Origin of the sequence: Winogradskyella marina (assembly GCF_015645385.1) — a bacterium.
Classification (GTDB): Bacteria; Bacteroidota; Bacteroidia; order Flavobacteriales; family Flavobacteriaceae; genus Winogradskyella; species Winogradskyella marina.
In genome coordinates, this window is the sequence record NZ_JADOET010000005.1 from 57672 (window position 1) to 115342 (window position 57671).

48 protein-coding genes and 1 tRNA gene (2 of these 49 cut by a window edge) are annotated in these 57671 nt (G+C 34.4%); 30 read left to right on the forward strand and 19 right to left on the reverse strand.

Annotation, left to right across the window (positions count from 1 at the left end; translation table 11 throughout):
* The 4 genes in view from ITJ86_RS07550 to panC are tightly spaced (at most 40 nt apart) and all read right to left on the reverse strand, a layout consistent with a single transcriptional unit that may run on beyond the window.
* On the reverse strand, positions 1–292 hold the 5' portion of the coding sequence (locus tag ITJ86_RS07550; protein ID WP_195871028.1) for an alpha/beta hydrolase. Its footprint begins 857 nt before the window's first position; the window shows 292 of its 1149 coding nt (coding positions 1–292); it begins with the start codon at positions 290–292; the stop codon falls past the left edge of the window.
* 40 nt (positions 293–332) lie between these two features.
* Positions 333–1292 carry a lysylphosphatidylglycerol synthase transmembrane domain-containing protein gene (locus tag ITJ86_RS07555; RefSeq protein WP_195871029.1) on the reverse strand — a complete coding sequence of 320 codons (960 nt, stop codon included), beginning with the start codon at positions 1290–1292 and terminating at the stop codon, positions 333–335.
* 6 nt (positions 1293–1298) lie between these two features.
* Entirely contained in the window at positions 1299–1649 is a 351-nt protein-coding gene (panD, locus tag ITJ86_RS07560) for an aspartate 1-decarboxylase (RefSeq protein WP_195871030.1), read from the reverse strand.
* A 13-nt stretch (positions 1650–1662) separates the two neighbouring features.
* Entirely contained in the window at positions 1663–2514 is an 852-nt protein-coding gene (panC, locus tag ITJ86_RS07565) for a pantoate--beta-alanine ligase (protein ID WP_195871031.1), read from the reverse strand.
* Positions 2515–2623: 109 nt separating this feature from the next.
* On the opposite strand from panC, the gene ITJ86_RS07570 reads away from it, so the two are divergent.
* The 7 genes from ITJ86_RS07570 to ITJ86_RS07600 all read left to right on the forward strand — a co-directional run bounded on the left by ITJ86_RS07570 (position 2624) and on the right by ITJ86_RS07600 (position 13709).
* The gene (locus tag ITJ86_RS07570) at positions 2624–3436 is read left to right on the forward strand and encodes a glycogen/starch synthase (protein ID WP_195871032.1); all 813 of its coding nucleotides are present in this window, start codon (positions 2624–2626) and stop codon (positions 3434–3436) included.
* An 8-nt stretch (positions 3437–3444) separates the two neighbouring features.
* On the forward strand, positions 3445–5175 hold the full coding sequence (locus tag ITJ86_RS07575; protein ID WP_195871033.1) for a DUF4270 domain-containing protein: 1731 nt from the start codon (positions 3445–3447) through the stop codon (positions 5173–5175).
* 12 nt (positions 5176–5187) lie between these two features.
* Positions 5188–7035, forward strand: a complete 1848-nt coding sequence (gene glmS, locus ITJ86_RS07580) for a glutamine--fructose-6-phosphate transaminase (isomerizing) (protein WP_195871034.1) — start codon at positions 5188–5190, stop codon at positions 7033–7035.
* 170 nt (positions 7036–7205) lie between these two features.
* Positions 7206–9968 (forward strand): TonB-dependent receptor, encoded by a 2763-nt coding sequence (locus tag ITJ86_RS07585; RefSeq protein ID WP_195871035.1) that lies wholly within the window; start codon positions 7206–7208, stop codon positions 9966–9968.
* 11 nt (positions 9969–9979) lie between these two features.
* Positions 9980–11638 (forward strand): SGNH/GDSL hydrolase family protein, encoded by a 1659-nt coding sequence (locus tag ITJ86_RS07590; protein WP_195871036.1) that lies wholly within the window; start codon positions 9980–9982, stop codon positions 11636–11638.
* Positions 11639–11817: 179 nt separating this feature from the next.
* Positions 11818–13326 carry a F0F1 ATP synthase subunit beta gene (gene atpD, locus ITJ86_RS07595; protein ID WP_195871037.1) on the forward strand — a complete coding sequence of 503 codons (1509 nt, stop codon included), beginning with the start codon at positions 11818–11820 and terminating at the stop codon, positions 13324–13326.
* 104 nt (positions 13327–13430) lie between these two features.
* Complete coding sequence (locus ITJ86_RS07600) at positions 13431–13709, forward strand: F0F1 ATP synthase subunit epsilon (RefSeq protein WP_195871038.1); 279 nt, start codon at positions 13431–13433, stop codon at positions 13707–13709.
* A gap of 58 nt (positions 13710–13767) precedes the next feature.
* Here ITJ86_RS07600 and ITJ86_RS07605 read toward each other — a convergent pair whose 3' ends face one another.
* Together ITJ86_RS07605 and ITJ86_RS07610 are read right to left on the reverse strand one after the other, a co-directional pair.
* A complete protein-coding gene (locus ITJ86_RS07605) occupies positions 13768–14742 on the reverse strand; it encodes a Gfo/Idh/MocA family protein (RefSeq protein WP_195871039.1) in 975 nt (324 codons plus the stop codon).
* Positions 14743–15510 (reverse strand): XRE family transcriptional regulator, encoded by a 768-nt coding sequence (locus ITJ86_RS07610; RefSeq protein WP_195871040.1) that lies wholly within the window; start codon positions 15508–15510, stop codon positions 14743–14745.
* A 235-nt stretch (positions 15511–15745) separates the two neighbouring features.
* Between ITJ86_RS07610 and ITJ86_RS07615 the strand changes: the two genes are divergently transcribed.
* From ITJ86_RS07615 to ITJ86_RS07630, 4 genes are all read left to right on the forward strand, one after another.
* Positions 15746–18769: a DNA polymerase III subunit alpha gene (locus tag ITJ86_RS07615; RefSeq protein WP_195871041.1), complete on the forward strand. Its 3024-nt coding sequence runs from the start codon at positions 15746–15748 to the stop codon at positions 18767–18769.
* Between the two features lie 201 nt (positions 18770–18970).
* A complete protein-coding gene (dinB, locus tag ITJ86_RS07620; protein ID WP_195871042.1) occupies positions 18971–20188 on the forward strand; it encodes a DNA polymerase IV in 1218 nt (405 codons plus the stop codon).
* Between the two features lie 88 nt (positions 20189–20276).
* The gene (locus tag ITJ86_RS07625) at positions 20277–20498 is read left to right on the forward strand and encodes a hypothetical protein (RefSeq protein WP_195871043.1); all 222 of its coding nucleotides are present in this window, start codon (positions 20277–20279) and stop codon (positions 20496–20498) included.
* Complete coding sequence (locus ITJ86_RS07630) at positions 20492–20785, forward strand: type II toxin-antitoxin system RelE/ParE family toxin (RefSeq protein WP_195871044.1); 294 nt, start codon at positions 20492–20494, stop codon at positions 20783–20785. The genes ITJ86_RS07625 and ITJ86_RS07630 overlap by 7 nt, the downstream gene beginning before the upstream one ends.
* Before the next feature lie 31 nt (positions 20786–20816).
* Here ITJ86_RS07630 and ITJ86_RS07635 read toward each other — a convergent pair whose 3' ends face one another.
* The 5 genes from ITJ86_RS07635 to ITJ86_RS07655 are packed head-to-tail and all read right to left on the reverse strand — an operon-like array spanning position 20817 to position 24779.
* A complete protein-coding gene (locus tag ITJ86_RS07635) occupies positions 20817–22613 on the reverse strand; it encodes a M61 family metallopeptidase (protein ID WP_195871045.1) in 1797 nt (598 codons plus the stop codon).
* A 45-nt stretch (positions 22614–22658) separates the two neighbouring features.
* Complete coding sequence (locus ITJ86_RS07640) at positions 22659–22865, reverse strand: helix-turn-helix domain-containing protein (RefSeq protein WP_195871046.1); 207 nt, start codon at positions 22863–22865, stop codon at positions 22659–22661.
* Positions 22866–22867: 2 nt separating this feature from the next.
* The gene (locus tag ITJ86_RS07645) at positions 22868–23455 is read right to left on the reverse strand and encodes a DUF2975 domain-containing protein (RefSeq protein WP_195871047.1); all 588 of its coding nucleotides are present in this window, start codon (positions 23453–23455) and stop codon (positions 22868–22870) included.
* A 2-nt stretch (positions 23456–23457) separates the two neighbouring features.
* Entirely contained in the window at positions 23458–24267 is an 810-nt protein-coding gene (locus ITJ86_RS07650) for a DUF2975 domain-containing protein (protein ID WP_195871048.1), read from the reverse strand.
* Between the two features lie 2 nt (positions 24268–24269).
* Complete coding sequence (locus ITJ86_RS07655) at positions 24270–24779, reverse strand: DUF2975 domain-containing protein (protein WP_195871049.1); 510 nt, start codon at positions 24777–24779, stop codon at positions 24270–24272.
* A gap of 219 nt (positions 24780–24998) precedes the next feature.
* Between ITJ86_RS07655 and ITJ86_RS07660 the strand changes: the two genes are divergently transcribed.
* Both ITJ86_RS07660 and ITJ86_RS07665 read left to right on the forward strand, forming a co-directional pair.
* On the forward strand, positions 24999–25547 hold the full coding sequence (locus ITJ86_RS07660; RefSeq protein ID WP_195871050.1) for a hypothetical protein: 549 nt from the start codon (positions 24999–25001) through the stop codon (positions 25545–25547).
* Between the two features lie 91 nt (positions 25548–25638).
* Complete coding sequence (locus ITJ86_RS07665; RefSeq protein WP_195871051.1) at positions 25639–26055, forward strand: putative signal transducing protein; 417 nt, start codon at positions 25639–25641, stop codon at positions 26053–26055.
* Here the strand turns inward: ITJ86_RS07665 and ITJ86_RS07670 are convergent.
* Complete coding sequence (locus ITJ86_RS07670; protein ID WP_195871052.1) at positions 26045–27541, reverse strand: aminotransferase-like domain-containing protein; 1497 nt, start codon at positions 27539–27541, stop codon at positions 26045–26047. The two genes, ITJ86_RS07665 and ITJ86_RS07670, sit on opposite strands and share 11 nt — an antisense overlap.
* 99 nt (positions 27542–27640) lie before the next feature.
* On the opposite strand from ITJ86_RS07670, the gene ITJ86_RS07675 reads away from it, so the two are divergent.
* The 5 genes from ITJ86_RS07675 (at position 27641) to ITJ86_RS07695 (ending at position 34830) form a co-directional block, all read left to right on the forward strand.
* Entirely contained in the window at positions 27641–29473 is a 1833-nt protein-coding gene (locus ITJ86_RS07675) for a TonB-dependent receptor plug domain-containing protein (protein WP_195871053.1), read from the forward strand.
* A 140-nt stretch (positions 29474–29613) separates the two neighbouring features.
* The gene (ileS, locus tag ITJ86_RS07680) at positions 29614–33015 is read left to right on the forward strand and encodes an isoleucine--tRNA ligase (RefSeq protein ID WP_195871054.1); all 3402 of its coding nucleotides are present in this window, start codon (positions 29614–29616) and stop codon (positions 33013–33015) included.
* Between the two features lie 4 nt (positions 33016–33019).
* Complete coding sequence (locus ITJ86_RS07685; protein ID WP_195871055.1) at positions 33020–33400, forward strand: TraR/DksA family transcriptional regulator; 381 nt, start codon at positions 33020–33022, stop codon at positions 33398–33400.
* A gap of 65 nt (positions 33401–33465) precedes the next feature.
* Entirely contained in the window at positions 33466–34128 is a 663-nt protein-coding gene (locus tag ITJ86_RS07690; RefSeq protein ID WP_195871056.1) for a DUF4097 family beta strand repeat-containing protein, read from the forward strand.
* Positions 34129–34155: 27 nt separating this feature from the next.
* Positions 34156–34830 carry a lipoprotein signal peptidase gene (locus ITJ86_RS07695; protein ID WP_195871057.1) on the forward strand — a complete coding sequence of 225 codons (675 nt, stop codon included), beginning with the start codon at positions 34156–34158 and terminating at the stop codon, positions 34828–34830.
* On the opposite strand, the gene ITJ86_RS07700 is transcribed toward ITJ86_RS07695, so the two are convergent.
* Genes ITJ86_RS07700 through ITJ86_RS07715 form a run of 4 tightly spaced genes read right to left on the reverse strand, consistent with a single transcriptional unit; the run spans position 34784 to position 37621 of the window.
* On the reverse strand, positions 34784–35347 hold the full coding sequence (locus tag ITJ86_RS07700; RefSeq protein ID WP_195871058.1) for a 5-formyltetrahydrofolate cyclo-ligase: 564 nt from the start codon (positions 35345–35347) through the stop codon (positions 34784–34786). The genes ITJ86_RS07695 and ITJ86_RS07700 overlap by 47 nt on opposite strands.
* Positions 35347–36312 (reverse strand): succinylglutamate desuccinylase/aspartoacylase family protein, encoded by a 966-nt coding sequence (locus ITJ86_RS07705; protein ID WP_195871059.1) that lies wholly within the window; start codon positions 36310–36312, stop codon positions 35347–35349. Before ITJ86_RS07705 ends, ITJ86_RS07700 begins: the two co-directional genes overlap by 1 nt.
* Before the next feature lie 8 nt (positions 36313–36320).
* Positions 36321–37196, reverse strand: a complete 876-nt coding sequence (gene rimK, locus ITJ86_RS07710; RefSeq protein WP_195871060.1) for a 30S ribosomal protein S6--L-glutamate ligase — start codon at positions 37194–37196, stop codon at positions 36321–36323.
* The gene (locus ITJ86_RS07715) at positions 37193–37621 is read right to left on the reverse strand and encodes an ATP-dependent zinc protease family protein (protein ID WP_195871061.1); all 429 of its coding nucleotides are present in this window, start codon (positions 37619–37621) and stop codon (positions 37193–37195) included. Before ITJ86_RS07715 ends, rimK begins: the two co-directional genes overlap by 4 nt.
* Positions 37622–37709: 88 nt before the next feature.
* Here ITJ86_RS07715 and uvrC point away from each other — a divergent pair, with 88 nt between their 5' ends.
* Together uvrC and ITJ86_RS07725 are read left to right on the forward strand one after the other, a co-directional pair.
* Entirely contained in the window at positions 37710–39503 is a 1794-nt protein-coding gene (uvrC, locus tag ITJ86_RS07720) for an excinuclease ABC subunit UvrC (RefSeq protein ID WP_195871062.1), read from the forward strand.
* A 23-nt stretch (positions 39504–39526) separates the two neighbouring features.
* Positions 39527–41764, forward strand: a complete 2238-nt coding sequence (locus ITJ86_RS07725; protein WP_195871063.1) for a patatin-like phospholipase family protein — start codon at positions 39527–39529, stop codon at positions 41762–41764.
* Positions 41765–41838: 74 nt separating this feature from the next.
* Here ITJ86_RS07725 and ITJ86_RS07730 read toward each other — a convergent pair whose 3' ends face one another.
* Together ITJ86_RS07730 and ITJ86_RS07735 are read right to left on the reverse strand one after the other, a co-directional pair.
* Complete coding sequence (locus ITJ86_RS07730) at positions 41839–42471, reverse strand: 50S ribosomal protein L25/general stress protein Ctc (RefSeq protein ID WP_195871064.1); 633 nt, start codon at positions 42469–42471, stop codon at positions 41839–41841.
* Positions 42472–42636: 165 nt separating this feature from the next.
* Positions 42637–43578 (reverse strand): ribose-phosphate pyrophosphokinase, encoded by a 942-nt coding sequence (locus ITJ86_RS07735; protein ID WP_195871065.1) that lies wholly within the window; start codon positions 43576–43578, stop codon positions 42637–42639.
* Positions 43579–43720: 142 nt separating this feature from the next.
* On the opposite strand from ITJ86_RS07735, the gene ITJ86_RS07740 reads away from it, so the two are divergent.
* Positions 43721–43802: transfer RNA gene (locus tag ITJ86_RS07740), tRNA-Leu, on the forward strand.
* Between the two features lie 133 nt (positions 43803–43935).
* On the opposite strand, the gene ITJ86_RS07745 is transcribed toward ITJ86_RS07740, so the two are convergent.
* Positions 43936–45624, reverse strand: a complete 1689-nt coding sequence (locus ITJ86_RS07745) for a CotH kinase family protein (protein WP_195871066.1) — start codon at positions 45622–45624, stop codon at positions 43936–43938.
* A 314-nt stretch (positions 45625–45938) separates the two neighbouring features.
* Between ITJ86_RS07745 and ITJ86_RS07750 the strand changes: the two genes are divergently transcribed.
* The 9 genes from ITJ86_RS07750 to ITJ86_RS07790 all read left to right on the forward strand — a co-directional run.
* A complete protein-coding gene (locus tag ITJ86_RS07750; RefSeq protein ID WP_195871067.1) occupies positions 45939–48254 on the forward strand; it encodes a chondroitinase-B domain-containing protein in 2316 nt (771 codons plus the stop codon).
* A gap of 61 nt (positions 48255–48315) precedes the next feature.
* Entirely contained in the window at positions 48316–49374 is a 1059-nt protein-coding gene (locus tag ITJ86_RS07755) for a polysaccharide lyase family 7 protein (protein WP_195871068.1), read from the forward strand.
* Positions 49375–49399: 25 nt separating this feature from the next.
* Positions 49400–51304, forward strand: coding sequence for an NADP-dependent phosphogluconate dehydrogenase (gene gndA, locus ITJ86_RS07760; RefSeq protein WP_230080248.1), 1905 nt, complete (start codon positions 49400–49402; stop codon positions 51302–51304).
* A gap of 33 nt (positions 51305–51337) precedes the next feature.
* Positions 51338–52612, forward strand: coding sequence for an Nramp family divalent metal transporter (locus tag ITJ86_RS07765; protein WP_195871069.1), 1275 nt, complete (start codon positions 51338–51340; stop codon positions 52610–52612).
* A 43-nt stretch (positions 52613–52655) separates the two neighbouring features.
* Positions 52656–53762: a polysaccharide lyase family 7 protein gene (locus tag ITJ86_RS07770; RefSeq protein WP_195871070.1), complete on the forward strand. Its 1107-nt coding sequence runs from the start codon at positions 52656–52658 to the stop codon at positions 53760–53762.
* 17 nt (positions 53763–53779) lie between these two features.
* Positions 53780–54547, forward strand: a complete 768-nt coding sequence (locus tag ITJ86_RS07775; protein WP_195871071.1) for an SDR family NAD(P)-dependent oxidoreductase — start codon at positions 53780–53782, stop codon at positions 54545–54547.
* 139 nt (positions 54548–54686) lie between these two features.
* Entirely contained in the window at positions 54687–56978 is a 2292-nt protein-coding gene (locus ITJ86_RS07780) for an alginate lyase family protein (RefSeq protein ID WP_195871072.1), read from the forward strand.
* 10 nt (positions 56979–56988) lie between these two features.
* On the forward strand, positions 56989–57360 hold the full coding sequence (locus ITJ86_RS07785) for a cupin domain-containing protein (RefSeq protein WP_195871073.1): 372 nt from the start codon (positions 56989–56991) through the stop codon (positions 57358–57360).
* A gap of 297 nt (positions 57361–57657) precedes the next feature.
* Positions 57658–57671, forward strand: the beginning of a protein-coding gene (locus ITJ86_RS07790; protein WP_195871074.1) for a SusC/RagA family TonB-linked outer membrane protein. It continues 3169 nt past the right edge of the window; only the first 14 of its 3183 coding nucleotides appear in the window; it begins with the start codon at positions 57658–57660; its stop codon lies off the right edge, out of view.

The following is a 57671-nucleotide window of genomic DNA, read 5'->3' on the forward strand; positions in this document are numbered from 1 at the left end:
CATCTATTCTAGTATCTGCTTGGTTAATACCAACAACAATACAATCTGGAATGTCTTCCCAATACGACTGGTAATCTATGTTGCCCGCAACAGGTTCAAACAAATAGTCACCATCTAAAACAATGATTAAAGGATAGGATCGCTTTTCTTCGGGATTATAATTTCTTGGCAATTGAATTTTTAATTCGCGTTTACCTTCAAGTTTATAGGAGTCAATGGTTTTATATATAGCTTGAGACTGACTATTAAAGCTTATAAAAAGCGCTATAAGAAGTAGGTAAAAGTTCTTCATATTATGCATAATTAAAAATTTAAAGTACGATAAAAATAAATTATAATATTGTTTTCTTCCTATTATATATAGGTAAATATAACAATGATAACCCGCCAATAATAATAATTACTAGCGTTTGCGTTGACCATACTATCCAACCAAATGCTCTACTTGGGTCGTCAGCTATACCAAATAACGAAAAGGCTATAACAATCGCTTCGGGAAATGAGCCAATTCCACCATTTGTCGCTGCAATACTAAAACTAGACAATATAAATCCAATTAGAACTGCAGTTAATGTGATGTTCTGTAATTCGGGTAAAGCAAAAGTAGTTACATAAAACATAAGCACATACATTGCCCAAATAAACAAGGTATGTCCTATAAAAGCCCACTTTTTTTTCATTTTAAAAATGCTAAGTGCACCTTCTAATAGCCCAAATAAGAATCCTTTTACTTTTAATGCGAATTTAGATTTACTTTTTTTTATAAACAGAATTAACATTAAAGCTCCCAAAGCTAATACTGAACCTCCTAAAAACAAAGAGGTTGCATTGAATTTTTCTGCGAAAAAATTAAAAATGAACTCAAATTCTAATATAAAAGCTACTGTTATTATGGCTAGCAGCATTAAAGTATCTGCTATGCGTTCTGCAACGATGGTGCCAAACCCTTTATCGAAAGGGACGTCTTCATAGTTTTTTAAAATCGTTGCTCTGGCAACTTCTCCTGCACGAGGAATCGTAAAATTAATAAGGTAAGCCGAATACACCGCCATAAGGCTATTGCCAAATTTTGGTTTAAATCCTAATGGTTCGGCCATAAATAGCCAACGATAAGCTCTAGATATGTGGCTAAGTATTCCAAAAGTGATACCAAGAATTATCCAACTATAATCAGCATTTTTAAAGTATTGAACTAGGGTTGGAATAGAAATTTTTGATAAAGAATACCATACCAATCCAACGCCTAAGAGTAATGGTAAAACAACTTTTAGAATGGATTTAGCTTTGGCCACCTAGCTTTACTTAAGGAGGTTGGTAGCTTCGTCTGGGAATACTAAAGAAGGCTTAAATACTTTGGCATCTTCGATATCCATAATGGCGTAAGTAATAAGAATAAGCGTGTCTCCAACAGCTACTTTACGTGCTGCTGCTCCATTAAGCGTGATTTCGCCACTATTACGAGGGCCTGGAATACAATAGGTTTCTAGGCGTTCGCCATTGTCATTATTTACAATCTGAACTTTTTCGCCTTGTATAATATTAGCAGCTTCCATTAAGTCTTCGTCAATAGTGATACTACCAATATAATTTAGTTTGGCTCCTGTAACCTTTACACGATGAATTTTAGATTTTACAACTTGTATTTGCATACCACAAAGATAATTAATTTAAAGCGATATTGTCTATTAATCTTATATCGCCTGCATATACAGCTATAAATGCTCTATATGACTTTTGAGTTGATTTTCGTTTCACTGGCTTTAAGGTCGTTATGTCTGCAATAATAAAATACTCTAGCTCTAAGAGCGCCTGTTTTTTAAATTGAGAACGAACCCATTCCGTTACTGTACCTGCACTTTTTGTGCCAAACATTGTTTTGGCAGTATTTAGTGTTTTATAAATAAAAGGAGCAGCAGATCTATGCTCTGGTGAAAGTCTTGCATTTCTAGAGCTCATTGCCAAACCATCTTCGGCTCTATGGATTGAGCAACCGATAACATCTACGTCTAGATGGTGCAGTTCTACAAGCTTTTTAATTATTTGTAATTGCTGAAAATCTTTTTCTCCAAAATAGGCGCGATCTGGTTTAACAATTTCAAACAAACGTTTTACTATGGTTCCAACTCCGTCAAAATGTCCTGGTCTAAATGCGCCTTCCATTTCATGCTCTAAGCCATCAAAGGTGAAACTTTGAGATACAATGTTGTTGCCATAAATATCGGCAACAGTCGGTGAATAAATAATAATGTTATTCGCGCTTACTGTTTTTAATAAAGCAATATCTGCGTCTAATGTTCTAGGGTATTTTACGAGGTCTTCTTTATTGTCAAACTGTGTAGGATTTACAAAAATACTCACAACAACAAGGTCGTTTTCTTTTAGTCCGCTATTTACTAATGATAAGTGTCCATTGTGTAATGCTCCCATAGTGGGCACAAAACCAATAGACTTTCCTTTAGCTTTTAGATCCTTAATATGATTTGATAAATCGGTTTTATTCTGAATGTTTTTCAATGCTGTAACAAAAGTTTAACGCATGCAAACATAATATAATACTAGCAATCTGCACAAATTTTTGTAATTTTGCATGTTTTTTACCATTAATTTCAAAAGCAGCAGATTTATGAAAGATAAACGAATATTGTATGTGTCCTCGGAAGTTGTTCCATATTTACCAGAAACAGAAATCTCTTCAATGTCGTTTGAAGCGCCACGGATGGTAAACAAACAAGGAGGTCAGATAAGAATATTTATGCCTCGCTTTGGAAATATAAATGAAAGAAGGCATCAACTTCATGAAGTGATTAGGCTTTCTGGAATAAACCTGGTAATTAACGATTTAGATATGCCATTAATAATAAAAGTGGCTTCTATACCAAAAGAACGCATTCAGGTTTACTTTATTGATAATGAAGATTATTTTAAGCGAAAAGCAACCTTAACAGATGAAAACGGTGAGTTGTTTTCAGATAACGATGAACGTGCGATATTCTTTGCAAAAGGCGTTATTGAAACAGTTAAGAAACTAAATTGGGCTCCAGATATTATTCATGTTAATGGTTGGTTGGCGTCACTACTTCCGTTATACTTAAAAGAGTTTTATAAAACAGAACCTTTATTTACTGAAAGTAAAATAGTAACCTCTGTATACAATCAAAGCTTTGAAGGGACGTTAGATAAAGACATGATCTCTAAAGTTAATTTTGATGAATTAGATGCCAATGCAACAGAATTGCTAAAGCAGCCCGATTATATCAACCTTATGAAGGTTGCTATTGATAATTCTGACGCTATCATTAGAGGTTCTGAAGATTTACCAGAAGAATTAGATACTTATTTAAGTGATTTAACAAAACCTGTATTGGACTATTATTCAATTGAAGAATTTGCAGATCCATACACAGATTTTTATAACAACACTGTATTAAACAGTTAATATTACCTATGAAAAAGAATAAAATTGCACTCCAGATCTTATCATTTGGCCTTATTGTTTCAAGTTTTATTGCTTGTGACGATGATTTTGCTACTTTAGAGTCTGACCTTCTTAATAGTGACGTTGCAACAAATTTTGATATAGACTCTAATCAATATGATGTTATTGCCTATACCAAAGCCTTAAATCCTGTACAAACAAATCAACTTGGTTTAACAACCTTAGGTATTTACGATGATGCTTATGGAAGAACAACATCGAGTTTTGTAACGCAGTTAACACCAACAACGTTTAATCCCTCTTTTGGAGAGGATGCAAAGGTCGACTCTGTTGTTGTTACCTTGCCTTTTTATAGTACAATTACAGGTGCTGATGACGATGGCAATCCTACCTACAGTATAGATTCAGTACTCTCTAAAGGAGAGGGCTACAATAATATAAAGTTAAGCATTTTTGAAAATAAGTATTTTATTAGAGATTTTGATCCAAGTGGTGGTTTTAATGAAGGGCAAGCTTATTACTCAGACCAATCAGTTTCATCGTCAGAAACTATATCCACGACAGCCCTAGAAGGTGAGGAGCTTACTTTTGTAAAGTTTGATGAGGAAACAGGGAGTATAATGACTGTAGTTGATAATGAAATTGATATCAACGAAAACGGTTATAGACTAATGGATGTTAATGAATTAGATGAAAATGGTGATAAAACGTTATTGTCTACTCAAGCACCAGGAATTAGAATTATGTTAGAACCTTCTTTTTGGGAAGAAAAGATACTAGATAAAGAAGGAGATGCAGTTTTAAGTAACTTAAATAATTTTTCTGAATACTTTAGAGGTCTTTATTTTAAAGCTGAAGCTATAAATGATGATGGCAGTTACCTTATATTAAACACAAGTACTGCTAATAATGCCAACCTTACTATTTATTATTCAAAACTAACAGCGTCAACTGACGATGATCCTGAGTTAAGAGATAGTTCAACGTTTGTACTTAATTTTGGAGCTAATAAGATTAATTTTCTTGAAAACGATTTTACATTGCCAGTAAATGATGGAGATTCAGACCTAGGTGATGATAGACTTTACTTAAAAGGAGGGGAAGGAGCTATTGCAGGAATAAAATTGTTTGACGGTTTTAATACCGAAGCAGGTATGAGTAATTTTGACGTCTTTAGAAATGACTTTGTCAATTTGGAAAACGATAAGTACGTGAGTTCTAAGCGATTAGTTAACGAAGCTAATCTTGTTTTTTACGTTGACAGAGATCAGCTAGATTTATTAAATGAAGATCCAGAGAACGAGCCTAATCGCTTGTACTTGTATGATGTATCAAATAAATCGCCGTTAATCGATTATTTTTTAGATGCCACTAACAGCAATTTACCTTCGTTTTCTAAAGTTAGACATCTTGGTCCTTTAGAACGTGTAGATGATGAGCCAAGTAATAAAGGTGTAAAATACAAATTGAAAATTACAGAACATATCAATAATTTATTAATTAGAGATTCCACAAATGTTGAACTTGGTTTAGCGGTTTCTCTAAATGTAAATATTGAAGATCCTAGTGTAAGTTTTTCACAGAGTAAAGAGCTGTCAGATGATGATTTAGATGCAACAGTGCCAATAGGTTCTATTCTAACACCAAGAGGAACTATTTTGTATGGTAATAATACATCTGAAACTAATGAAGATAAACGTGTATATCTAGAAATATTTTATACAGAACCAAATTACTAAAAAAAGAAACCTATGTGTGGAATTGTTGGATACATTGGCCATCGAGAGGCCTATCCTATTGTTATTAAAGGACTTCAAAGATTAGAATATAGAGGTTACGATAGTGCAGGTATTGCATTGTATGATGGCAACGCTATAAAGCTATCAAAGACCAAAGGCAAAGTGTCTGATCTTAAGGACAAAATAGATAATGAAATTACCACAGACGGAACTCTGGGTATTGGTCATACACGTTGGGCAACACATGGTGTACCAAACGATGTTAACTCTCATCCTCACTATTCTAATTCTGGAGATTTAGTAATTATTCATAACGGAATCATTGAAAATTATGATGCCTTAAAACAAGAATTAATTAAACGCGGTTACACGTTTCAGTCAGAAACAGACACTGAAGTTTTGGTTAATCTTATTGAAGAAGTAAAGAAAAACGATAATTTAAAATTAGGTAAGGCAGTACAAATTGCTTTAAACCAAGTTGTCGGAGCTTATGCAATTGCTGTTTTTGACAAAAATAAACCAAACGAAATTGTTGTGGCAAAACTCGGTAGTCCGCTAGCAATAGGTGTTGGTGACGATGAGTTTTTTATAGCAAGTGATGCTTCTCCTTTTATTGAATATACAAAAAACGCCATTTATCTTGAAGATGAACAAATGGCAATCATTAGAAGAGGCAAGGACGTCAAAGTACGAAAAATAAAAGGGGACGCTCTCGTAGATCCTTATATTCAAGAACTTCAACTTAATTTAGAGCAGATTGAAAAAGGTGGTTACGACCATTTTATGCTCAAGGAGATTTATGAACAACCAAGTGCTATTTTAGACACCTTTAGAGGACGTTTATTAAGTAATGAAGCGATCGTAAAAATGTCTGGTGTTGAGGATAACATGAAGAAATTCTTAGCCGCTGACCGAATTATCATCGTAGCTTGTGGTACATCTTGGCACGCAGGATTAGTTGCAGAATATATTTTTGAAGATTTAGCAAGAATCCCAGTTGAGGTAGAATATGCTTCAGAATTTAGATACAGAAACCCAGTAATAACAGAGAATGATATTGTTATTGCTATATCTCAATCTGGTGAAACCGCAGATACTTTAGCAGCTATTAAATTAGCAAAATCTAAAGGAGCCTTTGTATTTGGGGTTTGTAATGTTGTTGGTTCCACTATTGCTAGAGAAACAGATGCTGGTGCGTATACGCATGCTGGGCCAGAAATTGGAGTGGCTTCAACAAAAGCATTTACAACGCAGATAACCGTATTAACCTTAATGGCATTACGTTTAGCAAGAGCGAAGGGAACAATCTCTAGTTCAGAATTTAGACATCACCTTATTGAACTCGAAACGATTCCAGGAAAAGTTGAAGAAGCTTTAACGTCTGATGCTTACGTAAAAACTATCGCTGAAATTTATAAGGACTCTAAAAACTGCCTGTATTTAGGACGTGGATTTAATTTTCCTGTAGCTTTAGAGGGAGCTTTAAAACTTAAGGAGATTTCTTATATACATGCTGAAGGTTATCCTGCCGCAGAAATGAAACATGGTCCAATTGCACTTATTGATGAGCAGATGCCTGTAATTGTTATTGCAACAAAAATGGGACATTACGAAAAAGTAGTGAGTAACATCCAAGAAATAAAAGCGCGAAAGGGAAAAATTATTGGTATTGTAACAAAAGGTGATAAAAGTGTAAAAGAAGTAGCAGATCATGTGATTGAAGTCCCGGAAACAATAGAATGTTTAACTCCTCTATTAACTACCATACCTTTACAGTTATTGTCTTATCATATCGCTGTAATGTTAGAAAAAAATGTAGATCAACCGAGAAATTTAGCAAAATCGGTTACTGTAGAGTAAAATAAGCCCATAAAAAATAGTTAAAAACGCTTTAAGTTTGAGTAATCCTCAAATTTAGAGCGTTTTTTTTCGAATTTTTATTATGCGTGCATAGATTTTTGCGAATTTATTACTTAATTTTCATATATTTAATTAAATTGCTAATCTAACAAATTAACTAATTATCTAACATGAAGACAATCTTAAAGCTTTTCACTATGCTTTTTTGTGTGGCATCTTTTGCTCAAACCACAATAAAAGGTAAAATTATCGACAATTCTGGGTTGCCATTACCTGGTGCAAATATAATCGTTGTAGGTACAAGTACAGGTACTGTCTCTGACTTTGATGGATTCTACACACTAGTGGTGAATCAAGAACCACCATTTTCAGTCCGAATAAGTTATACCGGATTTGAAGCACAAACTATTGATGTTGTAACTAATAATCAAACTGTTGATGTCACATTATACGAAGGGAGTGCATTTGATGAAGTTGTAATTTCTGCATCTCGTACACCTGAACGAATTTTTGAATCACCAGTAACTGTAGAACGTTTTGGTTTAAAAGAAATTAAAAATACGGCTTCTGCGAGTTTTTATGAAGGGCTTGAGAACCTTAAAGGTGTGGATGTTAATACTAATAGTTTAACGTTTAAGTCTGTAAACACCAGAGGTTTTGCCACTTTCGCAAATACACGTTTTATGCAATTGGTAGATGGTATGGATAATTCAGCTCCAGCATTAAACTTTCCAATTGGAAATTTAGTTGGAATGAATGAAACGGATGTTTTAAGTGTAGAACTTTTACCCGGAGCAGCATCAGCATTGTATGGTGCAAATGCCTTTAATGGTATTTTATTTATGCGTAGTAAGAATCCTTTTGATTTCGAAGGTATCAGTGCTTACCATAAACAAGGTATTACATCGCAAGATGCAGGTGGAGATAACACATATAGAGATACTGGTATTAGAATGGCATACAAATTCAGTGAAAAATTTGCTGCCAAGGTAAACTTCGGATGGTTAAAAGGAACAGACTGGACTGCTAATAATTATAACGGTAAACCCGGAACAGGTGATACTAGAGAAAGCGTAGGGTACGATGGTATCAATATTTATGGTGATTTAGTATCTACGAATATTAGAAATGCTTCTGGATTAGGTATCATTCCAGATGTTGTAGTAAGTAGAACAGGTTACGAAGAAAAAGACTTAACCGACTATAATGCAGAAAGTATAAAAGCAGATTGGGGATTATACTTTAGACCATGGGAAAATGATTTTGAAATTCAATACGTTGGAAAATATGGTACAGGTAATACTATTTATCAAGGTAGTAATAGATACAATATTGCTGGATTTTCTCAGCAACAGCATAAAATTGAAGTGCGAAACGACAATTTTTTCGTTAGAGGTTATGTAGTTTCTGATGATGCTGGTGATTCTTATGACATGGTCTTTACAGGTGTTAACATTTTAAATGCTTGGAAGCCTCATTCTCAATGGTTTGAAGAATACATTGGTGCTTACGCAGGTGCAACCCTAGGTGGTGCTACAGATGCAGAAGCACATACTGCTGCTAGAGCAGCTGCAGAAACTGGTCGATTTGAGCCTGGCACTCCAGAGTTCGAAGCGGCATTTGAAAGAACTATTAATGATCCTAGTTTACTTACAGGGTCTCAGTTTAAAGATCAATCAAAATATTATCATAGCGATGCCAACTACAACTTTAGTCATTTATGGGATGCTGTAGATATTCAAGTAGGTGGTTCTTATAGACAATACAGTTTAAATTCTTCGGGAACTATTTATACGGATTTTGATGGTCCTATTGATTATTCTGAATATGGAATTTATACACAACTTCAGAAGGAAATAGACTTAAATGAAGATATGAAATTAAAACTTACGGGTTCTGCTCGTTATGATAAGTCTGAATTTTTTGATGGTTTTCTTTCCCCAAGAGTTTCTGCCGGTTTAACCGTAAATAGAGATCATAACATTAGAGCTTCTGTACAAACTGGTTTTAGAAACCCAACCACACAAGATTTATTTATTGGTCTCGATGCTGGTTCAAGGGTCTTAGTAGGATCTGCACCTGCAAATTTAGACCGTTATGAAAGAACTCATGCTGTCAATCCAGGAGGAATTGCTTTAGGTCAGCCAGCTTCGATTACGCAAACAGGACGAGCAGCCTATGAAAATTCATATTTAGCCTCTTCTGTGGATGCTTATTTAGCTAGTGGTAATACCGTTGACACAAGAGATTCAAGTTTATTAGAAGTAGGTAATTCTGATATCGTAAAACCTGAAAAAATTACGTCTATGGAAGTTGGATATAGAGGTAAGTTAGATAAGGTGATCATAGATATGAGCGTTTATTATAACAAGTACCAAGATTTTATTTCGGGTGAGGTTGTTAGTGCACCTTTATATGGAACTGTTGGAACTAATGATATTTCTGTTAATGCCATTTCAAATGGTGATTATAGAGATTATCAAACTTATAATAATTCAGAAGCTGACGTTAATTCCTATGGAGGATCTATAGGTTTAGATATAAAAGTTTTAGGAGGTTTTGATCTTGGAGGAAGTTATACTTATACAAAACAAGATTTTGATCAAGCTGCTTTCCCAGATTTTATAACAAGTTTTAACACACCAGAGCATAAGGCAAAGCTGAGTTTTGGTAATACAGAAGTGGCTAAGAATCTAGGTTTTAATGTCGCTTGGAGATGGAGTGATGACTATTACTGGCAAGCAACCTTTGGTAATGGAAACATTCCAGCTTATCATAATATAGACGCTCAACTAAACTTTAAAATTCCAGCACTTAAGTCTTCATTAAAGGTAGGTGCAACCAACTTACTTGGTGATGAATATTTTACGGCAATTGGAGTTGGAAGTATCGGCTCTATGTATTATGCATCTTGGACTATTAATAATTTATAAAATTAATAAAAATGAAAAAATTTAAATATATATTTCTTTCAGCTGTACTCATTGGGTTTACAGCGTGTAGTGATGATGATTTTGATTATAACCCTACACCAGAACCGTTACCGGAATTAACAACAGGATCCTTAGATTTTTCAACGTATGTTGCTGTTGGAGCATCGTTCACGGCAGGTTTTACTGATAATGCATTATTTATTAATGCACAAGAAAATTCATTCCCAAACATATTATCACAACAGTTTGCATCAAGCAATGGTGGTAGCTTTACACAACCTTTAATGAGTGATAATATTGGAGGTTTACTTATAGGTGGTATGCAAGATCCAAGATTTGGTCCGAGACTATTTTTTGATGGCTCAGGGCCAACGGGTTTACCTGCAACACCAACGACGGAAACAACAAACGTTTTGTCAGGACCATTTACTAATTTAGGAGTTCCAGGTGCAAAAAGTTTTCATTTTGTGGCACCAGGTTATGGTAATCTTGCAGGAGTGCCAGTAGGAGCTGCTAATCCTTATTTTGCAAGAATGGCCTCATCGCCAGACGCAACGGTTATTGGTGATGCTGTAGCTCAAAACCCAACATTTTTTACACTATCTGAGATCGGTGGAAATGATGTGTTAGGGTATGCAACTTCTGGTGGAATAGGTGTTGATCAGACGGGGAATTTAGATCCATCTACTTATGGTGGCAACGATATTACAGATCCTAATGTATTTGCACAGGTTTTTTCAGGTCTTGTAGATGCTTTAACTGCAAACGGAGCAAAAGGAGCAATTGCTAATGTACCTTATATAACCAACCTTACGCATTTTACTACAGTTCCGCATAACCCATTGAGTCCTGCGAACCCTAGTTTTGGACCATTAATTCCAACATTGAATGGAGTTTTTGGGCAATTAAATCAGGTATATGGATATTTAGAATCAGTAGGTGTTATTAATGATGCTGCAGAGCGTTCTGTAGTTTTCTCAGAAACTGAAGCAAGTGCTGTTCTTATAAAAGATGAAACTTTAACGGATATTTCTGATGACATAATTGGTGTTTTAAGTGCAAGTCCAACGTTTCCTGCTTTTGTAGAATCGTTTGGACTACCAGCCGAAGCAGCTCCTTTAGTAGCTAATTTATTTGGTGGTATTTATGGACAGACAAGACAAGCTACCTCTGAAGAATTGTTAGTGTTACCAAGTAGTTCTATTATTGGTACAGTAAACACAAGTACAATGGCCTTTTTAGAATCACAAGGCTTACCAGCAAGTCTTGCAGGACAGTTTTCAGTAGAAGGTGTTACAAATCCTTTAGAAGATAAATGGGTGTTATTACCAAGCGAACAACTTGCCATTAAAAATGCGACTGACGCTTATAACGCTACTATAGATGCCGTAGCTACATCTAAAGGTTTGGCAGTCGTAGATTTTAAAGGCATATTGGAAGAAGCTTCAACAACAGGAATTTCTGATGGCGACTTTACCTTAACAACAGATTTGGTTACTGGTGGACTTGTGAGTTTAGATGGAGTTCATTTAACCGCTAGAGGTTATGCAATAATGGCTAATAAATTTTTGGAAGCTATAGATTTAACGTATGGCTCTAATTTTATAGCTGCAGGTGTTAAAGCGAATACAGGAGATTACCCTACAAACTATTCGCCTACACTTCAATAAATACCCTTTATTTATTATCACGAAACACGCTCGAAATGAGCGTGTTTTTTTATTCAGTAAATACTATTATTTTTTTAAATAAAAACATATCTTTGCAGCGCGAAAAACCAACGCACTCAACTTGATTGAGAAACGTGTTTTTCATATTTAAACTATTGCAAAACAAAAACATATAAGTAATGTCAAAAGTTACAGGTAAAGTTGCACAAATCGTAGGTCCAGTTATCGATGTAGAATTCGCTGCTGGTTCAGAGCTTCCAAAGATTTATGATTCGTTAGAAATTAACAACCAAGATGGTTCTAAATTAGTATTAGAAGTACAATCTCACATAGGTGAAGATACCGTACGTACTATTGCTATGGATTCTTCAGATGGTTTAAGTAGAGGGACAGAAGTTCATGCAACTGGTGCTCCGATTCAAATGCCAATTGGCGAAGATGTTTACGGACGTCTTTTTAACGTTATTGGTGATGCTATTGATGGACTAGGAGATTTACCTAAGGCTGGTGATGCTGGTTTACCGATTCACAGACAAGCTCCAAAATTCGAAAATTTATCAACATCTACGGAGGTTTTATTTACTGGTATCAAAGTCATCGATTTAATTGAGCCTTACGCAAAAGGTGGTAAAATTGGTTTATTTGGTGGTGCTGGTGTAGGTAAAACGGTATTAATCCAAGAGTTGATTAACAATATTGCAAAAGGACACGGTGGACTTTCTGTATTTGCAGGTGTTGGTGAAAGAACACGTGAAGGAAACGATTTACTTCGTGAGATGTTAGAGTCTGGTATTATTAAATATGGTGATGACTTTATGCATTCTATGGAAGACGGAGGATGGGATTTATCTAAAGTTGATAAATCTGAAATGAAAGACTCTAAAGCAACTTTCGTATTCGGACAAATGAATGAGCCTCCTGGAGCTCGTGCTCGTGTAGCACTTTCAGGATTAACTATAGCAGAATATTTCCGTGATGGTGCTGGTGAAGGCCAAGGAAAAGATGTATTATTTTTCGTAGATAATATCTTCCGTTTTACACAAGCGGGTTCTGAGGTATCTGCATTATTAGGTCGTATGCCTTCTGCGGTAGGTTACCAACCAACATTAGCAACCGAAATGGGTGCGATGCAAGAGCGTATTACATCAACAAAAAGAGGATCTATTACATCTGTACAAGCGGTTTACGTACCTGCGGATGATTTAACGGATCCAGCTCCAGCAACAACGTTTGCTCACTTAGATGCAACAACAGTATTATCTCGTAAAATTGCAGAGTTAGGTATCTATCCTGCGGTAGATCCATTAGATTCTACGTCTAGAATTTTAACTGCTGATATTTTAGGTGATGAGCATTATGCGTGTGCACAACGTGTAAAAGAGTTATTACAACGTTATAAAGAATTACAAGATATTATTGCCATCTTAGGTATGGAAGAATTATCTGAAGAAGATAAAATGGCTGTAGGTAGAGCAAGACGTGTACAACGTTTCTTATCACAACCTTTCCACGTAGCTGAGCAGTTTACAGGTATTCCAGGTGTATTAGTAGATATTAAAGAAACGATTAAAGGATTTAACCAAATTATGGATGGTGAATTAGATCACTTACCAGAAGCGGCATTTAACCTTAAAGGTTCTATTGAAGAAGCTATTGAAGCTGGAGAGAAAATGTTAGCTGAGGCATAGCCGAAGCTAATACTGAAAACTTATTTCAGTAGCTCTTAATTTGAACCTCAAATAAAAACAAAAAGACCCTGAACTAAATTCAGGGTAGTAAAACAAGTTTTACTATGTATTTAGAAATTGTATCACCAGAAGCCACATTATTTAACGGAGAAGTTACTTCAGTAACGGTTCCTGGAATAAATGGTGAATTTCAAATGTTGAATAACCACGCTCCTATTGTCTCTATCCTTAAAGAAGGCCATGTGAAAGTTGAGAGTAGTAACGTTCAATTAGAAAAAGAGGTTGAAGCTAAATTTACAAAATCCGATAAAGGTGTTTGGTTAGCTATCAATTCTGGAACATTAGAAATGAAAGATAATAAGCTAATTATTTTAGCGGATTAACACCTATTATTATAAAATAAAAAAGCGCGAAATAACTTATTTCGCGCTTTTTTTTGTTTTACAACTTACCTAAAATTTTATCCATTACCCAAGCCGTATGCAGTCCACTTTTTCCAGTTGATGGATGTTGCGAAATCCCATTAATATGCTTTTGCATATTTTCAACATGATATAATTGTATTGGATTAGGATTATCTATTATAAATGTCTCGCTATTTTTATCAGTAATTAATTGAATAGGGTGATCACTAAAAATAGAAAAACATACTTCACCTTCACTACCAACGATTCTAACGCTGTCTTCTCTTTTATATGCACCAAAATTCCAAATAGCAGAACCTATAACACCTGAATCATGCAACCACGAACCAGAAATAGCATCTTTAGCAGTATACAATTCTTGTTGATTTAAACACACACCACTAGCCTCTTTAATACCTCCTAATAAGTAAACAAATAAATCTAGCCCATGACTTGCCAAGTCATCAAAATAACCTGCTGGTGCAATTTTAGCATCGGTTCTCCAATTATAATCATCCGATAAATCTATGGGACTAGGTGTACGCGATAAATTCCAATTAATATATCTTACAGCACCTATAGCATTGTGATCTAACAGTGATTTTACTTTATCAAATCTAGGTAAAGACCGACGATAATAAGCCACAAATAAAGGTATATCTCGTTTTGCGAAAGCAGTGTAAATAGCTTTACATTCTGTATAACTAGGAGCCATTGGTTTTTCTATACAGCAAATTTTTCCAGCTTTAGCTACTTTTAAAGCATAATAATGATGACTATCAGGCGGAGTTGCGATGTAAACGGCCTCAACATCCTTATCATTAATAAGCGCATCTGCATCGTCATAATACGTTTTTACATGATGTCGTTGTGCATAATCTTTAGCCAATTCTAAGCGTCTACGCATCACTGCGACAAGCTCAAAACCATCAACTAAACTATACGCTGGACCACTTTTAACTTCGGTAACATCACCACAACCAATAATTCCCCATTTTAAATTTGGATCCATTTATAACCGTTTTATAGTTTCTAATTCAACTTTCAGTTCTTGAAACATCGTCATAATACTACTCAATTTTAATTCCTTTTCATCGTATTCTTGGGTGTTGATACAGCAAGTGAATTCCCAAACCTCTAAAATAGTCTCGCGAGCAACCAAATAGGGTTGGTAGCTTTTATTATCTGAACTTAATAATAAACTTGTAGTATCTCCCTCTGGAACATAAACGCGCTTATAAACCAAACCATCATCCTTAGTTAATATAATATACGTGCGTCCATTTTTAATATCTGCAATATCTTCCAAAAATTTTGCCACTATAAAAGCTCCATCCTTTACAGGTAACATAGAATCGCCTTTAATAGGAAATGCTCTGTGTGTTCCAGTAGGTAAAAAGGGCAATTTTATTTTTTGAAGTTGCTCTATGTATTCTGGGTCATCATAACCAGACAAATAACCTGCAGAGGCCTTTGCTGGTATAATTTCTATTAAATCTTCATTGTTTTCGCTAACCGTTACCGGAAATAGCACACGCTTATTTCCTACTTCTATAAACGAGGTGTCTTTTGCCTTACGCAAGTCATTCTTAACTAAAATATCAATAGGAATATCAAAGAAATTAGACAGGTCTATTAAACGGTCTATTGGAGGCTCAGAACGGCCTTCTTCATAAGAACCCACAACAGAGCGTGTCCAATTAAGTTCGTCTGCAAAACGCTCTTGAGACAGCTTTCTAAGCGCGCGTAAATGTTTTATGTTGGCCTGAATTGGCTTCATTAAATTATAGTTTTAACATTAATTACTACAAATGTAAGCAATAAAAACTACACATAGTAGCTAATTTTACAATCTGCTAATAGAAATAATCAAGGATAGAGCGTAAATATTTTTATCAACCTATTGACATCTCTTTATCAGTTAGTTAAAATTTAGTCTTTGTTCCCTGTCTGCCGGCAGGCAGGTTAACTCTAAAAGCAAAGCGGTCTATTATCAAAAAAACAACGTTTTTTTTATGTATTTAAATTGTCACACCTATTTTAGTCTTCGTTATGGAACCATAAAACCAGAACAACTACTCGCTATTGCATCAGAAAATGGCGTACAAACGCTTGCATTAACCGATATTAATAGCACATCTGCATGCTTAGATGTAATGCGTTTATCTAAAAAATATAAAATAAAATCCGTCCTTGGTGTCGATTTTAGAAATAGAGCAAAACAACAATTTATTCTTATTGCTAAAAACAATAATGGTTTTCATCATATTAATAACTACCTCTCAAAATTTCTTCATAATTCAGATTTACAGATTCCTGAACGACCAGATGAAGCTATACCAGATAGCTTCGTGATATATCCTTATCAATCTGGAAAAGATTTTGAACTAAAACCAAATGAATTTTTAGGCATCACACCTCAAAATCTTAATCGACTTAAATTTTCAAAATGGAATCAATTCAAACATAAGCTCGTGGTTTTAAAAACGGTATCCTTTCAAAATAAAAAAGGATTCAATACCCATCGTTTATTACGTGCTATTGATAATAATACGCTATTGAGTAAACTTCCAAAATCTGAAGAAGGCAGTGAAAACGACATGATGTTACCTTACAATGAACTCTGCGACACCTATGCCGAATTCCCAAAACTGATTAGTAATACCGAACAACTTTTACAAAGCTGTAAAACCGATTTTAATTTTGAAAACGTAACACCTAAAAACCAAAAGTGTCTCACTAAAAATGAAACTTCAGATTATCAACTTTTGAAAAGATTGACTTACGATGGTATTCCCTATCGTTATGGCACTGACGTAGAACAAAAAGTGTACGACCGCATTGAAAAAGAACTCAACATTATAAAACAACAAAACTTTGTGTCTTATTTTCTTATCAATTGGAAAATCTTAGAATACGCACGCAGCAAAGACTATTACTACGTTGGTCGTGGTAGTGGTGCCAACAGTATTATTGCCTATTTATTGCGAATTACAGATGTAGATCCCATTGAGCTCGACTTATATTTTGAGCGTTTCATTAATTTATTTCGCCAGAATCCACCCGATTTTGACCTCGATTTTTCTTGGCGCGATAGAGATGATATCACGAATTATATTTTCAAAACCTTTAAACACACAGCGCTTATTGCGGTTTATAACACGTTTAAATTTAAGGCTTCTGTTCGCGAATTAGGAAAAGTCTTTGGCTTACCAAAAACCGAAATGGACAAGCTAACCCGAAGAAAATATAACGTTAATCAACTTGATAAGCTCTCGCAACTCGTTATTAAATATGCAACCTACATTCAAGGGTTTCCTAATTATTTAGGCATTCATGCTGGTGGAATTCTCATTTCCGAGAAACCCATTCATTACTACTGCGCCACATTTATGCCGCCAAAAGGCTTTGCCACCACACAATTTGATATGGTGGTTGCCGAAGATATTGGTTTGTATAAATTCGATATTTTAAGTCAGCGTGGTTTAGGAAAAATAAAGGAAGCTGTAGAAATTATTGATGCTAATTACACCGAACAACCACCTATTGATATTCATGATATTAAAGGCTTTAAAAAAGACGAGCGCATAAAAGATTTACTCAGAAACGCTAAAGCTATTGGTTGTTTCTATGTAGAATCACCAGCCATGCGTATGCTCTTAAAAAAGTTGCAAGTAGATAATTATTTGGGCTTGGTGGCGGCAAGTTCTATCATTAGACCAGGTGTTGCAAAAAGTGGTATGATGCGCGAATATATTCTGCGTTATCGTTATCCCGAAAAACGAAAAGAAGCGCATCCTGTGTTGCAAAAAATTATGCCAGAAACTTATGGTATTATGGTGTACCAAGAAGATGTGATAAAAGTAGCGCACCTTTTTGGTGGTTTAGATTTGGGCGAATCTGATATGCTGCGTCGAGGCATGTCTGGGAAATTCCGCTCACGACATGAGTTTTTAAAAGTGAAACAAAAATTCTTCGATAATTGTATAAACGATGGCAAACCTGAAGCTTTAGTGGCAGATGTTTGGCGACAAATAGAAAGTTTTGCAGGTTACGCATTTGCAAAAGGGCATTCCGCATCTTATGCTGTAGAAAGCTACCAAAGTTTATTTTTAAAAGCCTATTATCCGTTAGAATACATGACAGCGACCATCAATAATTTTGGCGGATTTTATAGTACAGAACTTTATGTACACGAAGCCAGAATGCACAATGCAACCATTGAAGCACCATGTATTAATCGTTCGTTTACGCAAGCCATTATAAGAGGAACAACCATTTATTTAGGCTTTATGTTTTTGCAATCTCTAGAATCCAAAACCATCAATCGTATACTTAATGAACGTGAAAAAAATGGGACCTTTCAGTCCTTAGATGATTTTATTGAGCGTGTACACATTTCTATTGAGCAGATGTCTATTTTAATAAAAATAAATGCTTTTCGGTTTACAAAAATCAATAAACGTGAATTGCTCTGGGAAGCGCATTTAAAAATTAGTAAAACCGTAATCCAAGACGACGTAATTACGCTATTTAAAACTCAAAGGATTAACTATAACACACCAGAATTGCCAAGTACCGACCTAGAAAATGCTTTCGATTCTATTGAATTACTCGGTTTTTCACTTTGCAATCCTTTCTTTTTGTTAGAAAAACCTTCGATTAGTAAGTTACGAGCCAAACATTTAACAAAACTTGAAAATAAGCTGATTATCATTGAAGGCTATTTAATAACCATAAAAAACACCAAAACAGCCAATGGAAAAATAATGCATTTTGGAACCTTTCTGGATCGCGATGGCGATTTTTTAGATACCGTTCACTTTCCGCCTATTGCTGCCAAATATCCTTTTAGAGGGAAAGGCATTTATAGTATTATAGGAAAAGTGATGGTAGAATTTGATTGTGTCACGATTGAAGTTTCAAAAATGGAACGCTTAGCCATTATTGAAGACCCACGTTATTCAGTAAACTCTTTGAATCCTACGTTTCAAAGGAAAAGAAGTTTTGATGATTTGAAGCGAGCCATTGCTCAGTAGGGACAAGTCGCGACTTGTCCGTACGTCGCGAATTGTCCAAATCAGGAATTAATTAGTGTTAGATTATAACACCCCTAAAGTCCCCTCAAGGGGACAATTAATAAAAAAATCTTTTAGATTTTTTTATTTGCAACAGTGAGACTGTCCCCTTGAGGGGACTTTAGGGGTGTTTTTCACCTCACAAGAAAACCCAAACTAAAAATGAACAACAACCGAAGCATCGTACATATGGATTTAGACACCTTTTTTGTGTCTTGCGAAAGGCACATGGATAGTAGCCTTAACGGTAAACCTATACTTATTGGTGGCACAAGCGACAGAGGTGTTGTGGCCTCTTGCAGCTATGAAGCCCGAACTTTTGGTATTCATTCTGCCATGCCCATGCGTATGGCAAAACAATTGTGTCCTGAAGCTATTGTGCTTAGAGGAAACTCTGGTATTTACACCAAATTTTCTAATGCCGTTACTGATGTGATTAAAGAAAGTGTGCCACTTTACGAAAAAACATCAATCGATGAATTTTACATAGACCTTACCGGAATGGATAAGTTTTTTGGTTGCCATAAATTAGCTTCAGAATTACGTCAGAAAATTATTAGAGAAACTGGTTTGCCGATTTCCTTTGGCTTATCGCTTAATAAAACGGTATCTAAAATTGCCACAGGTGAAGCCAAACCTAATAATGAAATACGCATTCTATCTGGTACCGAAAAACCATTTTTAGCACCACTTTCGGTTAGAAAAATTCCGATGGTTGGTAATGTCACTTATAAAGCGTTGTGCGATTTGGGTGTAAAACGTATTCAGACCATACAAGATATGCCAATGGAATTAATGCATAAAGTATTGGGCAGAAACGGACTTGTAATTTGGAAAAAAGCCAATGGTATAGACCATTCGCCAGTAGTGCAATACCACGAGCGGAAATCCATCTCTACGGAACGCACTTTTAATCAAGACACTACAGACGTCACAAAACTGAAAGGGATGGTAGTTGCCATGGCCGAAAATTTGGCATACCAACTGCGCCGTGGTCATAAATTAACAGCCTGTGTAACGTTTAAGATTCGCTATTCGGATTTTCAAACCTATACACAACAACAACGGATTCCTTATAGTGCCATGGACCATACTATTATTCCTGTGGTCTTGGATTTGTTCAAAAAACTATACCATCGTCGGCTTTTAGTACGACTGATTGGTGTAAAATTTAGCCATTTGGTAGAAGGTGGTCATCAAGTTAATTTATTTGAAGACAACGAAATGCACCTCAACCTCACTAATGCTATGGACAAAATGCGCGAACGTTATGGTGATAGAGCTGTAATGAGTGCTGCTGGTATGGAAGCAAAAACTATAAGTCGTTTTAATCCTTTTAATGGAGAACCTCCTCCTTTATTGGCTAATCGACGTCGTTAGAAATTACAACCTCTCAGATAACAAAAATTCCAAAAACAAAAAATGTGAACGAGAAATTGTATCTTTATAACATACGAGAATTAAAAAGATGGATTTAGAAGCAAGAAAATACAAGTTTATACAACAGCTATCTGAAGTCAATGAAACACTTTTAGATAAATTAGAATACGTCCTAAAAAAAGGAATACAAAGTTCTGGAAGAATTACTCTAGAAGACTATAATAAAGAGATTGATAAAGCAATTGAAGATATCGAAAAAGGGGAATTTCATACCCAAAACGAGGCTAAGAAAATAGCTGATCAATGGTAAAAATTGTTTGGCGGAAATTAGCATTATTGCAATTAAAAGAAGCTTTCGATTATATAAAAAAAGACTCCTTACAATCTGCTGAAAACGTAAGAAACACAATCTTTTCTGCAACAGATAATTTAAAATACAATCCTGAAATTCATCCTTTAGACAAGTATCGCAAAAATAACGATGGCACCTTTAGAGCTTTTGAAATTTATAATTACCGGATAGCTTACCAAATAACTAAATCTGAAATTAGAATACTTCGTGTTCGTCATACAAAACAAGAACCCTTAGGCTATTAGAAACCTTAAGACACCTAAGCTCTTCAAAACTCTACTTGTTTCCCAACCAAGCATCACGATTTGCTTTCTCTACTTCAGATAATTCATCTAAACTTGAAATAGCATAAGACATATCGACATCTAAAGTGAGTTTTACAGTGCGTTGTTTTCCAAAGCGTTCATAAACCACATCAACGGTTTGATTGGGTTTTACAGTACCTAAAATTTTATTCAAGTCTGAAGTTTCATTAAGTTCAATACCATCAATTTTAAGTAATTTATCTCCTTTTTCAAGACCTGCGGTATAAGCTCCAGAACCAACCAATGTATTATTGGTTATCACTTGATTGTTCAAACGTAATCCAAAAGCAGGCTGTGCTGTGTTCTGTTCTAACTGAACACCAACCGTTTTAAACAAGCTTTCAAAATCTGGCATACCGCTTTTATAGATATAATTGTTAAAAAAAGCATCACCAAATTCAGCACCAGCATAATCCTTTAAGGTTTGCTGTAAATCAGCAATGGTATAATAGGTTTCCGTCTTGCCGTAAGTATTCCAAACCAATGTCATATAATCATCTAGATTCAAGTTTTCGGCTCTAAGCGATAAATCTAAAGCCAAACCTAGCATACTGCCATACGAATAATAGGAAATAAAAGTATTGCTACGATTGATATCATCTACAGAACGTGCCGCATCTACAAACGGAGCTTGGTAGCTCATCTCAATAGGATTAAAAAACTGTCGTCCTGGTGAATTCCATACGTAATTAAATGTTCCTGTAAGTCCATTTATATAATCTTCTTGTGCTATAATTCCTGCTCTGGTTAAGGTTAAGTCATCATAATAACTGGTAAATCCTTCAGCAAACCAAAGCTCACCGCTCATATTAGCTTCTTCAAAATTAAAAGGCTCTAAACTTTGTGGTCGTATACGTTCTACATTCCAGCAATGAAAAAACTCATGACTAACAGTACCAATATTACGATCGGCTCCATCAGCTAAACTTCGTGTGCTGGTGACAATGGTAGAGTTTCGGTGTTCCATACCATCTCCTGTAGCATTAGGAATATAACAACCTAAAAATGTGTATTCTCCGTAATCGAAAGTTGGTAATTCGCCAAAAACTGCTTTTTGTTGTAAGATTGTTTTTTTAACCTTTTCAAAATAATCATCAAATTCCGCTGCGGTTCCATTGTGGTGTAATGCAAAATTTATCTTTTGGCCATCCACCTCAAACGAACGTACCATATGGTCGCTAATTTCCGTTGGACTATCCATAAAATACTGTAAGTTTTCAGCGGAATAGCTGTTACCTTCTACGAACTTTAACTGCGTTGCAATTTCCCAGTTTAGGTCTTCGCGAGGTTTTAACTCAATATTGAAGGTGTCATTCTCCAAACTCGGAGCATACATAAAGGTTGCTGGCATATTAAGATGCGCGTGCGTTTCATCAACTTGTGCGTAGGTGCCATCTCCATGATTGGCATATAAGGTGTAATTGACTATGATAGTGCCATCGTGATTATTCACAATCCAAGAATACGGATTGGGGCGTGTCGTTTCTAAAACATTACCCTTCCCATCTGTAACTTTTACCTTATAAACATTCTTAGCAAATTCGTGGATAGCATAACGTCCTGGTGAACTTCTCGACATTCTAAATTCAGTTTCACCGGATTTTAAACCTTTGAAAGTGGCCGTGATCTCAGCTTCATGATGTACTGCATTTTTAAACGAAATGGTATAACTCGTACTCCCACTAGTTGTTGATTCCGTGTCGGAAGTTTTGTCGTCTTTGCAATTCACTAAACATAAAAATGACAATAATAAAATTAGGCTTCGCATCTATTCAATTTTTTAGACACCCAAGATACTAATTTTTAAAACCTTTTAATCCTCTACGTATTCTAATATATCAGCAGGCTGACAATCCAAAGCCTTACAAATAGCTTCTAAGGTTGAAAACCGAATTGCTTTAGCTTTTCCTGTTTTTAAAATAGAAAGATTTGCGGTTGTGATACCAACAAGTTCTGCGAGCTCGTTGCTCTTCATGCCTCGTTTGGCTAGTATAATATCTAGGTTGACTACTATGGGCATGGTTATATGGTTAAATCGTTTTCTGCTCTCAAATGTTCACCTTCTTTAAAAATCTCTGCCATTACAAAGGCCAAAAGCATATAAATTACTGGAGTTAATGATAGGTGTGCAAGAGTTTGACTTCCACTTTCAAATCGAAGTACCGTATAACTTATCAGAATTGTAACCACAATAATATAGATTCCAATCTTCCTAAACAGTTTTGCATTACGACTACTAAATGTATGTAATGTTTTTACAGACAACATAATTTTTTCGAATGTTCTAAGTATTAGAAATAGTAACACGGCAACACTAATGACTTTAAAATAATTGATATACAAGGATACTTTTTTTAGTTTTTCAAAAGTATAAGGTTTTGAATCATATTTGGTATCCTTAGTATCCTCCTTCCAAACATCCGAGATTATAGTTGAAACACCTAGATAACTTGGATTAGCCTTTAACACAATCTCTTCATCTGCAAACCTATCTTTATCAATTTGAGCATATATAAGTAAGCTCGTAATACCTATTGCAGCAATTACTAATATGATTTTTAATAGCCTCGTTACCAAAATAGCGGTATTTAGAAGTGTGTTTTTAGTCATAATTATATAGTTAAATCGTTTTCTTCTTGAATTTGGGTTCCTTTCTTTAATAAAGTACTAAGAATAATAAGCGCTAAGCCAATTAAAAATAACGTAAAATTAAAGTCTAACCGTGGATTCATGGAAATAGAAACATATCTCATATTATAATCTAAAGGGTCAATCCCAATATAAGGTAGGTCATTACCTAGGATAAAATTAGACACAACCCTCAACAATACATCAGCGATCAATAAAAAACCAATTAGCCTTGTGGATTTATATAACTTTTGAGAAAACTCAAAATTAGTTTTTAAGTATTTGAAAATGTTTTTAAGTAAAAAGAATACTACTATTAATATAAAAAAACCTAAATAGCTTCTAAAAACCATAACCATCTTATTTCCCAATGTTTTAGGTTTAACAGTAACATAGCCATCACTTTTAAACGATGTTGAAATGAACTCATAATAATCTGTCATATCATTATTACGAATACTTACAATAGATTTAAAATCTAAAGAATCTTCAGAAGTTATCGGTTTAACATAAGTACCTGTTCCACTAGAATAACTTTGCCTCAAAGTATTAATACCTTCTTTTTCTAATTTAAAAAGCTCATTATTATACATTGCTTGTTTAGGGTTAATTGTAATCTTTACTGGCATTTGATAACCTATAGAATGATGGCTACCAGAAGAAAAACTTCCAATCTTACCATCTTCAGTAAAAACTTCAAAACCCAATGCTGCTACTATCCAAATTACTAAAACGTAAAATGAAATATTACAAAACCAAAATAAAATATTTACTAACGTAGATTTTTGTTGCATAATTATATAGTTAAGTCGTTTTCTTCTCTTATAGCCTTAGTGTCTCTAAGCACTGTGCTCATTAGCATTAAAAACAATCCCATCGCAATTATTAATAAATAGACCAATGTTTTTTCACTTAAACCAACAAAAACTTGCCGTTTAAAAAACATATTGCTCATCTCATCAATAACCCATAAAGCTACTGAAGAAAGAATCATAAGTTTTCCAGAATTGAACATGTCTTTTATGAGTTTAGTATTATAAAAATCATTCTTTAATAACAATTTTGTGGCCTTTCTTAATTTCCAAAGCGCAACGACAAAAACAGCATAAACCACAAGCTTTAAAAAAGTATAACGATAAAGCATGGCTTCAGTTTTATAAATTAATACATCTTCACCTATGCCAATAAAATCTTGTTTTAAACCAAAGAGAATCATTGCTAAAACAAAAATCCCTAAACCAATGCTAGCTAGAATAAGGAAAATAATAACATTTAGTATCGTATAAAGTGTTTTTGCTGAGCTCATAATTATCGTTTTACGATAACAAATATATAAAAATTATCGAATAACAATAATTCATTATTAAAAAAGGATAATTATACTAATTAGACCTGTCAGGTTTTTGAAACCTGACAGGTCTCACTATCTTTGAAACATGAAACATCCATAACGCGCTCTTGATCCCCAAAGAAATGATAAAATGGATATACCATGTGACCGATAATAAACAATAAATATAAACACATGAAACCCAATATCATCATTTCAGAAAGCCCTAGACCTATTTGGCAAATCCCAATTGCTGCATTATTTTTTACTATCGCGACAGCAATTACAATCTTTGCGTTCTATAGGTTAAGCTTTAATGAAGAAGGGTTTATAGCGTTTCTACATCAGTTTAAATCTAGTTTAATTTTTATTGCGCCTGGTATTGCTTTTTCCTTGCGAAAAAGTATTCATATCGATATCAAAAACTCAAGATTTAGACCAACTTATAGCGTGGGCCCATTAAAATTTGGATCATGGCAAACTATTAAAAACTATCAATACGTTTCTGTATTTCACCAACCAACAATTGGTGGTGATTATATCTTTGAAGTGAATTTATGGTACGACAACAACAAGCATTTTGAATTGTATGAAGAAAATGATTATAAAGAAGCTTTCCTCATAGGTTACGAACTATCTGAACAATTAAACATCGATTTATTAGACGCTACAGTTCCAAATGACTTTAAATGGATTGATAAAGACGAATGGAAAGCTAAAATAGCGTCTGGCAAAATTGATTAATTGTTTTTAGACCTGACAGGTTTCTTTAGTGCTGAACTTGTTTCAGTATATAACCTGACAGGTCTCCACTAGAATATAGTATCTTTGCTTCATGCAAGATACCTTTGTTACCATAGCCCGATTCCCGTATTCTACAGAAGCACAAATTGCCAAAGGCCGATTAGAATCCGATGGTATTGAAGTCTTTTTAAGAGATAATCTCACCATAGACACAGATCCTTTAGTGAGTCAGGCTATTGGAGGTGTAAAATTAAAGGTACTTGCTAAGGATGAAGAACAAGCGCGAGAAATTCTAAAATCTATTAAAGCTTATTCTGTAGATAACGAAGGAAATCCTATAGTTTGCCCCAATTGTAAAGGTCAACATATTGAAATGTACACTACTATCACTAATTTCAAATCCTTGATGTCTTTTTTAATTGGTCTACTGTTCTTTACATTGCCTTTTAGTGCACGTTACAAATATAAATGCGAGGATTGCAACACAGAATTTCCTATTAAAGATTAACTACTTCATCGTATGCACGTTTCAACTTTTTAATCACAATAAGCAGTTCGTCTTCATTTAAATGCCCAAATCCAAAACGAATAGCACAGGTATTTATATCTTGGTACAAAATGGTTTTAGGCAGAAATAAATCGAGTTTTTCAGCTTCTTCGGCTAGTTTTACTAACGAAATAGTATGTACAAATTGCAACCATAGCGCTAAACCACCTAAAGGTTTTTCCCAAGTGACAATACCTTCAAAATAGGAGTTTAAATACAGGCACAAACTATCGAGACGTTGTTTGTACGTGACAATATTCTTTTTCTTGAGTCGATAAATTTCGCCTTCAGAAATGAGCTCAGCAAGCATTTGCTCTTGTATGAGGTCTCCCTGTTTATCTAATAATTGTAAGTAGTTTTTAGCTTCTGAAATAAAATTTTCTGGTGCGACAACAAATCCTGTATGAAAACTGGGAAATAATGACTGCCCTAACTTCCCTAAATAAATGACCATACCATCAGCATCTGCACTTGCCATAGGTAACATCGCAGAACCTTCAAATTGAAAATCATAATCATAATCGTCTTCGATAATAGCAAATCCGTAAGTTTTGGCGAGTTGCAATAATTGCAAACGACGTTTAGCACTCAACATTACCGTTGTCGGATAATCTCTATGTGAACAGATATACACACAGCGTATGCTTTTCTTTACAAAATGCGTTTTAATATAATCGACATCCAAGCCTTCTTCATCAACCGGAATAGTACGCATTGTCGCGCCTGCTTCTTGAAAAATCATATTAGCAGCATAATTACTCAACTGCCCAACCAACACCAAATCATCTTGTTTTATGAGCAGTTGTGAAACCATATAAAGGCTCATTTCTGTGCTGCGTGTATTAATTAAGTGCTGTGGATTAATGTGAAATCCTCGTGAGGCATTCAAATAATTACAGAGTTGTGTACTAAAAACAGAAGGTCTTAAAGCAGTGGTTCTATTCCATTTATTAATTAAGGGTTTCCGTTTCATTGCTGCGCTATACCATCTCGAAAATTGATGCACAGGATGCAAGCGCAAATCGGGCTTACCTTCGTTAATAGAATATTTAGCCGTTGTTTCTTGTGCTGTGGAAGCCAAGTGAAACGATTTTTGAAACGGAAAACCAGCGACTTTTGGATAGGTATATGCCTGTTGCAAGTGCTCTGTTGTCGCCTTAATTTTTGCCGTTGAAGCTTCGGGCACTAACACAAAGGTTCCTCTATTCGCTATAATATCTACCCAACCTTGAGACGCTAACTCTTCGTAAATAGCAACAGCCGTATTGCGGTGAATGTTTAATAACTGACTAAAAACACGAGTTCCTGGCAACTTACTCCCTTTTTCTAAATAGCCACGTTGTATTGCATTGACGATTTGTTGTGCTACTTGAACATATACAGGTTGAACAATAGTTTTATCAAAAGTGATAAGCTGTTTTAGAATTTGACTAACCGGACTATTCATTGTTTTAAAACTGGACTAGTTTAATCGTCCGCGAAGTTACGACTTTTGCAGTGTTAAAATAAAACCATACAAGAACTAAGTTCTATAAAGCCAAAATAAATGAAAACGATTACCGCACTTTTTATATGTATTTTAATGGCGACGAGCCAACTCAATGCACAAGACGCACATCCCATTATAAAAACAGACTCTTTAAGAGAAGTTATTATTACCTCAACACGAATTGACCTCCCCTTTAAAGACAATTCCCGAACCATAAATATTATCACCTCTGCAGATATTAAAAGTAGTGCTGCTGTGACCATTTCAGATGTATTACAGCAAGTTGCAGGAGTCGATGTTAGACGTCGTGGTACTGGAGGAAGTCAGGCTGATTTATTCATTAGAGGTGGTGGTTTTGATCAAACCCTATTATTAATTGATGGTATAAAAATGGATGATGCACAAACAGGACATCACACCTTAAATGCCGCTTTACCATTAGAAGTTATTGAGCGAATCGAAATCATAAAAGGACCTGCTGCACGTATTTTTGGTCAAAATGCCTTTACAGGTGCTATTAATATTGTGACGAAAACGACATTAGATAATTCGGTTTTGGCAACTATTGAAACAGGTTCTTTCGGTCAGCTTAATGGATCGGTTACAGTAGGAAGCGAATTAGAAAACTCAACACATCTGCTTCATGTTGGTAGAATGACGTCGGAAGGCTATACCGATAATACAGACTATGATAACTCTAGTTATTTCTTAAAAAGTACGTTTAATAAGAACAAGCAAGCCATTGAAATGATTAGTATGTTTTCGGAACGAAAATTTGGTGCCGAAAATTTTTATACCACCAATCCTACTTTCAAGGAATACGAAGAAACCCAGAACAGTTTAATTGCCTTCACAACGAAATTTCAATCCGAAAAACTAAAAATACAACCACGTATCTACTGGAAACGCAACCAAGATATATTCCTTTTGAGACGGTTTGAACCTGAATTTTTTAGAAATATTCACGTGTCGAATAAAATTGGAGCAGAGGCAAATGCATCATATACATCTAAACTTGGTATCACAGGATTTGGAATAGATATGTCTAAAACGTACTTGCGAAGTAATAATTTAGGTCAACGTCAGCGTTTTATGACGACATTATTTTTAGAGCATAGATTTCAGTTTGTCGATAACCGATTAGATATTACGCCAGGTGTGGCAATGACGTATTTTTCGGATTTTAAATTTAATGCCTTTCCAGGATTAGATATTGGTTTCGATATTACCAATAACCTAAAAGCCTACGGAAATATTGGGTTTACCTACAGAATTCCAACCTATACCGATTTATATTATACGGATCCAGGAACTTTAGGAAATGAGAATTTAGAACCAGAAGAAGCCTTTGCACAAGAAATTGGTATAAAATACAACGCTCAAAACTTTAGAACCAGTCTATCTGTTTTTAATAGAGATGCCACCAATCTAATTGATTTTATAAGGCCAAACAGTTCTGAAGACGTTTACACAGCTACCAACATTGCAGAAGTTAATACCAAAGGTTTAGAGTTTGATGCGTCTTATTCGTTTAAAATGAATGACTTCAATCAAACCTTAGCTTTTGGATATGCTTATTTAGAGGATGACATTTTAGAACAAAACGAGGAACTTTCACGTTATGCATTAAATACTTTAAAACATCATTTCACCACACGATTAAGTACCAAATTATTCAAAAATATCAAGCAAAACATCATTTACAAATATGCCGAACGTACCACAGGACAAACCTATAATGTATGGGATGCTTCGGTTGTTATGACCTTAAAGCAAGTCGAGTTTTCTATAACGGCAAACAATATTTTTAATGCCGATTATATAGAATCTGGTTTTACACCAATGCCACCAAGTAATGTGTTGTTTGGCTTGCGTTATAAATTCCTTTGATAAAACGAATAGGTCATCTTTTTTGCATCTACAATTTCAGCAAAAACCAATAAAGCAATCGTATCATCCTTTTTTCACAAAAGCCATCTCATTTTTCCTCAAAATTCTGTAAATTCGCAGACTTATAAGAAAACAGAATAATGAGTACAAAGTTCCCTGAATATAAAGGACTTAACTTGCCAAACGTTGCAGACGAAATCGGTAACTATTGGGAAGCTAATAATATCTTCGATAAAAGTGTAACTACAAGAGAAGGAAAACCACCTTTTGTGTTTTTTGAAGGACCACCTTCTGCAAACGGTTTACCTGGTGTGCACCACGTTTTAGCACGTGCGATTAAAGATATTTTTCCACGTTATAAAACCATGAAAGGTTTTCAAGTGAAACGAAAAGCAGGTTGGGATACACATGGCTTACCAGTTGAGCTTGGTGTAGAAAAAGAATTGGGGATCACCAAAGAAGATATTGGAACTAAAATTACCGTAGAAGCGTATAACGAAGCCTGTAAAAAAGCTGTTATGCGTTATACAGATATCTGGAACGACCTTACCAAAAAAATGGGATATTGGGTAGATATGGATAATCCGTATGTGACCTACAAGTCCAAATACATGGAAACGGTTTGGTGGTTGTTAAAGCAGATATACGACAAAGATTTAATATATAAAGGCTACACTATTCAGCCATATTCGCCGAAAGCAGGAACAGGTTTAAGTTCACATGAGCTCAATCAACCAGGAACTTACCAAGATGTTACAGATACAACGGTTGTAGCTCAGTTTAAAGCCAAAGCAGATTCTTTACCAGATTTTCTTCAGAATGAAGGTGATATTTTCTTTTTAGCTTGGACGACCACACCTTGGACACTTCCTAGTAACACAGCGTTAACGGTTGGACCAAAAATTGAATACGTTTTAGTTGAAACTTACAATCAATACACCTTTAAACCGATGAATGTGGTCTTGGCTAAGAACTTAGTCAATAACCAATTTGATGGTAAATTTAAACGTGTTGAAACAAAACAAGAATTAATAGACTACAAGGAAGGCGATAAAAAGATTCCTTATTTCGTAGTTAAAGATTTCGTTGGAAAAGATTTAGTAGGAATAACCTACGAGCAAATATTACCATACGCTTTGCCAAACGATAATCCTGAAAATGCGTTTAGAATCATTTCTGGTGATTTCGTAACGGTTGAAGATGGTACAGGAATCGTACATACAGCACCAACTTTTGGAGCCGATGATGCCTTGGTTGCAAAACAGGCTTCACCAGAAATTCCACCTCTTTTAGTAAAAGATGAGAATGGCAATTTAGTGCCATTGGTAGATTTACAAGGGAAGTTTAGACCCGAAATGGGCGAATTTGCAGGTAAATATGTAAAGAATGAATATTATGATGATGGCGAAGCACCAGAGAAATCTATAGATGTAGAATTAGCCATTAAATTAAAGATAGAAAATAAGGCGTTTAAAGTTGAAAAATATAAGCACAGTTACCCAAACTGTTGGAGAACTGATAAGCCAATTTTGTACTACCCATTAGATTCGTGGTTTATAAAAATCACAGATGTAAAAGGTAGAATGCATGAGCTAAATACCGGGATTAACTGGAAACCAGAATCTACAGGAACGGGTCGTTTTGGTAATTGGTTAGCAAATGCCAACGACTGGAATTTATCACGATCTCGTTTTTGGGGTATTCCATTACCAATCTGGAGAACAGAAGATGGTAAAGACGTCATATGCATTGGTTCTGTTGCCGAATTGAAAGAAGAAATGGCAAAGTCTGTGAAAGCAGGCATTATGTCTGAAGATATCTTCTCTGAATTTGAAGTCGGGAACATGTCTGAAGAGAATTACGAAAGCATTGATTTACATAAAAATGTTGTTGATAAAATTGTGTTAGTTTCAGCATCAGGTCAACCCATGAAACGCGAGAGCGATTTAATTGATGTTTGGTTCGATTCTGGCTCTATGCCTTATGCACAATGGCATTATCCTTTTGAAAACAAAGAAAAAGTTGATGATACTTGGAGAAAGGCAGATTTCATTGCCGAAGGTGTTGATCAAACAAGAGGTTGGTTCTACACGCTTCATGCTATTGCAACTATGATTTTTGATGATGTTGCGTATAAAAACGTCGTATCAAATGGATTGGTTTTAGATAAAAACGGACAAAAGATGTCTAAGCGTTTAGGAAATGCCGTTGACCCTTTTGAAACCCTATCAAAATACGGAGCAGATGCCACACGTTGGTACATGATTAGTAATGCTAATCCTTGGGATAATTTAAAATTTGATAGTGATGGTATTGCCGAGGTGAGTCGTAAATTCTTCGGTACACTTTATAACACCTATTCATTCTTCACGTTGTATACAAATATTGATGGTTTTGATTATAGTGAAGCCGATATTCCATTAGAAGAACGACCAGAAATTGACCGTTGGATTTTATCAGAATTAAATACCTTAATTCAAAAAGTAGATAAATTCTATGAAGCTTACGAACCAACAAGGGCAGCACGTGTAATTTCAGATTTTACACAAGACTATTTGAGTAACTGGTACGTGCGTTTAAGCAGAAGACGTTTTTGGAAAGGCGATTACCAAGCTGATAAAATTTCGGCATACCAAACACTGTATACGTGTATGGAAACCATTGCGAAGTTAGGCGCACCAATTGCACCTTTCTTTATGGACCGTTTGTATTTAGATTTAAATGCTGTTACGAAAAAAGAAACATTTGATAGTGTCCACCTTGCAGATTTTCCAATCGCTAACGAAAGTGCTATTGACAAAGTTTTAGAACGCAAAATGGAGAGCGCTCAAACCATATGTTCATTAGTTTTATCGTTGAGAGCTAAGGAGAAGATTAAGGTACGTCAGCCTTTACAGAAAATCATGATTCCTGTAGATAATAAGCAGCAAAAAGAAGAAATTGAAGCTGTCGCAGATTTAATTAAGCACGAAGTAAACATAAAAGACATAGAACTCTTAGAAGACGCTTCAGATATTTTAGTAAAACAAATAAAACCAAACTTTAAGGCTTTAGGTCCTAGGTTCGGAAGGGATATGAAATTAATAGCAAATGCAATAAAAGAACTTACTGCAGATGATATTAAAACTATTGAACAAAAAGGTAATTTAGAATTAGTAATTAACGAAAAAACTGTTATCTTAGTTTTGGAAGATGTAGAGATTACATCGCAAGATATAGAAGGATGGCTTGTAGCGAATGAAGGTGCATTAACAGTGGCTTTAGACGTTACTATCAACGAAGATTTACGTAAAGAAGGGATTGCAAGAGAGCTTGTAAATCGTATTCAAAATTTACGAAAAGATTCAGGATTTGAAGTTACAGACAGAATTGATGTTCAGCTTCAAAAAGATGATCAAATTATTGAGGCCGTTTCTTCAAATGAAGCGTATATTAAATCTGAAACCTTAACCGAAGAATTACAAATTATGGACACAATAAATAATGGTATAGAGATTGTATTTGATGAGGTCAATACCAAATTATTTATTCAAAAACATTAATAATATGAGTACAGAAACGAACAACCGATATTCTGATAAAGATTTAGCAGAATTTAAAGCGATACTTCAAGATAAAATACAAAAGGCAGAACATGATTTGCAACTTATAAAAAGTGCTTACATGAATGACTTTGATAACGGAACGGATGATACATCACCAACGTTTAAAGCTTTTGAAGAAGGTAGCGCAACAATGAGTAAAGAAGCCAATTCAGCTTTGGCTATTCGTCAAGAAAAGTTTATTCGCGATTTAAAAAATGCGATTATTCGTATTGAGAATAAAACATATGGAGTATGTCGTGTTACGGGAAAATTAATTAACAAAGACCGTTTAAAGTTAGTGCCTCACGCAACACTGAGCATTGAAGCAAAAAATATGCAGTAATATTCCTGCTGCTTGTGCTGAACTGGTTTCAGTACAGTAGGAACCGCATTAATTGAGCATCTATTTTGAATAAAAACAACACTATAAAGCCTTGGGATTTTAATTTCAAGGCTTTTTTTATGCTTATCGGTTTTCTTTTTGTTGCACTGTCTCTACAAGCCCAAAATGTGCTTGAAAAGGAACTAACGGCAGAGCGTATAGATAGTATTGTAATTGATGGCAATCAAATTTTTAAAATTACAGTTGTAACATCAAAGACTAATCAAATTAAAATAGTGTCTACTTTAGATGGTGAGTATCAAAATGAATTTCAAGTGGAAATGCGTGAAAACAATCACACGCTTTATTTACATTTAGAGCATTTGTCATTTTCAGAAATCCCAGACGATAAGCGAAACGCACACAAGGTGATTGCTGCCACCTTACAATTAGAAATCCCTGAAGAACGCTCTTTAGATATTGTGAGTGATATTGGTTCTGTTGATTTAAATGGCACTTTTAATTCGCTGTATATACAACTATCTCGAGGGAGATGTTATGTTGAAGCTGATACAAAAACAGCTACGATAAATACGTTAGATGGTGACATAATTGTTGTGACTGACAATGCTGCTGTTACAGCCAATTCTAATCATGGAAAAATTACTGTAGATGAATTTTATAATGCAATTTCAACCTGGAAATTGAAATCTATTAATGGAAATATTACAGTTGAAAAGCCAGATTAAACCTTTATTTTTGTTTAAAACCAATAGATGTCTTTAAAGAAAGCTTCAATTATTATTCTTATTATTTTACTGATTGATCAAATTAGTAAAATTTATATAAAAACGCATTTTCAATTGGGTGAAAATGTAACCGTTTTTTCCTGGTTTAATATTGCCTTTATAGAAAATGATGGCATGGCTTGGGGAACAAAATTAAGTGATTTTACGTCGTTGATTTCTGATGAAACCGCAAAATTAACCTTAACCTTATTTAGAATTGTTGCTGTTACAGGCATTGCATTTTGGCTATTAGATGTTACTAAAAAGAAAAAATCTAAAACCTTAATTTTTGCTATTTCAATTATTTTCGCTGGTGCTTTAGGTAATATTATAGACTCTGTATTTTATGGTGTGTTGTTTAATGATAGCATTATGCAAGTCGCTACATTTTTACCAGAAGAAGGTGGTTATGCTAAGATGTTTCATGGTAATGTGGTAGATATGCTTCATTTTCCGATTTGGAGTGGAGTCATGCCAGAGAACTTACCGTTGATTGGAGGGAAATACTTTTCGTTTTTTGATCCTGTTTTTAATGTAGCTGATATGGCGATTAGTACAGGAATTGGTATTTTAATTGTGTTTAATAAGAAGGCTTTTGAAGAGCCTAAAGAGCAATCTAAAACTGAAACACTTGATTCGGGGTCACACAATAATCCAACTTAATATCCTCTTCTGAAGTTTCAAATGCTTCGTTTTCAGCTTCAAAAAAAGACAAGCCGATTTTTAAAGTTTCGGGTTTACATTGTGCTAAAAATCGATCGTAGAATCCTTTTCCGTAACCCACTCTGTTTCCTGTTTTATCATAGGCTAAAAGTGGTACAAAAACTACTTCTAATTGTGATGCTTGTATTGCTATACCATCAACAGGTTCTGGAACATTATAGGTGCTTTTTTTAAGTCTTGTATTGTCGGTTAACAAAAAATGCGTCATACTGTAATCTTTAATATGACTTTTTGAAATGATGATATTCTTATCCTTTCCGGCTAAAATATTAAGGATATAATCTGTGTTAATTTCTTTTTGCTCTTCTATCGTTAAAAAAACATGGTAGAAGGATTTATCCCAAATATCTAGCGTTAGCAACTTATTGGCAATTTTAATGCTAAAATCATCAACTTGAGTGTCGGATAATTGTTGACGTAAATTCTTATATTTTTTTCTTAATACTGCTTTTGTCATCAGTTTTCAATTTCGGTTGAAATATGGAATATAGCATCACCTTGATAGATTATTGGCGATTCATTTACATTAAAAATATACCCTGTGTTTGGTGCTTTTACAAAATAATTAAAGCTGCCATAAGGATCTGTTATATTACCTAAGACGTCCCCTTTGGTTACTTTTGCATTGATTTTTACTGTGGCTTTAAACATACCAGAATATTTAGCTCTTAACCATTTACTTTCTTCAATAACTACAGCGTTAACCTTAGGTTGAGACACTTTATATTTAGACCTTAGCATGCCTAAATGGTGTAAAACACGTTTAGCTCCATTAACACCAGTATTGGTAATATTAGAGTGAATGTTAAACGATTTTCCTCCTTCAAACAACAACATAGGCACACCTGCTTTATCACATGCGTTTCTAAAGGTTTTATTTAGATTTTGAGAATAGTATATAAAAGGAGCTCCAAACACATGCGCCAATTCTGTAAGGCGAGCATCATCTTTTACAATTCTAATTTGTGCTGCATTAAACCGATCTGATCCACCAGTGTGAAAATCCATAGCGAAATCTACATGTGGTACTAGTTCCGTCATTACAAAGTTTGCTACTCTACTGGCTAAAGACCCTCTGGCATTGCCGGGAAACACGCGATTTAAATCACGACCATCTGGAAATTTACGGTCCATATTTAAAAACCCAAAAACATTAATCACAGGGACACAAATGGTGGTCCCCGTTTTTGGTTTATTAATACCTTTGGCAATAATTTGTCTTACAATCTCTACTCCATTAACTTCATCCCCATGAATACCTGCCGTCATTAAAACTGTTGGGCCAGGTTTTTTAGATCGTTCAATTATAATAGGAACTTCGAGTGTGTTTCTAGTGTGTAGTTTTGCAACTTCAAAGGTTACTGTAACACCTTTGCCAGGAGCAACTTCGACACCTAAAATATTTAAAATATCTTTTGGCATGATTTGGGTTAATTTCTGTTTCGTTCAATAAAAGTAATAATAGCTTTAGCTATATTTTTTTGCGTTGCGCCTTCAATACCTTCGAGTCCTGGAGTAGAATTAACTTCTAATAATAATGGGCCACGAGAAGACTGTAACATATCTACACCGCAAACAGGTAGTTTTAAAACGTTGGCAGCACGCATTGCTAAATTGAGTTCGTCGTGATTTAATTTTATGATATTGGCAGAACCACCACGATGTAAATTAGATCTGAATTCACCTTCTTTTCCTTGGCGTTTCATAGCTCCAACCACTTGGCCATCTACCACTAAGGCTCTTAAGTCTGCACCTTTTGCTTCTTTGATATATTCTTGAACAATCACTCTAGCCTGTAAACCATTAAAAGCTTCTAAAACAGATTCTGCTGCATTTTTAGTTTCGGCTAAAACCACACCAAGCCCTTGTGTGCCTTCAAGTAATTTTATAATTACAGGAGTACCACCTACATAATCAATAACTTCAACAACATCTCTAGAGTAGTTAGTGAAAACAGTTTTAGGCATACCAATTCCTGCTTTACTTAAACGTTGTAAGCTTCTCAACTTATCGCGCGAACGTGTTATCGCATCTGAAGAAGCAATGGTAAAAACACCCATTTCTTCAAACTGTCTTACAAGTGCACAACCGTAAAATGTTACAGAGGCACCAATTCTAGGGATTATAGCATCAACATAATCTAAATAGCGATCCTTATAGTAAATGGTTGGTTTTTCCTTTTCTATTATGATATCACATTTTAAAGGATCAATGATTTCAACTAAATGACCGCGCTTTTCTCCCTCTTCAACAAGACGTCTTGTGGAGTAAAGTTCGGGGTTTCGTGAAAGAATGACTATGTTCATGTAATAGTGTTTTGTTTATGGGATTGATTCTTTAAATCGACATCTACCAAAAATTTGTTTTTCAAAAATTGGCGACCTATTAATACTGGGAATTTCATATCGTCTCTAGTGCTTAAAGTTAAGTTAATCTTATAACTTTTTCCAAAGAATACAACGGTTGTTTTAATTTTGTAGCGGTTTTCCTTGTAACCGTTACTGCTTTTTACGTCTGTATAAGTGTAGGTGTTAAAAACAACTTCTTCACTTTTAAAATTAGGATGACCTTTACTTTCAAAAATACAATAGAGTTTATCGTTTTCTTCTCTAATTTTAGAGCAGTGAATTGCAGATGTGTATGCACCAGTATCGATCTTTACATCAATAGTATTTAGCTTTAATTCTGGAAAGTCAACCCTATCAATACGTCCTAAAACTTTTTTTGTCATAAATTAAATATATAAAAAGTGGCACAAGGTAATGATAAAGTGACTGAAAATTACACGAATATTTTTATGAATTCTTACCTTTGGTTAAATGCCAGAATCTACCTTAGACATACAGATAAAAACGCTTCCTCATCAACCTGGTGTCTACCAATATTTTGATGCAGACGATCGTTTAATTTATGTTGGAAAAGCTAAAGATATAAAAAAACGGGTGAGTAGTTATTTTACTAAGCATCACGATTATGGTAAAACTCGTGTCCTGGTTAAGAATATCGCATCGGTAAAACATATTGTCGTAGAAACGGAAAATGATGCGTTATTGCTTGAGAATAACCTCATAAAAAAGTATAAACCCAAATACAATGTCTTATTAAAGGACGATAAATCGTATCCTTGGATTTGTATAAAAAAAGAACGTTTTCCAAGAGTATTTCCAACACGTCGTGTTATTAAAGATGGTTCAGAATATTTTGGACCATACACAAGTATGAAGACGGTAAAAACACTTTTAGGTTTAATAAAAGGCTTATATCAATTACGAACTTGTAATTATGATTTATCTGAAGCTAAAATCGAAGCCGGAAAATATAAAGTCTGTTTAGAATACCATTTAGGGAATTGTAAAGGAGCTTGCGAAGGTTATGAAACTGAAGACGAATATCACGCTAATATAATTGCCATTAGAGAACTATTAAAAGGAAATTTTAAAGATTCCTTGCAGCAATTTAGAATACAAATGAAGCGGCATGCAGAAGCCATGCAGTTTGAAGATGCTCAGAAAATAAAAGAAAAATTAGAGGTTTTAGAAAATTATCAGGCTAAATCTACCATTATAAATCCTAAGATAAGTAATGTCGATGTGTTTTCGATAGTTAGTGATGAATCTTACGCTTACGTCAATTTTTTACAGTTAAGTTACGGTTCTATTATTAGGTCGCATACCTTAGAGTTGAAGAAAAAACTACAGGAAACAGATGTCCAATTATTAGAACTAGCGATTACTGAAATCAGACAGCGTTTCAATTCCAATTCAAAAGAAATTTACGTACCTTTTCAAGTGAATTTAGGTGATGAAATAAAGGTAACAATTCCTAAGCTTGGTGACAAAAAGAGTATTTTAGAGTTATCCATTCGAAATGCGAAGTATTTTAGAATGGATAAGTTAAAACAAGTAAAACTTGTAGATCCAGATCGCCATGCCAACCGAATAATGGCGCAAATGAAAGCCGATTTGCGTTTGAGTGAAGAACCAAGACATATTGAATGTTTTGATAACTCTAACATTCAAGGTACAAATCCTGTGGCTGCCTGTGTGGTTTTTAAAAACGGAAAACCGAGTAAAAAGGATTACCGTCATTTTAATATAAAAACCGTTGAAGGGCCAGATGATTTTGCTTCAATGGAAGAAGTGGTTTACAGGCGATACAAGCGCTTATTAGATGAAGACCAACCATTGCCGCAACTTATTATTATAGATGGAGGAAAAGGGCAATTGTCATCATCGTTAAAAAGTTTAGATGTTTTAGGTTTACGTGGAAAAATTGCAATTATAGGAATCGCAAAACGTTTGGAAGAATTGTTTTATCCAGATGATCCAATTCCGTTATATTTAGATAAAAAAAGCGAGACCTTAAAGATTATACAACAATTACGAAATGAAGCCCATCGTTTTGGAATTGAACACCATAGAAACCGAAGAAGTAAAGGAGCGTTAACTACGGAATTAGAGAATATTTCAGGAGTAGGAGAACAAACTATTATCGACTTAATGAAACAGTTTAAAACCGTTAAACGCATTGCCAATGCCAAGTTAGATGAGCTTGAAGCGGTTGTAGGAGTTTCTAGAGCAAATAAAGTATATAATTATTACCATAAGGAATAATTTAAAAAACCGAAAGGTTTATCATGACATTGAAACACATCATATTATTTGTATTTATAATTACGCTTTGTTCAGTAAACGCGCAGAAAAGCACAGCCGATTCTGAACCAAAAGTAGGTTTAGTATTAAGTGGAGGTGGAGCCAAAGGTTTTGCTCATATTGGAGTACTAAAGGTTATTGATAGTTTAGGGATAAAAGTAGATTATATCGCAGGTACAAGTATGGGAGCCATTATAGGCTCGTTATACGCAACAGGTTATACTGGGAAACAATTAGAAGTTATATTTAAGGAGCAAGACTTTGATGTGTTGATAAATGATGAGTTTTCTAGAGCTTCTAAGTCATTTTATGAGCGCGAAAATGCACAGAAATACGCCGTTAATTTACCCTTTGATAATTTTGACATCACCTTACCTTCAGCTTTGTCTCGTGGACAAAACGTTTATAATTTACTATATCACTTAATGCTTCCTGTTAATGATATTCATGACTTTAGCAAATTACCAATTCCATTTTTTTGTATCGCAACCAATATAGAAACTGGTGAGTCTTTACTTATGGAAGAAGGTCGATTAGCAGAAGTGGTTTCGGCGAGTGGTGCATTGCCTTCCTTGTTTCAACCTGTAGAAATTGATGATGCTATTTTAATTGATGGTGGTGTTACTAATAATTTTCCGGTTGAAGAATTACGAGCAAAAGGTATGGATGTCATAATAGGAGTGGATGTTCAAGATGACTTAAAGGATCGTGAATCCCTTAAGTCTGCACCAGAAATTTTGTTACAGATTAATAATTTCAGGACAATAAATGCCATGAAAAGTAAGGTGGAATTAACTGATATTTATATTAAACCAGACATAACAGATTATACTGTGATTTCGTTTGATGAAGGCAATGACATCATTAAACATGGTGAAGTAGCGGCAAGAGAGCAACTTGCTAAACTACATGAGGTGAAAGTAAAACAACCAAATTTTACGAAGCCAAAAGGTGTAGAAATATTAGATAGTTTAAGGATTACTAATATTTCCTTAAAAGGAAATGAACGTTACACTAGGGCCTTTATGATTGGTAAGTTAAAACTTAAAGATGATGAGAAAATTGGCTACGCCGATTTAAAACAAGGTATAAACAACCTAATTGCAACGAATAACTTTGACACGTTTAGATATTATCTAGAACCTACAGATAAGGAATCAGAGTTTAAACTTATTGGTAATATTAATGAGTCTGAAACGACCACATTTCTGAGATTAGCTATTCATTACGATCGCTTATATAAAAGTGCATTACTTGCTAATCTAACCAAAAAGAAGTTGTTACTTAATAACGATATAGCCTCCTTAGATGTTATTTTAGGTGATAATCCTAGATATAATTTTGATTATTTTATTGATAAAGGATTTTATATCAGTTTAGGAATCAAATCGCGTTTCAATAAGTTCAACAAAAACGTAAACCCTAGATTAGCTATAGAAGAAGGCTCACCTTTATTAACTGGTTTGAATAAAATTGATGCTAAAATTTCTGATTTTACGAATCAAGTGTATTTACAAACCATATTTAGGAAGGATTTTGCGTTGCGTTTAGGTGTAGAACATAAGCGTTTAAAAATAACCTCAGAAACCATTATCGATGAAGAAGAGGAAAGTAGATCTGTTTTCGAAAACACAGATTATTTAAGTGTCTATGGTAATTTAAAATTTGATAATTACGATAATTTTTATTTTCCAAAAAATGGATTCTATTTTAATGGGACTTTTCATCTATATCTAGATGCTTCGGGTTTTAATAAGGATTTTATGAATTTTTCTATAGCAAAAGCAGATATTGGTTATGCCTTTAGTTTTAGTGATAAACTTGCTTTAAAAACGGAAGCTAATGGTGGTTTTAAGATTGGGGACATTTCTACAAACTCTTTGGGATTTGCAATGGGAGGCTATGGCTATAATTTTATAAATAATTTTTATTCCTTTTACGGTTATGACTATTTAACCTTAACAGGAGATAGTTTTGTAAAGTCTACGCTAACTTTAGACTATGAAATCTATAAAAAGCACCATATAATATTTGCTGCCAACTTTGCTAATATTGGCGATGGACTTTTTGAATCAGGCAATTTTTTTACAGCTCCTAACCATAGTGGTTATGCTCTTGGCTATTCTTTAGAAACGTTTTTGGGGCCGTTAGAAGGGAAGTATACGTATTCACCAGAAACTGGCGCTAGCTCTTGGCTTTTTAACCTTGGCTATTGGTTTTAATTTGCTGAAAATTCAACAAAAAAAGAGACTATCCTTATAGACAGTCTCTTAATATATTTAAAAATAGTTATTATCTATTCTTGAGTTTCTTCTGCTGCTGGTGCATCAGTTCCTTCTGCTCCTTCAGCTTCTTCTTCATCGTCATCTGCATCTACAATAGCTAATCTGCTACGTCTTACTTGACATACTACAGTATTATCTGGGTGTAAGAATTTGTAATCTTCGTTTTCTAATTCTGTAATATAGAATTTACTACCGATTTTTAATGGAGTAATATCAATCTCAATAAAATCTGGTAATTTTGAAGGGATAGCTTTTACTCTAAGTTTACGATATGGCATTCTTAAGTTACCACCATTCATTACACCTTTAGAAGATCCTACGATTTGAATAGGAATTTCCATTGTAATTTCTTTGTTTTCGAAAATCTGATAGAAATCTATGTGTGAGATTCTGTCAGTAACAGGGTGAAATTGAATGTCTTGCATTACTGCATTGATTTTTTCACCGTTATCTAAGACAATCACAACTGTATGTGCGCTAGCAGTATATACAAGTTTTGAGAAAGCTAATTCTGGTGCCGAGAAATGGAATGCTTTGTCTCCTCCGTATATAACGCAAGGAACCTGACCAGCATTACGTAAGGCTTTAGTTGCTTTTTTGCCTACGCTTTCTCTTTGAGATCCGTTAATTGTAATTGATTTCATTTTTTGAAATGTTTTATTAAATTTTTAATTCCCTCATTTTGAGGGCTGCAAATTTAGAAATTTTAAATGAAAATACTAGTGTTAGTTCACTATTTTTTAATACTGCCAGTTTTATTGAAGGCTCGTCCTAATATCAACATTAAAAATTAATAATATAAAAGCGGATTACATTACAAATTTACTACTAATAGATTTGTTGTGATGTACATTATACATGACATCTGCAAACAAATCAGAGCAACTTAAAACGCGTATTTTCTTACTTTCTTGTTTTAAAGGAATAGAATTAGTTACAATTAATTCTTCTAGTTTAGAGTTTTCTAATTTTTCGTAAGCGTTTCCAGATAAAATTGGATGTGTACAAATAGCTCTTACACTTAGTGCACCACGTTCCATCATAAGATCTGCAGCTTTAGTTAGTGTACCTGCTGTGTCTACCATATCATCTACTAAAACTACATTTTTGCCTGTAACATCTCCAATTAATTCCATATGCGAGATTACATTAGCTTTAGCACGTTGCTTGTAACAGATTACAACATCGCTTTTTATAGCTTTAGAATACGCATAAGCACGTTTAGAACCTCCCATATCTGGAGAAGCAATAGTTAGGTTGTCTAAATTTAGGCTTCTTAAGTACGGTAAAAATATGGTTGATGCGAATAAGTGATCCACAGGTTTTTCGAAAAATCCTTGAATTTGATCCGCATGTAAATCCATTGTAATAATCCTTGTGGCACCAGCTGCTTCTAACATTTTTGCCACTAATTTTGCAGCGATAGGCACTCTAGGTTTATCTTTTCTGTCTTGTCTTGCCCATCCAAAATATGGCATAACAGCTGTGATATGTCTTGCAGAAGCCCGTTTTGCTGCATCTATCATTAATAGCATTTCCATTAGATTCTTTGGGCCAGGATGTGTAGATCCTATGATAAAAATACGTGTTCCTCTAATAGATTCTTCGTAAGATGGCTGAAATTCTCCATCGCTATAAGTCGATGTAATTACCTTACCTAGTTTAACTCCGTAGGTCTCAGCTATCTTTTCTGCAAGGTAGGTGCTTTGTGAACAAGCAAAAATTTTGGCTTCTGTGGTTTCGTATGGCATTTGTTGTCAGTTATTTAGTGGGTGTTGTGTTGGGTTTTTTATACGCATCAAATTTAGAAAATTATTTTACTACAAAAAGCATAAAACCTACTAATTTTAATAGTTTGACAGAAATATTTTTCTATTTTTGCAATCCGAAATCGCTCAAGTGGTGGAATTGGTAGACACGTTGGATTCAAAATCCAATGTCGCAAGACGTGCGGGTTCGATTCCCGCCTTGAGTACTAGAAAACCCTTAAGGTTAATTAATCTTAAGGGTTTTATGTTTTTTAGCGTTAGTACGTTAGTATTTGAGATATCAGAAATTTGTAATCATACGTTAGGAATAGTTTATAGCTAAACTTCAAAATACTAAATTCATTTCACAATAATTTTTTTAACCTGATTATAAAGATTTAGAAAATAAATACCTCTAGCGAAGCCTTTTATGGTTATAGTATTATTAGCAGGATCAAAGTTTCCTTTTGCCATTACAGAGCCATGTATATTTGTAATAGTGTAAGTGGTAATGTCAGTGATATTGCTATTAATATAAATAAAGTCTGTCGTTGGGTTCGGATAAACTTTAATAGAAGTTATATCATTTTCAAAAGTTTCAACACTTAAAAGGTTATCAAAATAGATATCTAAATAATCTAAACGGTTGAGTAACCAATTATCCATATATGTTTTTGAGGCTTCATCATAGTCATAGTTTTGCCAAATTAAACGCTCTCTTGCGTAGACCAAATTATCCTTTAATAAGTTATAATTTCCGGTTAGTCTAGAGTTTAAGGCTTCAGTGCTTAGCACTCCTAATCTAAGTTCAAACCAACGTTCTGCAATCATATTACCCATTGCTTCATCTGGTGTGAGGTGAATTAACCTATTAAACAGACCGTTCGATAAAATATCATCGGTTATATTGTCATTATTTCCAGACCAATTTGTGGCAAAGACACCATCTAAATCCCATGGTGCAAAGAAATAGGGTTCATCCTGATTATATTTTGCCGTATATAAATTTTTCCCGATATTGTCTGTAGCACGAAGAAGGTTTAGAAAAATAAAATAATCAAAAGCATTTTCAAGTTTTAATTTTTCGCCAATTTCATCTCTAAAATCTTGAAGGTTTGAATTGATAACAAAGTCGGTAAAGTCATAGAGATTTTCCCAATCTATAGCATCATCTGGATCGGGAAGCTTTAACTCATAATCACCCCAAATATCACTTGTATTATCATAATCTAGAAGCTCATTAAATATTGCATTACCAGACGTCCAAGAATCACCTTTGTAAAGCTCACCTCGAATGTCATTATTGTATTTCTTTAATTTTAATTGCTTTCTATCTACTTGTTCAGAAAGCATATATACACCATTGTATTCATTATTTAAAAACACATCTACATACATAACATTTGCGCCGGATTTTGCACCTTCTTCTTGGTCTAAATAATATGGCGTATGAATATCTAACCAAAGTTGATGAGACGAAAAAGCCCTTAATCGAAGTGGTTCATTATAAATTGCATCTAAAACCCAGTCGTCATCTTCGCGTAAATTTCCAAACTGCATATCAATGTTTTCGTCACCATTTGGGTCTTCCCAAAATTCTAAATCATAGGTTTTTTTGGGATAGGTTTGAGAGATTGCTCCGCGAAGCTCAATACCCATTTGTGCAGTTTTAATGTCTTCTAAATCCGCATACACAAACGTAGCAAGTCTTTTAGGTTCATCAATAATTTCCAATTCCGTATTGATCGATATTATTGGAAACACACTAAAAAACAATGCGTACTGTACATCATTATGTTCAACAGTATAGGATTCTTGATGGCTTATTGTGTTCGGTTTTACAGTGAATTCGTAATCCGTATCCAAAGACAAAATCACAGCATCATAACTCGAAAAATCAGGGAACTGAGTAATATCTATTTTACAAATAATAAGGTCGTTTGTAGTATCAATTTGATAGCGTCCTTCAGGAACCGAAATCTCATAATTGTTCTGGGCACTCAATAATAACGACACAAATAATAACGTAAAAAAGTAAATAGTTTTCATTGCTGCTTTTTAAAAACATAAAATAATTATAAAAAGTTAAATCGAAGCTGGTAATGCTTGAAAGTTTAATTTATTGCCTGTTGTTAGTTTGATTCAAAAACGAAGAAACCTTATAAATGTCACGTTTTTTTAGAATATTTATTTAGTTTATTAACCTAATTGTATACAAAATTAACCCAATAACTTTTTGTAGTCTTAAAATTTATACTACTTTTGGTTAACCAGATTGGTAAACCAATTAAAAAAATCTTTTAAGAAAGGTGAGTTTTGGCCATCTATAAAGTGTACACTAATTGAATATAATCAACTATTATATGAAGAAATATCTATTAACTTTCGGCTTATTACTACTGTTTTTTTCTTGTGGAGAACACATAAATTCTAATACAGAATCAAGTCTATTAATTTCAAATGCTTCAGAATTATCGGAAGCCATTAAAAACGCAGAGCCAGGTGACAACATTGTTTTAAAAAATGGGGTTTATAAAGATTTAGAGATTAAGTTCACTGGCGAAGGCACTGAAAAAAATCCAATTACTTTAAAAGCAGAAACACCTGGAAAAGTATTTATAGAGGGTGTTTCTAATTTAGAAATTAGTGGTAATTATTTAGAAGTTAGTGGCTTATATTTTAGAAATGGTTATACACCAACACGTAACGTTATCGCATTTAGAACAAGTGAAAAAAACGTGGCAAACCACTCTAAGGTTACAAATTGCGTTATACTCGATTATAATCAGCTCGTTAGAGATAAAGATGATAATTGGGTTCAGCTTTTTGGAAGATATAATGAGTTCAGTAATAATTACCTCGCTGGTAAAACCAACGGCGGACCAACCTTAAGAGTTGATATAAGAGGAAATCAAAGTATAAGAAATTACCATCAAATTATAAATAATCATTTTGGTCCAAGACCTAGAAAAGGTGGTGCTCGAGGAGAAACCATTCAGTTGGGAGGTAGTTTTTCTTCCATGTCACCAGGTAATAGCATAATAGCTAATAATTTATTTGAAGAATGTAATGGTGAAGTTGAAATTATTTCGAGTAAAACAAATTATAATGAAATTAGAAATAATGTATTCTATAAAAGTGAAGGCTCTGTTGTAACCAGACACGGAAATTATGTCACTGTAGATGGTAATTATTTTATAGGTGATGGAGTGAATGAACAATATGGAGGCATTAGAGTTGTAAATACTGGTCATTGGATTACAAATAACTTGTTCTATAAAATAAAAGGAAAAAATTTTAGAAGTCCGATTGCGATAATGAACGGTATTCCAAAATCGCCTTTAAACAGATATAATCAAGTTACCGATGTGGTTGTTGCTTACAATACGTTTGTAGATTCAGATGCGCCTTTTCAATTTGGTGTTGGGACTAATATTTCTCAGGCTGATGTATTACCAAAATCTGAAATTCGTTCAGCGAGACCATTGAGAATTGAAGTGGTAAACAATGTGCTTTATAATTCTGTTGGCGACCCAAGTCCAATTATTGAACATGACAAAGCCGATGGTGTCACCTTTCAAAGTAATATTATTGATAATAATGGAGTTAGTATAGCAAATAGTCATGGTTTAATTTCTAAAGAATTAACATTAACTGATTTAGGTTCTGATATTGCTGTTCCAGTCACTGGTTTTAATGATGTTGAGGTTTATAATGGTTTTGGCTTTGAGGATATTACAAAAGACTTATTAGGTGAGTCTAGAGGTGATTCAAATCAAATAGGAGCGATATTAAACACAGATACCTATGCGATAGATCTGCTAGATAAAACAAAATATGGTGCGGATTGGTTTTCAAATGATGTAGAAGCGAAAGAAACAAAAACGCATACAGTAGCAAATGCTGAGGAATTAAAGACCAAACTACAGGCTGCGGAAAGTGGAGATGTTATTCAATTAAACGACGGATCTTATCAACTTTCAAAATCGTTGATTATAAATAAATCAATAACAATTCAATCTAATGGTAACTCAGAAATTTTATATACTGGGTTGGCAGAAACAGCAGCATTAGAATTGCATCCGTATGGGAAATTAACCTTAAAAAACATCAAATTAAAAGGAACAGATACTCAATATGCGTTTGCAAGTTTAAAAGAAAACATGTCTAACCATTTTGGGCTAGAAGTCATAGATTCTGAAATAAGTAATTTTAATTATGCTTTAAAAGTGTACAAACAGTCTTATTCCGAGGAAATTACCTTTATGAACACAGCCATTTCAAATTGTGAAAACGGTATAGAACTATCTGAAGAAACCAATGATCGTGGTGATTATAATACCGAATATTTAAATATTATTGATTGTAAATTTTTAAACGTTCATAAAAACGTAATAGATTATTACAGAGGTGGATATGATGAGTCTACAATTGGTGGAAACCTTTTGGTTTCTAATAGTACATTCACCAATTGTGGAGCAAAAGAAGAAAACAAAAGACTTCTTAATCATAATGGTATTGTAAATGTAAATATTACAGGAAACACCTTCGTCAATAACCCTGTTCAATTTGTGTCTATTTTATGGGGAGCAAAAAATAATGTGGAATCAGAAAACACTTTAATTAATTCAGGACAAATTAAGACGGAAGAAAATTTAGAAATGAAATTAATGTATTAGGATCATTCTAGGAAAACCGAAACTGTCACTACTAATTATAGGTCATCATAAAATTAACTACATGAAAAAATTAGCACTTACATTACTATCATTTTTAGCAATTGTTGCTTGCAAAAACAACACTGATCCCAATTCAGAAACTATAAGTGAAGTCACTACAGAGAATGAGTCCACTACAAAATATCCAAGTGATGTTATTCCGTTTATGGACGAATGGAAAATTCTTTTAGGAGATGGCACAAGTGTTAGTGACCTAGTTAATTACGAGAAAAAAGATTTTTTCTATGTAGAAAATGAAAATGATGTAGACTGGGTAGTTTATAAAACGCCAAACTCGGGTGTCACTTCAAGAACATCGAGCAATACAAGAACAGAATTAGGACAAACAAAACATTGGATTCCAGAAGTCGGAGGTAAATTAACAGGGGTATTGAAAGTGCAACATGTTTCCACGTCTGGTGATGCAAGAGTTGCGGCTTCATATTCTGTAGTGGTCGGTCAAATTCATAGTGATGAAGGTCATGAAAATGAACCTATAAAGATCTTTTATAAAAAATTCCCAGGTCATACAAAAGGCTCTGTGTTTTGGAATTATGAAATAAATACGGCAGGTGATGATAACTCAGGCAGGTGGGATTTATCTACAGCGGTTTGGGGTGATGATATGTCTGTTGTAGGAGCGAGTGCGGATGAATACCCATTAGAACCAGAAGACGGTATTGCCTTAGGTGAGGAGTTCAGCTATGAGATAAATGTTTATCAGGGTATCATGTACCTTACGTTTACCAGTGATGGTCACAATACTAAGACGTTTGCCAAGAATTTGCTAGAATCAGAATTCACTACAAAAGAAGCTATTCCAGATCAAATATGGTCATTATATGCATCTATTGGTCGCGATGGAGTTGAGCGAGAAAATGCCTATGCAGGAGAAATAAATTACTTTAAACAAGGGGCTTATAACCAAACAAACGGAAAGAACCCTGAAGACAATATGGTTTGGAGCACAGGATCAGAAACATATGGTGGCGACATTGCAAAGCAATATGCAAACGGAAGTTATACAGAGGTGTGGTTTAAAGAAGCTACAGTGGGAGAAGGAACTGACCCTAATAATTAAACAAATCTAAAAAAGTCTGTTTCCCTTGAAAAATCTTAGAGATAGTATAAATAAAGTAATCTTCGTTATGGGAGTTTCAGGTTGTGGGAAAAGCACCATAGGAAAACTATTAGCAGAAGAATTAGAGATTCCTTTTTTTGACGGCGACGATTTTCATCCAAAAGTTAACATCATAAAAATGTCTAGTGGGCAGCCTTTAACCGATGCTGATAGACAAGGATGGTTAGAAACGTTAAATGAATTAGCTAAAACGCAACTAACTAAAAGTAGTTGTGTAATTGTTTGTTCTGCGTTAAAAGAAGCGTATCGACATACATTAAGTTTGGGTATTGAAGCTGCTACTAAATGGATCTTTTTAAATGGGTCTTTTAATCAAATTTATAATAGAGTGAATAAAAGATCTAATCACTTTATGCCGTCAGACTTATTACAATCACAGTTTGATATTTTAGAAAAACCTAAAGACTCCATTGAAATAGATATTAGTTTAACGCCAAAAGATATTATAAAAACTTTAAAGGAAAATTTAATGGATAAATCAGAAATTGGATTATTTGGTTTAGGTGTTATGGGAAAAAGCCTATGTCGAAATTTAGCTCGTAATGGATTTAAAATTTCCATGTTTAACAGGCATGTTGCAGGTGTGGAGGAAAATGTTGCCAAAGATTTTAAAGCACAATATTCAGATTTATCTAAAGCTGAAGCCTTTGATGATATTTCAGCTTTTGTAAATTCCTTGCAGACGCCCAGAAAGATTATGTTAATGGTCAATGCAGGAAAAACAATAGATCATGTCATTGAAGATTTATTACCGCATTTATCAGGGAACGATATTCTTATAGATGGAGGGAATTCTAATTATGTTAAAACAAAAGAGCGTTGTGATTATTTAAAATCTAAGGGTATACATTTTATAGGTGCTGGTGTGTCTGGTGGAGAAGAAGGAGCCTTAAAAGGCCCATCTATTATGCCAAGTGGCGACGCAGAAGCTTATAAATATATACAGCCCTTTCTTGAGAAAATTGCGGCGAAAGATCAAAATAACTTACCGTGCTGTACTTATGTCGGTCCAGAAGGCAGTGGTCATTTTATAAAAATGGTGCACAATGGTGTAGAATATGTAGAAATGCAATTATTAGCTGAGGTCGCTATTATTTTAAAAACTTTAGGTCAAAATCCAGATGCTATAGCTAATACCTTAGAGCGTTGGAAAGCTACTGTCAATAGCTATTTGCTTGAAATAACAACAGTTATTTTTAGGAAAAAAGAAGGTGACGATTGGTTAGTGAATAAAATTTTAGACAAAGCTGGTAATAAAGGTACAGGGAATTGGACAACCATTGCTTCAGCCGAGCTTGGTGTGCCCAGTACTTTAATTTCTTCAGCTTTATTTTCTAGGTATATTTCTTTTTATAAGGATGAACGCATCCAATTAAGTAAGGGTTTTGATAAAGGAGATCCTTCGGAATTACGTCTTACTACAACTGAGCTTTTAGAAGCTTATCAATTTGCTAGAATTATTAATCACTATCAAGGTTTTAAGCTTATAGCGGAGGCATCTGATAAATTCTCATGGAATTTAAATCTAAGCGAGATTGCTAGAATCTGGACAAACGGATGCATTATTAGATCTACATTAATGACGGATTTAGTAGAAGTTTTTAAAAGCACCACTAATATATTAACCAATACAGATGTCATAAAAGTCGTTCAGCAAACTAAAAAAGCGACAAAAAAGGTGGTGTCAGCATGTGTAACTAATGATCTGGTATCACCTGCTCTAAGTGAGGCACTTCAATTTTTTAATGGTATTACTACCCCATATGCGTCTGCAAATATTATTCAGGCACAGCGCGATTATTTTGGAGCACACACCTATCAACGACTAGATGATGATTCCGGAAAACGTTTTCATACTAATTGGATATAGAAACGATCAACCTACTAACTAACGACTAATATTATGGAAGCAAACACGCCAAATAAATCATTTCTTAAAAAAATCATTGCCATCATTTTGGGGTTTGGTCCTGGTATTTTTGCAATCGGTTACACTATCGGTACAGGGAGTGTAACAGCCATGATTGTTGCTGGTAGTAAGTTTAATATGCAATTACTATGGGTGCTTTTAATCAGTTGTGTTTTTTCTGGAGTCTTAATGTTTGCTTATGGTAATTATGCCTTAATTACGGGCGAAACCGCGCTTTATGGTTATAAAAAACACTTCAAATTTGGAAAAGTTTTAGCTATAGCAATTATCATTGGCATCACGTTTGGACAATGGAATTCGCTAATGGGAATCTTAGGGATTTCATCTAATATTATTTTTGAAATATTAGCATTGAATTTTGATGGGTTAAGTGCATTTAAATACGAAACTGTATTACTAATTGCGATTGTAATTATAGTTACCTTTTATTTATTAATGTTAGTTGGGAAGTATACTTTTTTCGAAAAAATACTGGTCATTTTTGTCACCCTAATGGGCTTGTCTTTTTTGTTGTCGTTATGTTTTGTACAACCACTTTCTATTGATGTCGTTAAAGGTTTAATTCCAACAATACCAGACGTTCCTGGAGGTAAAATGTTAGTGGCTGCCTTTGTTGGTACAACTATGGCTTCAGCAACGTTTTTATCACGACCATTATTTGTGAAAGGAAAAGGTTGGACCATTAAAAATTTAGACCAACAGAAAAAAGATTCTATTACCGCCGCGATTTTAATATTTATTATTAGTGGGGTTATTATGGCAGTTGCAGCAGGAGCCTTATTTTATCAAGGTAAAGAGGTGACTCAGGTTTTAGACATGGCAAATACATTAGAACCCGTTGCAGGTAAGTGGGCCGTTTCTATATTCTTTTTTGGAGCATTAAGTGCAGGTTTATCTTCTATATTTCCTTGTTTGTTAATTGCACCATTGTTAATAGCAGATTATCAATCTGGAGAATTAGATACCAATTCGAGACAGTTTAGAATTATAACGGCAATTGCATGTTTGGTCGCTTTAATCGGTCCTGCATTTGGAGCAAATCCTATAGAAGTTCAAATTTTATCACAAGTATTTAATGTTTTTGTACTGCCCATAGTAATACTCGGAATTATTTTGATGTTAAGCAATAAAAAAGTAATGAAAGGGTATAAAACGAACTTAGGTGTTTATATCGGAATGTATGCAGCTTTATTCTTCTCATTAGTGATTTCATACAATGGCATATTAGCGCTTTTAGATTATTTCTAACAAATAATTAAAATCAAAAAAAATGAATCTAAATAAAATAATAATGAATAAAAAAATCAACTCAGTTATAGCAAAGTTTTTAGTTGTTTGTTTATTTCTAGCTGTGCAAAGCTGTAAAAACGAAACAAAAGACGCAAAGAAATCAACAGAATTAAGTACAGAAAATGTAGCAAAAAAGGTATATGCTAGTGACGTAATTCCATTTTTTGATGATTGGAAATTAATTTTAGGTGATGGCTCTAATGTAGGTGTTGCCAATAATTTTGAAAACAAGGATTTCTTTTATACTGTAAAAGAAGGTAACGAGAATTGGGTCGTATTTAAGTCACCAAATGGCGGAGATACGCATGGAACATCGAATAATACGAGAACAGAATTGGCTCAAATGAAAAAATGGTATCCTAAGACAGCTGATGATAAATTAACTGCAACCTTAAAAGTAATGAATGTTTCAGCGACTGGGGATGCTCGAGTAGCTGCTTCACATGCCGTTGTGGTTGGTCAAATTCATAGTGCAGACAAACATGAAAATGAACCTCTAAAGATTTTTTATAAAAAATTCCCTGGTCATACTAAAGGATCCGTTTTTTGGCATTATGAAATCAATACAGCAGGCGATGATAATTCGGGGAGATGGGATTATTCTACGGCAGTTTGGGGTAATGATTTCTCTGTTGTAGGGGCTGAAGAAAATACGTATCCTGAAGAACCGAAAGAGGGTATCGCTTTAGGTGAGGAGTTTAGTTATGAAGTTGCGGTAAAAGATGGAATTATGACCTTGAGTTTTAAGAGTGAAGGTCATGAAACCAAAACATTTACAAAAAATTTAATAGAATCAGAATACACAACAACTGCAGATATACCTGAACAAACTCAAAAATTATTTGTACCTCTTGGACAAGATGGAGTAGAGCGCGAGGGGGCATATACTGGTGAGGGCTGTTTCTTTAAGCTAGGTGCTTATAATCAAACCAATGGAAAATCACCAGATGTCAATAAAAATTGGTGTTCTGGTGCTGAAACTCATAATGGTGATATTGAAAAACAATATGCAGATGGAAACTATGCTGAGGTTTGGTTTAAAACAGGAAGTATATCCGTAAGTGAAGCTGCGGTGTCTAATGAGGGGTATTTTTCTAAAAACGATTAAATTAATTAAAGATTATTATGATAAATAATAAATTAAAAGGTAAAAATATTTTAATAACTGCTGGTGCTCAGGGTATTGGTGAAGCTATTACGAGACGTTTTATTGATAGTGGTGCCAATGTTGTGATACACTATTTTTCTAGTGCGGATACCGCGAATGAATTGGTACAGTATGCGACCGAAAAAGGATTAAAAGCTGCTGCTGTTAAAGGGGATTTAACCATAGAACCCGACGCAAATGCTTTGGTTTCCGAAACTATAGCAAAGTTGGGAGGTTTAGACATATTAATTAATAATGCAGGCTCTTTAGTGGCGCGTAAAATGCTAAATGAAATGGAGACAGATTTTTGGCATAAGGTAATGGACATCAATTTAACTTCTATGATGTTAGTAACTCGTGCAGCAGCTCCGTATTTAGCTATAAATAGTAATAGTAGTATTGTGAATTTGGCTTCTTTAGCTGGTCGTAAAGGTGGACATCCAGGATCTCTAGTGTATTCTACGAGTAAAGGGGCAATCCTAACATTTACAAGAGCGCTCTCTACTGAATTAGGAGGTCAGGGTACTCGAGTAAACGCGGTGGCACCAGGACTAATTCTGGGTACGTCGTTTCATAATACGCACACAACAAAGGAATCGGCTGCCGCTACAACAGCAGGCATACCAATTCAGCGTGCCGGAAATGCAGACGATGTAGCTAGAGTGGTTCTCTATTTAGCGTCTGAATACGACGGGTTTATAACTGGTGCAACATTAGATATAAACGGTGGTGTTTACAATATGTAAGTGCTTACTGCTAGGAGTATTTATTTCCAAGGTTAATTTTGGATAGTTTTATGTTAAATGTCTATACTTTTTTTGGATAAATACAAAAATCATGTATATTGGTAAACCAATCTGGTTAACCAATTATTGATTAAAACAAATGGGAAAACGACTTCAAAGTAAAATTTTAATATTTGCTTTAATTACAAATGTGTTCACTGTGTTTTCGTATCAAATTGAAAACACAGCGAACATAGTAAATAATGATAATATAGTTTCAAACGTCATTCATCCCAAGCTTATTTTAACCGCTCAAGGGGTTGAAGATATAAGAGAGCAGTTAGGGAGTATTCCAATTTTTGACAAAACTTTAGCGAAAGTCAAAGCTGAAGTTGATGCTGAAATAACGGCAGGAATAGAAGTGCCAATTCCAAAAGATTATTCAGGCGGTTATACCCATGTAAGACACAAACAAAATTGGGTGATTTTGCAAAAAGCAGGTGTTTTATATCAACTTCTAGATGATGAAAAATATGCTAAGTATGTAAAAGATATGTTGATGCAATATGAAGCGATTTATAAAACACTTCCTGTGCATCCAAAAACAAGATCTTATGCAAGAGGTAAGCTGTTCTGGCAATGTTTAAATGATTCTAACTGGTTAGTATATGTAAGCCAGGCCTATGACTGTATCTATAATTACTTAACGAAGGCAGAGCGTACAAGATTAGAAACCAATCTGTTTCGACCATTTGCAGATTTTATTTCAATCGAAAATCCACAATTTTATAACAGAGTGCATAACCATAGTACATGGGGAAATGCTGCTGTAGGTATGATTGGTTTGGTAATGGATGACGATGAGTTGATTCAGCGTGCTTTATATGGTATTCCCGGAGCGGATTTAGACAGAAATGCTAAAGATGATGACGGTGGTTATATTAATAAGGATGGTAAAGCTGGATTTTTGGCAAATATAGAAGAGCCTTTTTCTCCAGATGGGTATTATAATGAAGGGCCGTATTATCAACGGTATGCTATGTATCCGTTTTTGATTTTTGCGGAGGCACTTCACCATGTAAAACCAGAGTTAGGTATTTTTAATTACAAAGGAGGTGTCCTGTTAAAATCCATAAATGCTTTATTAAACCTATCCGATGCGGATGGCGATTTCTTTCCGCTTAACGATGGTCAAAAAGGGATGTCTTATTATACTAGTGCGTTAGTTACTGCTGTAGACATTTCGTATCATTTTGGAGGGCAAAATCCCGAATTATTATCTATTGCAAAAGAACAAGATCGTGTTTTGTTAGATGATTCAGGTTTGGCTGTGGCTTTGGGCATTAAAAATGGATTTCAAGAGCCATTTAATAAAAAGTCGATCAATTTGTCTGACGGTCCAGATGGCACACAAGGTGGGGTTAGTATTTTAAGGACTGAAGATTTAGAACTTGCTTTTAAATATGCCGCACAAGGATCTAGCCACGGACACTACGATAAACTGTCTTTTTCCTTATATGAAAAAGGGGAGGAAGTCATTCAAGATTATGGTCTAGCGCGTTTCGTAAATATTGAGCAAAAAGGAGGAGGTAATTATTTAAAAGAAAATAAGACTTGGGCAAAACAAACTATAGCTCATAATACCGTAACCCAAAATGAAACATCGCATTTTACAGGTAAATATGACATAGGAAGTTTGCACCATTCTGATTTGCATTATTTTTCTTCTGAAAATAAAAATGTCCAAGTTGTCAGCGCTATTGAAGAAAATGCCTATCCAGGTACGACTATGCTTCGCACTATGGCAATTATTAAAGATGCAGATTTTGAAAAACCATACATGCTCGATATTATGAAGATAACTTCAAATAAAGCCAATCAATATGACTTGCCATTTTACTTTTTAGGACAAGTATTACAAACAAATTTCGAATATAAAACACCTCAAACTTTGAAACCATTAGGTACTGAGAACGGTTATCAGCATTTATTTGTGGAAGGTATTGCTAGTGGAAATAACGATAATTCTAAACTGTCTTGGTTGAATGATAATAAATTCTATACTTTAACCTCTGTAACACGTGCTAATGACGAATTGTTATTTACAAGAATTGGGGCAAATGACCCCGACTTCAACTTAAGACGCGAACCTGCAATACTGATGAGAAGAAAAAACAGTAAGCAAACAACGTTTGTATCAACTATTGAGGCTCATGGTAGTTACAGTCCAGTTACAGAATCCGCGGTAAATTCAAATAGTAGTATTAAAGCTGTAAAAATACTATTAGATACAGACGATTACACGGTCATTGCAATTACAAGTGTAAAGGACAATACAAAACTATTTATTACAGCGAATAGAGATGCAATGCAAAGTACAGTACATAAATTAGTAGTAGATCAAAAAGAGTTTACTTGGGAAGGCTCTTTTGTATTAATTGAAAATAAATAAAATAAAAATTATGAAACGATTTAGTGAAAAGTATGTCATCACAAAAGATATGGAATGGGAAGAGCTCGGAGGAGGAGTATCTAGGAAGTTCTTAGGTTACGATAACCAGATTATGATGGTACAAGTTAAATTCGAAAAAGGAGCATTAGGATCTCCTCATCAACATTTTCATACGCAAGCGACCTATTGTGTGTCGGGTAAATTTGAATTTGAAATTGATGGTGAAAAGAAAATTGTGGAGGCGGGTGATGGCGTATATATTGAGCCTAACTTATTACATAGTGCTGTTTGTCTAGAAGCAGGGATGTTAATTGATACATTTAGTCCGGTAAGGGAGGATTTCTTAAGTGGTGGTGCAGTATCTTATTTTGGAGACAAATAGTCTCAGAAATAACAACTACAATGATTAATTGTTAGAAACTGATGTTTTGAGGTAAAATAGCCACACCTGGGAATATTGTTTGCTATTTTACCTCAAACATTTGCTATTTTAACATATAAAAATTACGAAAACGTTATAATTAACAAATATTTGTATATATTTGGTAAACCAATTTGGTTAACCAGTTTGGTTAACCAAGAAAATAGCACGATAAAAGCTCTAAATTTAATTGTGTTAAACCAAGCCTATTCAACGGGGCTAATCAATAACTAATAAAATTAATCTAAACAATGAATTATGAATTTAAAAGT

Coding starts and splice junctions, on each gene's coding strand:
- panD (WP_195871030.1), bottom strand. CDS start 1,649: ATGCAAATACAAGTTGTAAAATCTAAAATTCATCGTGTAAAGGTTACA.
- ITJ86_RS07570 (WP_195871032.1), top strand. CDS start 2,624: ATGAAAGATAAACGAATATTGTATGTGTCCTCGGAAGTTGTTCCATAT.
- ITJ86_RS07575 (WP_195871033.1), top strand. CDS start 3,445: ATGAAAAAGAATAAAATTGCACTCCAGATCTTATCATTTGGCCTTATT.
- glmS (WP_195871034.1), top strand. CDS start 5,188: ATGTGTGGAATTGTTGGATACATTGGCCATCGAGAGGCCTATCCTATT.
- ITJ86_RS07585 (WP_195871035.1), top strand. CDS start 7,206: ATGAAGACAATCTTAAAGCTTTTCACTATGCTTTTTTGTGTGGCATCT.
- ITJ86_RS07590 (WP_195871036.1), top strand. CDS start 9,980: ATGAAAAAATTTAAATATATATTTCTTTCAGCTGTACTCATTGGGTTT.
- atpD (WP_195871037.1), top strand. CDS start 11,818: ATGTCAAAAGTTACAGGTAAAGTTGCACAAATCGTAGGTCCAGTTATC.
- ITJ86_RS07600 (WP_195871038.1), top strand. CDS start 13,431: ATGTATTTAGAAATTGTATCACCAGAAGCCACATTATTTAACGGAGAA.
- ITJ86_RS07605 (WP_195871039.1), bottom strand. CDS start 14,742: ATGGATCCAAATTTAAAATGGGGAATTATTGGTTGTGGTGATGTTACC.
- ITJ86_RS07610 (WP_195871040.1), bottom strand. CDS start 15,510: ATGAAGCCAATTCAGGCCAACATAAAACATTTACGCGCGCTTAGAAAG.
- ITJ86_RS07615 (WP_195871041.1), top strand. CDS start 15,746: ATGTATTTAAATTGTCACACCTATTTTAGTCTTCGTTATGGAACCATA.
- dinB (WP_195871042.1), top strand. CDS start 18,971: ATGAACAACAACCGAAGCATCGTACATATGGATTTAGACACCTTTTTT.
- ITJ86_RS07625 (WP_195871043.1), top strand. CDS start 20,277: ATGGATTTAGAAGCAAGAAAATACAAGTTTATACAACAGCTATCTGAA.
- ITJ86_RS07630 (WP_195871044.1), top strand. CDS start 20,492: ATGGTAAAAATTGTTTGGCGGAAATTAGCATTATTGCAATTAAAAGAA.
- ITJ86_RS07635 (WP_195871045.1), bottom strand. CDS start 22,613: ATGCGAAGCCTAATTTTATTATTGTCATTTTTATGTTTAGTGAATTGC.
- ITJ86_RS07640 (WP_195871046.1), bottom strand. CDS start 22,865: ATGCCCATAGTAGTCAACCTAGATATTATACTAGCCAAACGAGGCATG.
- ITJ86_RS07645 (WP_195871047.1), bottom strand. CDS start 23,455: ATGACTAAAAACACACTTCTAAATACCGCTATTTTGGTAACGAGGCTA.
- ITJ86_RS07650 (WP_195871048.1), bottom strand. CDS start 24,267: ATGCAACAAAAATCTACGTTAGTAAATATTTTATTTTGGTTTTGTAAT.
- ITJ86_RS07655 (WP_195871049.1), bottom strand. CDS start 24,779: ATGAGCTCAGCAAAAACACTTTATACGATACTAAATGTTATTATTTTC.
- ITJ86_RS07660 (WP_195871050.1), top strand. CDS start 24,999: ATGAAACCCAATATCATCATTTCAGAAAGCCCTAGACCTATTTGGCAA.
- ITJ86_RS07665 (WP_195871051.1), top strand. CDS start 25,639: ATGCAAGATACCTTTGTTACCATAGCCCGATTCCCGTATTCTACAGAA.
- ITJ86_RS07670 (WP_195871052.1), bottom strand. CDS start 27,541: ATGAATAGTCCGGTTAGTCAAATTCTAAAACAGCTTATCACTTTTGAT.
- ITJ86_RS07675 (WP_195871053.1), top strand. CDS start 27,641: ATGAAAACGATTACCGCACTTTTTATATGTATTTTAATGGCGACGAGC.
- ileS (WP_195871054.1), top strand. CDS start 29,614: ATGAGTACAAAGTTCCCTGAATATAAAGGACTTAACTTGCCAAACGTT.
- ITJ86_RS07685 (WP_195871055.1), top strand. CDS start 33,020: ATGAGTACAGAAACGAACAACCGATATTCTGATAAAGATTTAGCAGAA.
- ITJ86_RS07695 (WP_195871057.1), top strand. CDS start 34,156: ATGTCTTTAAAGAAAGCTTCAATTATTATTCTTATTATTTTACTGATT.
- ITJ86_RS07700 (WP_195871058.1), bottom strand. CDS start 35,347: ATGACAAAAGCAGTATTAAGAAAAAAATATAAGAATTTACGTCAACAA.
- ITJ86_RS07705 (WP_195871059.1), bottom strand. CDS start 36,312: ATGCCAAAAGATATTTTAAATATTTTAGGTGTCGAAGTTGCTCCTGGC.
- rimK (WP_195871060.1), bottom strand. CDS start 37,196: ATGAACATAGTCATTCTTTCACGAAACCCCGAACTTTACTCCACAAGA.
- ITJ86_RS07715 (WP_195871061.1), bottom strand. CDS start 37,621: ATGACAAAAAAAGTTTTAGGACGTATTGATAGGGTTGACTTTCCAGAA.
- uvrC (WP_195871062.1), top strand. CDS start 37,710: ATGCCAGAATCTACCTTAGACATACAGATAAAAACGCTTCCTCATCAA.
- ITJ86_RS07725 (WP_195871063.1), top strand. CDS start 39,527: ATGACATTGAAACACATCATATTATTTGTATTTATAATTACGCTTTGT.
- ITJ86_RS07730 (WP_195871064.1), bottom strand. CDS start 42,471: ATGAAATCAATTACAATTAACGGATCTCAAAGAGAAAGCGTAGGCAAA.
- ITJ86_RS07735 (WP_195871065.1), bottom strand. CDS start 43,578: ATGCCATACGAAACCACAGAAGCCAAAATTTTTGCTTGTTCACAAAGC.
- ITJ86_RS07745 (WP_195871066.1), bottom strand. CDS start 45,624: ATGAAAACTATTTACTTTTTTACGTTATTATTTGTGTCGTTATTATTG.
- ITJ86_RS07750 (WP_195871067.1), top strand. CDS start 45,939: ATGAAGAAATATCTATTAACTTTCGGCTTATTACTACTGTTTTTTTCT.
- ITJ86_RS07755 (WP_195871068.1), top strand. CDS start 48,316: ATGAAAAAATTAGCACTTACATTACTATCATTTTTAGCAATTGTTGCT.
- ITJ86_RS07765 (WP_195871069.1), top strand. CDS start 51,338: ATGGAAGCAAACACGCCAAATAAATCATTTCTTAAAAAAATCATTGCC.
- ITJ86_RS07770 (WP_195871070.1), top strand. CDS start 52,656: ATGAATAAAAAAATCAACTCAGTTATAGCAAAGTTTTTAGTTGTTTGT.
- ITJ86_RS07775 (WP_195871071.1), top strand. CDS start 53,780: ATGATAAATAATAAATTAAAAGGTAAAAATATTTTAATAACTGCTGGT.
- ITJ86_RS07780 (WP_195871072.1), top strand. CDS start 54,687: ATGGGAAAACGACTTCAAAGTAAAATTTTAATATTTGCTTTAATTACA.
- ITJ86_RS07785 (WP_195871073.1), top strand. CDS start 56,989: ATGAAACGATTTAGTGAAAAGTATGTCATCACAAAAGATATGGAATGG.